47 protein-coding genes (2 of these 47 only partly in view) are annotated in these 57,671 nt (G+C 68.0%); 28 read left to right on the forward strand and 19 right to left on the reverse strand.

Annotation, left to right across the window (positions count from 1 at the left end):
• From PKE80_RS14230 to PKE80_RS14260, 7 genes are all read left to right on the forward strand, one after another.
• A protein-coding gene (locus tag PKE80_RS14230; RefSeq protein WP_271183050.1) for an enoyl-CoA hydratase/isomerase family protein crosses the window boundary here: on the forward strand, positions 1-649 show its 3' portion. Its footprint begins 122 nt before the window's first position; 649 of the gene's 771 nt are visible here — the last part of the coding sequence; the start codon falls outside the window, past its left edge; it ends in the stop codon at positions 647-649.
• A gap of 3 nt (positions 650-652) precedes the next feature.
• Positions 653-1,819 (forward strand): fumarylacetoacetate hydrolase family protein, encoded by a 1,167-nt coding sequence (locus PKE80_RS14235; RefSeq protein ID WP_271183051.1) that lies wholly within the window; start codon positions 653-655, stop codon positions 1,817-1,819.
• Positions 1,816-2,775, forward strand: coding sequence for a 2-hydroxyacid dehydrogenase (locus tag PKE80_RS14240; protein WP_271183052.1), 960 nt, complete (start codon positions 1,816-1,818; stop codon positions 2,773-2,775). The genes PKE80_RS14235 and PKE80_RS14240 overlap by 4 nt, the downstream gene beginning before the upstream one ends.
• Positions 2,759-3,559, forward strand: coding sequence for a kinase (locus tag PKE80_RS14245; protein ID WP_271183053.1), 801 nt, complete (start codon positions 2,759-2,761; stop codon positions 3,557-3,559). The genes PKE80_RS14240 and PKE80_RS14245 overlap by 17 nt, the downstream gene beginning before the upstream one ends.
• Positions 3,556-4,686, forward strand: a complete 1,131-nt coding sequence (gene lldD, locus PKE80_RS14250) for an FMN-dependent L-lactate dehydrogenase LldD (protein ID WP_271183054.1) — start codon at positions 3,556-3,558, stop codon at positions 4,684-4,686. The genes PKE80_RS14245 and lldD overlap by 4 nt, the downstream gene beginning before the upstream one ends.
• A gap of 213 nt (positions 4,687-4,899) precedes the next feature.
• Positions 4,900-6,525, forward strand: a complete 1,626-nt coding sequence (locus PKE80_RS14255) for a rhamnogalacturonidase (protein ID WP_271183055.1) — start codon at positions 4,900-4,902, stop codon at positions 6,523-6,525.
• A 10-nt stretch (positions 6,526-6,535) separates the two neighbouring features.
• Positions 6,536-8,590 (forward strand): glycoside hydrolase family 2 protein, encoded by a 2,055-nt coding sequence (locus PKE80_RS14260; protein WP_271183056.1) that lies wholly within the window; start codon positions 6,536-6,538, stop codon positions 8,588-8,590.
• 141 nt (positions 8,591-8,731) lie between these two features.
• On the opposite strand, the gene PKE80_RS14265 is transcribed toward PKE80_RS14260, so the two are convergent.
• Genes PKE80_RS14265 through PKE80_RS14280 form a run of 4 tightly spaced genes read right to left on the reverse strand, consistent with a single transcriptional unit; the run spans position 8,732 to position 15,598 of the window.
• Positions 8,732-11,920, reverse strand: coding sequence for an alpha-L-rhamnosidase (locus tag PKE80_RS14265; RefSeq protein ID WP_271183057.1), 3,189 nt, complete (start codon positions 11,918-11,920; stop codon positions 8,732-8,734).
• Entirely contained in the window at positions 11,917-13,926 is a 2,010-nt protein-coding gene (locus tag PKE80_RS14270) for a right-handed parallel beta-helix repeat-containing protein (protein WP_271183058.1), read from the reverse strand. The genes PKE80_RS14265 and PKE80_RS14270 overlap by 4 nt, the downstream gene beginning before the upstream one ends.
• A gap of 35 nt (positions 13,927-13,961) precedes the next feature.
• The gene (locus PKE80_RS14275) at positions 13,962-14,690 is read right to left on the reverse strand and encodes an SDR family oxidoreductase (RefSeq protein ID WP_271183059.1); all 729 of its coding nucleotides are present in this window, start codon (positions 14,688-14,690) and stop codon (positions 13,962-13,964) included.
• A 59-nt stretch (positions 14,691-14,749) separates the two neighbouring features.
• Complete coding sequence (locus PKE80_RS14280; RefSeq protein ID WP_271183060.1) at positions 14,750-15,598, reverse strand: fumarylacetoacetate hydrolase family protein; 849 nt, start codon at positions 15,596-15,598, stop codon at positions 14,750-14,752.
• Positions 15,599-15,702: 104 nt separating this feature from the next.
• Between PKE80_RS14280 and PKE80_RS14285 the strand changes: the two genes are divergently transcribed.
• The gene (locus PKE80_RS14285) at positions 15,703-16,548 is read left to right on the forward strand and encodes an amidohydrolase family protein (protein ID WP_271183061.1); all 846 of its coding nucleotides are present in this window, start codon (positions 15,703-15,705) and stop codon (positions 16,546-16,548) included.
• Entirely contained in the window at positions 16,545-17,534 is a 990-nt protein-coding gene (locus PKE80_RS14290; protein WP_271183062.1) for an aldo/keto reductase, read from the forward strand. The genes PKE80_RS14285 and PKE80_RS14290 overlap by 4 nt, the downstream gene beginning before the upstream one ends.
• Before the next feature lie 209 nt (positions 17,535-17,743).
• On the opposite strand, the gene PKE80_RS14295 is transcribed toward PKE80_RS14290, so the two are convergent.
• Positions 17,744-18,073 (reverse strand): hypothetical protein, encoded by a 330-nt coding sequence (locus tag PKE80_RS14295; protein ID WP_271183063.1) that lies wholly within the window; start codon positions 18,071-18,073, stop codon positions 17,744-17,746.
• 75 nt (positions 18,074-18,148) lie between these two features.
• Between PKE80_RS14295 and PKE80_RS14300 the strand changes: the two genes are divergently transcribed.
• Complete coding sequence (locus PKE80_RS14300) at positions 18,149-18,454, forward strand: hypothetical protein (protein WP_271183064.1); 306 nt, start codon at positions 18,149-18,151, stop codon at positions 18,452-18,454.
• A gap of 52 nt (positions 18,455-18,506) precedes the next feature.
• Here PKE80_RS14300 and PKE80_RS14305 read toward each other — a convergent pair whose 3' ends face one another.
• Together PKE80_RS14305 and PKE80_RS14310 are read right to left on the reverse strand one after the other, a co-directional pair.
• Complete coding sequence (locus PKE80_RS14305; protein ID WP_271183065.1) at positions 18,507-19,217, reverse strand: glutathione binding-like protein; 711 nt, start codon at positions 19,215-19,217, stop codon at positions 18,507-18,509.
• A gap of 25 nt (positions 19,218-19,242) precedes the next feature.
• Positions 19,243-19,875 carry a peroxiredoxin gene (locus PKE80_RS14310; RefSeq protein WP_271183066.1) on the reverse strand — a complete coding sequence of 211 codons (633 nt, stop codon included), beginning with the start codon at positions 19,873-19,875 and terminating at the stop codon, positions 19,243-19,245.
• Between the two features lie 470 nt (positions 19,876-20,345).
• On the opposite strand from PKE80_RS14310, the gene PKE80_RS14315 reads away from it, so the two are divergent.
• From PKE80_RS14315 to PKE80_RS14345, 7 genes are all read left to right on the forward strand, one after another.
• Complete coding sequence (locus tag PKE80_RS14315; protein ID WP_271183067.1) at positions 20,346-21,449, forward strand: LLM class flavin-dependent oxidoreductase; 1,104 nt, start codon at positions 20,346-20,348, stop codon at positions 21,447-21,449.
• A 15-nt stretch (positions 21,450-21,464) separates the two neighbouring features.
• Positions 21,465-22,727: an acyl-CoA dehydrogenase family protein gene (locus PKE80_RS14320; protein WP_271183068.1), complete on the forward strand. Its 1,263-nt coding sequence runs from the start codon at positions 21,465-21,467 to the stop codon at positions 22,725-22,727.
• A complete protein-coding gene (locus tag PKE80_RS14325) occupies positions 22,724-23,980 on the forward strand; it encodes an acyl-CoA dehydrogenase family protein (RefSeq protein ID WP_271183069.1) in 1,257 nt (418 codons plus the stop codon). Before PKE80_RS14320 ends, PKE80_RS14325 begins: the two co-directional genes overlap by 4 nt.
• A gap of 10 nt (positions 23,981-23,990) precedes the next feature.
• A complete protein-coding gene (locus PKE80_RS14330) occupies positions 23,991-25,817 on the forward strand; it encodes an ABC transporter ATP-binding protein (RefSeq protein ID WP_271183070.1) in 1,827 nt (608 codons plus the stop codon).
• Entirely contained in the window at positions 25,804-27,681 is a 1,878-nt protein-coding gene (locus tag PKE80_RS14335; RefSeq protein WP_271183071.1) for an ABC transporter ATP-binding protein, read from the forward strand. The genes PKE80_RS14330 and PKE80_RS14335 overlap by 14 nt, the downstream gene beginning before the upstream one ends.
• Positions 27,682-28,002: 321 nt before the next feature.
• On the forward strand, positions 28,003-30,555 hold the full coding sequence (locus tag PKE80_RS14340) for a TonB-dependent receptor plug domain-containing protein (protein WP_271183072.1): 2,553 nt from the start codon (positions 28,003-28,005) through the stop codon (positions 30,553-30,555).
• 17 nt (positions 30,556-30,572) lie between these two features.
• Positions 30,573-31,619, forward strand: a complete 1,047-nt coding sequence (locus PKE80_RS14345) for an ABC transporter substrate-binding protein (RefSeq protein ID WP_271183073.1) — start codon at positions 30,573-30,575, stop codon at positions 31,617-31,619.
• A 172-nt stretch (positions 31,620-31,791) separates the two neighbouring features.
• Here the strand turns inward: PKE80_RS14345 and PKE80_RS14350 are convergent, their stop codons facing one another.
• The 9 genes from PKE80_RS14350 to PKE80_RS14390 form a co-directional block, all read right to left on the reverse strand.
• Positions 31,792-32,838: a sigma-54 interaction domain-containing protein gene (locus PKE80_RS14350; RefSeq protein WP_271183074.1), complete on the reverse strand. Its 1,047-nt coding sequence runs from the start codon at positions 32,836-32,838 to the stop codon at positions 31,792-31,794.
• A gap of 284 nt (positions 32,839-33,122) precedes the next feature.
• Complete coding sequence (locus PKE80_RS14355; protein ID WP_271183075.1) at positions 33,123-34,919, reverse strand: dipeptide ABC transporter ATP-binding protein; 1,797 nt, start codon at positions 34,917-34,919, stop codon at positions 33,123-33,125.
• Positions 34,916-35,815, reverse strand: coding sequence for an ABC transporter permease (locus PKE80_RS14360; protein WP_271183076.1), 900 nt, complete (start codon positions 35,813-35,815; stop codon positions 34,916-34,918). Before PKE80_RS14360 ends, PKE80_RS14355 begins: the two co-directional genes overlap by 4 nt.
• Positions 35,812-36,933 (reverse strand): ABC transporter permease, encoded by a 1,122-nt coding sequence (locus PKE80_RS14365; protein WP_271183077.1) that lies wholly within the window; start codon positions 36,931-36,933, stop codon positions 35,812-35,814. Before PKE80_RS14365 ends, PKE80_RS14360 begins: the two co-directional genes overlap by 4 nt.
• A gap of 141 nt (positions 36,934-37,074) precedes the next feature.
• Positions 37,075-38,280 (reverse strand): LLM class flavin-dependent oxidoreductase, encoded by a 1,206-nt coding sequence (locus tag PKE80_RS14370; protein ID WP_271183078.1) that lies wholly within the window; start codon positions 38,278-38,280, stop codon positions 37,075-37,077.
• 17 nt (positions 38,281-38,297) lie between these two features.
• Positions 38,298-39,029 carry a class II aldolase/adducin family protein gene (locus tag PKE80_RS14375; RefSeq protein WP_271183079.1) on the reverse strand — a complete coding sequence of 244 codons (732 nt, stop codon included), beginning with the start codon at positions 39,027-39,029 and terminating at the stop codon, positions 38,298-38,300.
• Positions 39,030-39,061: 32 nt separating this feature from the next.
• Entirely contained in the window at positions 39,062-40,120 is a 1,059-nt protein-coding gene (locus tag PKE80_RS14380; RefSeq protein WP_271183080.1) for an ABC transporter substrate-binding protein, read from the reverse strand.
• A 130-nt stretch (positions 40,121-40,250) separates the two neighbouring features.
• Positions 40,251-41,786: an ABC transporter substrate-binding protein gene (locus PKE80_RS14385; RefSeq protein WP_271183081.1), complete on the reverse strand. Its 1,536-nt coding sequence runs from the start codon at positions 41,784-41,786 to the stop codon at positions 40,251-40,253.
• On the reverse strand, positions 41,786-43,000 hold the full coding sequence (locus PKE80_RS14390; RefSeq protein ID WP_271183082.1) for an LLM class flavin-dependent oxidoreductase: 1,215 nt from the start codon (positions 42,998-43,000) through the stop codon (positions 41,786-41,788). The genes PKE80_RS14385 and PKE80_RS14390 overlap by 1 nt, the downstream gene beginning before the upstream one ends.
• A gap of 966 nt (positions 43,001-43,966) precedes the next feature.
• On the opposite strand from PKE80_RS14390, the gene PKE80_RS14395 reads away from it, so the two are divergent.
• The 3 genes from PKE80_RS14395 (at position 43,967) to PKE80_RS14405 (ending at position 47,422) form a co-directional block, all read left to right on the forward strand.
• Positions 43,967-45,526, forward strand: coding sequence for an ABC transporter substrate-binding protein (locus PKE80_RS14395; protein ID WP_271183083.1), 1,560 nt, complete (start codon positions 43,967-43,969; stop codon positions 45,524-45,526).
• Between the two features lie 177 nt (positions 45,527-45,703).
• Positions 45,704-46,729 carry an ABC transporter substrate-binding protein gene (locus PKE80_RS14400; RefSeq protein ID WP_271183084.1) on the forward strand — a complete coding sequence of 342 codons (1,026 nt, stop codon included), beginning with the start codon at positions 45,704-45,706 and terminating at the stop codon, positions 46,727-46,729.
• A gap of 12 nt (positions 46,730-46,741) precedes the next feature.
• Complete coding sequence (locus tag PKE80_RS14405) at positions 46,742-47,422, forward strand: class II aldolase/adducin family protein (protein ID WP_271183085.1); 681 nt, start codon at positions 46,742-46,744, stop codon at positions 47,420-47,422.
• Between the two features lie 173 nt (positions 47,423-47,595).
• On the opposite strand, the gene PKE80_RS14410 is transcribed toward PKE80_RS14405, so the two are convergent.
• Positions 47,596-48,186, reverse strand: a complete 591-nt coding sequence (locus tag PKE80_RS14410; protein WP_271183086.1) for a malonic semialdehyde reductase — start codon at positions 48,184-48,186, stop codon at positions 47,596-47,598.
• A gap of 11 nt (positions 48,187-48,197) precedes the next feature.
• A complete protein-coding gene (locus PKE80_RS14415) occupies positions 48,198-49,379 on the reverse strand; it encodes an LLM class flavin-dependent oxidoreductase (RefSeq protein WP_271183087.1) in 1,182 nt (393 codons plus the stop codon).
• A gap of 472 nt (positions 49,380-49,851) precedes the next feature.
• Here PKE80_RS14415 and PKE80_RS14420 point away from each other — a divergent pair, with 472 nt between their 5' ends.
• From PKE80_RS14420 to PKE80_RS14430, 3 genes are all read left to right on the forward strand, one after another.
• Entirely contained in the window at positions 49,852-52,437 is a 2,586-nt protein-coding gene (locus tag PKE80_RS14420) for a TonB-dependent receptor (protein ID WP_271183088.1), read from the forward strand.
• 165 nt (positions 52,438-52,602) lie between these two features.
• Complete coding sequence (locus tag PKE80_RS14425; RefSeq protein ID WP_271183089.1) at positions 52,603-53,202, forward strand: O-methyltransferase; 600 nt, start codon at positions 52,603-52,605, stop codon at positions 53,200-53,202.
• A 17-nt stretch (positions 53,203-53,219) separates the two neighbouring features.
• On the forward strand, positions 53,220-53,966 hold the full coding sequence (locus tag PKE80_RS14430; RefSeq protein ID WP_271183090.1) for a siderophore-interacting protein: 747 nt from the start codon (positions 53,220-53,222) through the stop codon (positions 53,964-53,966).
• A 104-nt stretch (positions 53,967-54,070) separates the two neighbouring features.
• Here the strand turns inward: PKE80_RS14430 and PKE80_RS14435 are convergent, their stop codons facing one another.
• On the reverse strand, positions 54,071-54,400 hold the full coding sequence (locus tag PKE80_RS14435; RefSeq protein ID WP_271183091.1) for a DMT family transporter: 330 nt from the start codon (positions 54,398-54,400) through the stop codon (positions 54,071-54,073).
• A 213-nt stretch (positions 54,401-54,613) separates the two neighbouring features.
• On the opposite strand from PKE80_RS14435, the gene PKE80_RS14440 reads away from it, so the two are divergent.
• From PKE80_RS14440 to PKE80_RS14460, 5 genes are all read left to right on the forward strand, one after another.
• Positions 54,614-55,186 carry an ABC transporter permease gene (locus PKE80_RS14440; protein WP_271183092.1) on the forward strand — a complete coding sequence of 191 codons (573 nt, stop codon included), beginning with the start codon at positions 54,614-54,616 and terminating at the stop codon, positions 55,184-55,186.
• A gap of 51 nt (positions 55,187-55,237) precedes the next feature.
• Positions 55,238-55,378 carry a hypothetical protein gene (locus tag PKE80_RS14445; RefSeq protein WP_271183093.1) on the forward strand — a complete coding sequence of 47 codons (141 nt, stop codon included), beginning with the start codon at positions 55,238-55,240 and terminating at the stop codon, positions 55,376-55,378.
• On the forward strand, positions 55,375-56,145 hold the full coding sequence (locus tag PKE80_RS14450) for an ABC transporter permease (RefSeq protein WP_271183094.1): 771 nt from the start codon (positions 55,375-55,377) through the stop codon (positions 56,143-56,145). The genes PKE80_RS14445 and PKE80_RS14450 overlap by 4 nt, the downstream gene beginning before the upstream one ends.
• 8 nt (positions 56,146-56,153) lie before the next feature.
• On the forward strand, positions 56,154-57,005 hold the full coding sequence (locus PKE80_RS14455) for an ABC transporter ATP-binding protein (protein WP_271183095.1): 852 nt from the start codon (positions 56,154-56,156) through the stop codon (positions 57,003-57,005).
• Positions 57,006-57,117: 112 nt separating this feature from the next.
• Positions 57,118-57,671, forward strand: partial view of an ABC transporter substrate-binding protein gene (locus PKE80_RS14460; RefSeq protein WP_271183096.1) — the 5' portion only. It continues 511 nt past the right edge of the window; only the first 554 of its 1,065 coding nucleotides appear in the window; the start codon lies at positions 57,118-57,120; its stop codon lies beyond the right edge, outside the window.

Here is a 57,671-nt window from a genome sequence, read left to right on the forward strand (position 1 = left end):
CTGCAACACCTCGGACGACGTGCGCGTGGTCATCGTCACCGGCGCCGGCGAGAAGGCGTTCAGCGCGGGCTCCGACATCTCGGGGCTCGATGCCTACGCGACGCCCTGGGACTTCCGCAACCGGCAGGACTATTGCGATGCCCTGCGCGCCTGCCGCAAGCCGGTGATCGCCGCGATCAACGGCTATGCGCTGGGCGGCGGGCTGGAGACGGCAATGGCCTGCGACATCCGCATCGCCTCCGCCAACGCCCGCTTCGCGGCGCCCGAAATCAAGCTGGGCTGGATCGGCGGCGGCGGCATGGCGGTGGGCCTGTCGCATTCCATCGGCATGTCGAACGCCGCGCTGATGCTCTACACCGGCGAGATGATCGACGCCGCGCAGGCCGCCGCCTGGGGCCTCGTCAGCGAAGTGACCGAGTCCGCCGCGCTGCTCCCCCGCGCCCGTGAGATCGCCTCACAGATCGCCGCCCGCGCCCCGATCGCGGCAGAAACCGCCAAGCTCAACTTGCGCGCCGCGCACCAGATGCCTTACGAAAAGGCCATCGAGTACGAGCGCGACCTGCAGGCCATCTGCTTCGCCACCGCCGACGCCGCAGAGGGCCGCGCCGCCTTCGCCGAGCGCCGCGCGCCCGTGTTCCGGAGGCGCTGAGCCATGGACCTCTCCCCCGCCGGGATCCTTCCCGCCGATCCCGAAGCCCTGCTGTTCGGCCGCGTCTGGCGCCCCGATGTGAGCGGCCCTTCGCTGGTCCGTGTCGATGGCGAGCGCCTGACCGACGTGACCCGCGCCTTCCCCACCGCCCGCGACTTGTGCGAGGCACCTGATCCCGCAGCAGCCCTGCGCGCCGCCGAAGGCGAGGACATCGGCCCCCTCGCCGCGATCCTCGCCAACACCGACCCGGCGGTGCGCGATCCCGCGCGGCCCTGGCTGCTCGCGCCGGTCGACCTGCAGGCCGTGAAGGCGGCGGGCGTCACGTTCGTCACCTCCATGCTGGAGCGGGTGATCGAGGAGCGCGCCCGCGGAAATCCCGAGGCCGCCGCCGGTATCCGCGCGCAAGTCCGCGACCTCGTCGGCGACGACCTGCGCGCCCTGCGCCCCGGTTCGGCCGAGGCCGAGACGCTCAAGCAGGCGCTGATCGCGGCGGGGGCATGGAGCCAGTACCTCGAAGTCGGCATCGGGCCGGACGCCGAGATCTTCACCAAGGCGCAGCCCATGGCCAGCGTCGGCGCGGGGTCGGAAATCGGCGTCCACCCCGCTTCCACCTGGAACAATCCCGAGCCCGAAGTCGTCCTCGTTATCGCCTCGAACGGCCGGATTCTGGGGGCTACGCTGGGCAACGACGTCAACTTGCGCGACGTCGAGGGGCGCTCCGCGCTGCTGCTCGGCAAGGCCAAGGACAACAACGCCGCCGCTGCGCTGGGGCCTTTCGTGCGCCTGTTCGACGGGGGGTTTGACCTCGCATCGGTGGAGACCCTAAGCCTCACGCTCACGGTAATCGGAGAAGACGGCTTCGACATGCAGGGACGCTCGGAAATGCGCGAGATCAGCCGCCCTCCGGCGGATCTCGCGGCGCAGGCGCTCAACGCGCACCACCGCTATCCGGACGGGCTGGTGCTGTTCCTCGGCACCCTGTTCGCGCCGACTCAGGACCGCGACGAGCCGGGGCGCGGGTTCACGCACAAGCCCGGCGACGTGGTGCGGATCGGCTGTGCGCAGCTGGGCACGCTGGTCAATCGCGTGGCGTCCACAAGTGCCTGCGAACCCTGGACTTTCGGTCCCGGCGCGCTGATGCGCAATCTTGCGAGGCGCGGACTGCTGTGAGCGACAGGCCCAGGATCCTGCTTACCCGCCGCTGGCCCGAAGCCGTCGAGGCACGGTTGCAGGCGCGGTACACAACGGCACTCAACGGCACCGACACGCCCCTTAGCGAAGCCGAACTGGCACAGGCCATGCGCGACTACGACGCGGTATGCCCCACCGTGACGGACAAGGTGACGCGCGCGGTGCTGACCGTCGAGGGACGCCGCGCCGCGATCGTCGGCAACTACGGCGCCGGCTTCGAACACATCGACCTTGCCGCCGCGCGCGAGCAGGGCATCGCCGTCACCAACACCCCCGACGTGCTGACCGAGGCCACTGCCGACATCGCCCTGACCCTGCTCCTCATGGCCAGCCGCCGCGCGGGCGAAGGCGAGCGCGAATTGCGCAGCGGGGCATGGACCGGCTGGCGGCCGACGCACCTTGTCGGGCAATCGCTTTCGGGAAAGCTGCTCGGCCTCGTCGGCTTCGGGCGGATCGCGCGCGCCACTGCCAAGCGGGCCGAGGCGTTCGGCATGCGCATCGCCTACCACAGCCGCCGCCCCGCCCCCGACATGCCGCCCGAAGCCTACTTCGCGGACCTTGGCGACCTTGCGGCGCAGGCCGACATGCTCTCGCTCCATGCGCCCGGCGGGCCGGAGACGCGGCATATGGTCGATGCCGCGCTGCTCGCCCGGATGCCCGCCCATGCGGTGCTGGTGAACACCGGGCGCGGCACCCTGATCGACGAGGCGGCGCTGGCCGAGGCTCTGGCCGCGCGCCGCATCGCCGCCGCCGGGCTCGACGTCTACGAGGCCGAGCCGAACGTGCATCCCGCGCTGGTCGACCTGCCCAACGTCGTGTTGCTGCCCCATCTGGGCAGCGCCACGATCGAGGCGCGCACGGCGATGGGCATGAAAGTCGCCGACAACCTCGACCGCTTCTTCGCCGGGGAACCGCTGCTTGACCCCGTCCTCTGAGCGCATCCTGGCCGCCGTCCGCGAATGGCTGGAGCAACGCCGCGACGGCCCGCTGATCCTCGGCCTGTGCGGTTCGCAAGGCTCGGGCAAATCAACGGCGGCCGAGGCGCTCAAGGCCGCGCTGGACGCGCAAGGACATCGCGTGGCGATCCTCTCGCTCGACGATCTCTACCTCGGCCGCGCGGCGCGCGCGCAATTGGCGCGCGACGTCCATCCGCTGTTCGCGACGCGCGGGGTGCCCGGCACGCATGACGTGGCGCAAGGGATCGCCCTGCTCGATGCGGTGCTGGCCGCCGCACCCGTAACCCTCCCCCGCTTCGACAAGGCGCACGACGAGCCTGCCCCCGAAGGCCAGAGCGTGCCCGCCGCCCTCGACCTGCTGATCTTCGAGGGCTGGTGCGTCGGCGCCCGCCCGCAGGACAGCGCCGCGCTGGCCGCCCCGGTCAACGCCCTCGAACGCGAGGAAGACCCGCAGGCGGTCTGGCGCACCGCCGTCAATGCCGCGCTGTCCGGCCCCTACGCAGACCTGTTCGCCCGGATCGACCGCCTCGTCCTGCTCGCCGCGCCGGGCTTCGAGGTCGTGCGCGGCTGGCGCGGCCAGCAGGAAGACGCGTTGCGCGCACGCACTTGCGACAGCGCGGCCCGCGTCATGGACGCCCCGCAGCTCGACCGTTTCGTGCAGCATTACGAGCGCCTGACCCGCCATATCCTTGCCGAGATGCCCGGCCGCGCTGACCTCGTGCTGCACCTCGCACCCGACCGCACCCTCAGGGAACCCGCATGATCGTCTCCTCCCCGCTCGACTTCCGCGAGGCCGCGCGCCGCCGCCTGCCGCCGTTCCTGTTCCACTACCTCGACGGCGGGGCCTTCTCGGAAGAGACGATGGAGGCCAACCGCACCGCGCTGAAATCCGTGCGCCCGCGCCAGCGCGTGCTGCGCGATGTGTCCGCGCTCAGCCTCGAAACCACGCTGCTGGGCGAGAAGCTGGCGATGCCGGTGCTGCTCGCGCCGATCGGCCTTGGCGGCATGATGCGGCGGCGCGGCGAGTTGCAGGTGGCGCGCGCCGCCCGCGCCGCGAACGTGCCCTACATCCTCTCCACCGTCAGCGTCTGCCCGCTGGCCGACGTGATCGCCGCCAGCGGCGCGCCGATCTGGTTCCAGCTCTACGTGCTCAAGGACCGGGGCTTCATGCGGCATGCGCTGGAGCGGGCGCAGGCGATGGGCGTGACCAAGCTGGTCTTCACCGTCGACATGCCGCTGCCCGGCGCGCGCTACCGTGATGCCCACTCGGGCATGAGCGGCCCGGCCGCCCCGCTGCGGCGGATGCTGCAGGCCATCACTCACCCGCGCTGGGCCTGGGACGTGGGGCTGCTCGGCCGCCCGCATGACCTCGGCAACGTCTCCGACTATCGCGGCAAGCCGACCGACCTTGCCGACTACATCGGCTGGCTGGGCGCCAATTTCGACCCGTCGATCACCTGGTCCGACCTCGAATGGATTCGCGAGTTCTGGCAGGGCGAGATGATCGTCAAGGGCGTGCTCGACCCCGAGGATGCGCGCGACGCGGTGCGGCTGGGTGCGGACGGGGTGATCGTCTCCAACCACGGCGGCCGCCAGCTCGACGGCGCCCTCTCCACCGCCGAAGCCCTGCCCGCCATCGCCGACGCGGTGGGCGACAAGCTGACCGTGCTGGTGGACGGCGGCGTGCGCACCGGGCTCGACGTGGTGCGGATGCTGGCGCTGGGCGCGGACGGCGTGCTGCTGGGCCGCGCCTACATCTACGCGCTGGCGGCAGGCGGAGAGGCCGGGGTGGCCAAGCTGCTCGACCTCATCGCGCAGGGCATGAAGCTGACCATGGCGCTGAGCGGGGTGACCTCGGTGGATGCGATCGGGCGCGACATGCTGGTATAAGCCCCCCACCTCGTCATTGCGAGCGCAGCGAAGCAATCCAGGGCGCACTAGACTGCCCTGAATTGCTTCGCTGCGCTCGCAATGACAGGACGATTTTGATCTCAAATTCGGCGGTTCGCGCGCCCTTCCGCGAGTAAATTCCCTTCGCAACGGCTTGGCACCCCTCATCCATTATGTAATACATCATACAACATAACTTTGAGGGAGCAGGACGTGGACCGCGTGATCGAACGGGCGGAGTTCAGCCGCCGCGCCGTGACGCTAGGCATGGGCGCGGCCTTCGCGATGAGCGCGGCGCCGGTGCGCGCCACAGGGGCCTTGACCGGCTTCCACGACGTTCGCAACCACGGCGCGAAGGGCGACGGCGCCGCGATCGATTCCGATGCCTTCAACCGCGCCATCGCCGCCGCGAGCGATGCGGGCGGCGGCACCGTGGTCGTCCCTCCGGGCCATTACCTGTGCTTCTCGATCCGCCTGCGCAGCCATGTCACCCTGCTGCTGATGCCCGGCAGCGTGATCGAGGCCGCCGACCCGCGCCGCCACAAGGGCGCCTACGACTTGCCCGAGGGCGTCTACGAGGAACAGTATGTCGATTACGGCGTCGCCCATTTCCGCAATGCGCTGATCTCGGGCATCGACCTGACCGACGTGGCGATCATCGGGCGCGGGCTGATCCACGGCCTCGGCCTCGACCGCGAGGGCCCCGCCCCGCGCTGGCACGGGATCGAGGGGTGGAAGTCGCCGAAGGAACTCGGCCTCTCGCCCGATGCCGCCCGCCGCGCCATCCCGCGCGAGATGGCCTACGAAGGGCGCGGCAACAAGGCGGTGGCGCTCAAGCGTTGCCGGGGTGTCCTGCTGCGCGACTTCACGATCCTGCAGGGCGGCCACTTCGCCTGCTACGTGCTGGGATCGCGCAATGTCACCATCGACAACCTGACCGTCGACACCGACCGCGACGGCATCGACATCGACTGCTGCCGCGACGTGCGCGTCACTAAATGCGTGGTGAACGCCCCCAAGGACGACGCCATCGTCCTCAAGAGCAGCTATGCCCTGAACGAGCCGGTGTTCTGCGAGGAGGTATCCGTGATCGGCTGCAAGACCAGCGGCTACGACCTGGGCGCGCTGGTGGACGGCAGCTATCGGCCCTCCACCTACCGTTCCGTGGACGACGTCGGCGTGCTCGGGCGGATCAAGCTGGGCACCGATTCCGCCACGGGCTTCCGCAATATCCTGATCGCCGACTGCACCTGCGAGAACACGCGCGGACTGCAACTGGGCGCGATCGACGGCGGCGTTCTGGAGGACGTGACCTTCCGCGACATCAACTTGCGCAATCCGGTGAACCACCCGATCTTCGTGCGCCTAGCCGCCCGCAACCGCGCGCCTCTGGGCAATGGCCCCTCGAAAGTGCGGCGCGTGCGGTTTTCCGGCATCAACGTCTCGGGCGCGCCTGGTCCTTACGCCTGCGGCGTGGTCGGCAATCCCGGCGCGCCGATAGAGGATGTGACTTTCGTGGATGTCCACGTCCGCTCGGCCGGCGGCGGCACGGGTGAGGATGCAGGCCGGACCATTCCCGAGCGGCCCGCCTCCAGCCTGGAACCCAGCTTCATGGGCACGTTCCCCGCGCACGGCCTCTATGTGCGCCATGCCCGCAACGTGATGCTCAAGGACGTGACCTTCGCGGTGGACGCGCCCGACGCGCGGCCCGCCGTAGTGTTCGACGACGTGGCGGGCGCGCTGGTGGATGGCCTGCGCTCCCCGCACGAGTCCGCCCGCGCGGTGCGCAGCGCCGCCAGCAGTGACATCGCGATCGGCGATGTGGCGAAACTCTCCTGAAGGACTGACGATGCTTCTGCGCCCTCTTCTCACCGCCCTGCTCGCTTCCGCGCCATTGCCGGTCCTCGCCGCCAGCGAGCGCCCGTTGGCCGAGGGCTGGCACTTCCTCAAGACCGACGCCGCCGGGGCCGAGGCGCCCGCCTTCGACGACCGCGCATGGCAGACCGTCTCCGTCCCCCACACCTACAACGCGGGCGATTCCGGCATCGGCGGCGCCAAGGCGCGCGGCGAGCCCGAGGGCGTCTACTATCGCGGCCCCGCCTGGTATCGCCTGAACTTCGAGGCCCGGCCCGCGCCCGGCAAGCGCACGCTGCTGGAGTTCGCGGGCGTTTCGCTCAAGGCCGAAGTCTGGCTCAACGGCAAGCGACTGGGCGCGCACAAGGGCGGCTACGGCGCCTTCCGCCTCGACGCGACCGGGGCCCTGCGCGACGGCGCCAACGTGCTGGCAGTGCGCGTGGACAACGCGCGAGACACCACGATCGCGCCGCTGAACGGCGACTTCAACGTCTTCGGCGGCCTCGCCCGCCCGGTCACGCTGATCGAGAGCGACGCGCTGGCCTTCGACCGGCTCGACCATGCAGGGCCGGGCCTTGCCGTGCGCACCACCGCGCTGAAGGGCCGCGAGGCGACCGTCGGCCTCACCGTCCTGCTGCGCAACGACCGCACCGCTCCCGCGCGCTTCACCCTGAACAGCCGTGTGCTCGACGCGGGCGGCAAAGTGGTGGCGAAAGCATCGCGCGCGGTGGCGCTCGGCGCAGGCTCGCGGCAGAACCTCGACCAGTCGCTGGCCCTGCACAATGCGCGGCTGTGGCAGGGCATCAAGGCTCCCTACCTCTACCGCGTCGTCACCGAAATCACCGAGGGCGGCAATGTCATCGACAGCCAGAGCGCGCCGCTGGGCGTTCGCACGGTCGCGGTGAAGCCGGACGGCACGTTCCTGCTCAACGGCGCGCCTTATCCCTTGCGCGGGGTGAACCTGCAACTGCCCACCCGCTTCGGGCGCGGCCCGGTGATGACTTCGGCACAGATCGACGAGGATCTGAACCTCTTCGCCGAGATGGGCGCGACAGGCCTGCGGCTCGCGCATATGCAGCATCCGCAGCGGGTATACGAACGTGCCGACGAACTGGGCCTGCTGGTGCTGACCGAAGTGCCGCTGATCGACGACCACGATCCTTCCGACGCCTTCCGCGAAAACCTCGTCCAGCAGATGCGCGAGCTGATCGCGCAGACCGGCAACCACCCTTCTGTAGCGCTGTGGGGCATCGGCAACGAAATCCGCAAGTCGGACGCGGCCTCCAACCGCATCCTCGCCGAACTGCAGGCAACCGCCAAGACGCTCGATCCCACCCGGCCGACGACATACGCGCACTGCTGCCTCGCCGACGACGATCCCATCGCGCAGCACAGCGACACGGTGTCCTACAACCGCTATTTCGGGTGGTACTGGACGCAGGCGGAAGACATCGGGCCATGGGCCGACGAACTCCACGCCAAACTGCCCGGCCGTCCCATCGGCGTCAGCGAATACGGCGCCGGGGCAAGCGTGCTGCAGCAGGAAGACCCGGTGCTCAAGCGCCCGGAATCGAACGGCTACTGGCACCCCGAGCAGTGGCAGACCGACTTCCACGTCAAGCACTGGCGCGAAATGAAGAAGCGGCCGTTCCTGTGGTCCACTTTCGTGTGGGTGGGGATCGACTTCCCCTCGTTCAAGCGCAACGAGGGCGACCGCCCCGCGATCAACGACAAGGGCCTCGTCACCGAGGACCGCAAGGTGCGCAAGGACGCCTGGTACTGGTATCAGGCGAACTGGTCGGACACGCCGATGCTGCACATCGCCAGCCGCCGCGACCTGCACAAGCGGACGCAGCGGGTGACGGCGCAGGCCTTCACCAACCAGAGCGAGGTGGAGATGCGCCTCAACGGCGGCGCCTGGACGAAAGTGCCGGTGACGGACCACATCGCGGCGTGGCCGCTGGACCTCGCGCCGGGTGCGAACCGGGTGGAGGCGCGGTCGGGGGCGCTGGCGGATACGGTGGAGTGGCGCTGGGATACGCGGCCTTAGGACGCCCCCGCCCTTCGTCATTGCGAGCGCAGCGAAGCAATCCAGGGCGGTTTACGCACGCCCTGGATTGCTTCGCTGCGCTCGCAATGACGAAGAGGGTTTGAGTCCAACTTGGTCCCGGATCAGGTCCGGGACGACGAATCACGCCGCCGTGAAGCGATACTCCCCCGAACCCACTTCCACGACCACGCGGTCCCCCCGCTGCACCCCGGAAACCGGCCGCCCGCCCTCGCGAACGGCATCCACCGAGCGTGCGGGCAAACATACCTCGGCGCGCGAATTCGCAGGCACCACGATCCGCGCCTCGAACCGCGCGTCGGATCGCTCCGGCGCATAAGTCCAGTCCGTCACGATGCGCCCCAGCACGCTGTCGTAGCTCGCTCCGCCGCGCGGCAGGCGCGGGTCCAGCACCGGGTCGAAGCGCCACTTGAGGAAGCCCGCATCCAGCGGGTCAATCCCGGCGATACGGCGGAACACGAAGCCCGTCACCGCCCCCAGCGCATAATGGTTGTACGAATTCATCGACGCGTCCGCCATGTCGGCGTTCCAGCGCTCCCAGATCGTCGTCGCGCCCTTGGCGATCATATAGCCCCACGAGGGGAACGCGGTGCGTAGCAGCAGGTCGTAGACCAGCGCATGCTCGCCCTGATCGGCCAGCGCGTCGAGGCTGAAGGGGGTGCCGAGGAAGCCCGTGGACAGCAGCGTGCCGCGCCGCCGGATGTCGGCCACCAGTCTGGCCGTCGCCGCCACGCGCAAGGCTTCCGGCACCAGCCCGAAACGCAGCGCAAGGATGTAGCCGCACTGCGAACCGTTGCCCACGCTGCCGTCCGGCCTGACGAATGCTGCACCGAATGCTGCAGCAATATCCTTCGACAACTGCACGTAGCGCTCAGCCTCCGGCTGGCGCTTCGAGCCTTTGGCCATGTCCGCCATGGCGTCCGCCGAGCGCTTCCACATGGCGGTGGCGATCAGATCCTTGGGTGTCGTCTCGTCGCCCGGTTCCTTCGCGTCGAGCGCCACCCAGTCGCCGTAGTCGTAGCCGCGCAAGGTCCGCCAGACCTTGTCGGGATTGTTCTGCGCGATGAACGTCATGTAGCGCGTCATCGCCGACCAGTTGCGATCGACGATCGCGGTGTCGCCATAGCGCTGCCACACCGTCCACGGCAGGATCACCCCCGCATCCGCCCAGCCCGGCGAGGCGCCGAGCAACTGGTCCTGCCAGCCCGAGGGCGCATAGTCCGGGAATTCCCCGCGCGGCCCCTGCGCATCGCGCATGTCGCCCATGAAGCGGCGGGTGAAGGGGCCTACGTCCATGGTGAAGGCCGCCGCGTCCCAGAACACGTTAGCGTCGCCGGTCCAGCCCAGCCGCTCGTCGCGCTGGGGGCAGTCGGTGGGGACACCGAAGAAGTTGGAGCGCTGGCTCCAGCGGCTGTTCTGCCACAGGCCCTGGATGATCCGGTTCCCGATCAGCGGGCGGCCGGTTTCAGGCAAGGCGCTGGAGACGACGATCCCGGCGATCTCCTCCTCCGTCGGCGCGCGGCCGAGGCCGCTGACCTCGACATAGCGGAAGCCGAAGTAGGTGAAATGCGGCTGATAAGTCTCGCCCGCCGGATCGCCGCGCAGGGTGTAGAGGCAGGAACAGCGCGCCGATCGCAAGTTGGCCTGATCGACCGCGCCATCGGCCCCGAGGATCTCCGCGAACTTGAGCGAGATCTGCTGCCCCGCCCGGCCACTGGTCTTCAGTTCCACCCAGCCCGCGAAGTTCTGCCCGAAATCGACGACGTGCCGGTCCCCGCCCGGGCTGGTGATCGACTTCGCCGCCATCCGCTCGATCGGCCTGAGCGGCGGTCCGACATGGGAGACGAGCGCACAGGGCGGTGTCCTGCCGATGCGCGCGGGCACCCAGCCCGCACCCCGGAAACCTGTCTTCGACCAGCCCGGCTGTTCGAGCCGCGCATCGTAGTCCTCGCCGTAGTAGATCTCGGCCTGCGTCACCGGGCTTTCGGGGCGCAGTTGCCAATCCTTGTCCGTCGCCACGATGGAGCGGGTGCCGTCGGTGTGCTCCACCTCCATCTGCGCGAAGAGGCGGAGCGGCGGGTCGCCGAAGGCATAGCGACCGGCGGGGGCGTGATAGCTGCCATACCACCCCTCGCCCAGCATCGCGCCGATGGCGTTGGCGCCCGGGAGCAGCAGCGCGGTGACATCATAAGTGCGGTAGAGCGCGGTGAACCGGAAGTCGCTGCTTTCGGGTGCGAGGCACACGTCGCTGATCCGCTGCCCGTTGATCTCGGCCACGTAGGCACCCAGCGCGGTCATGCGCAGGCGCGCCTGCCGCACCGGCTTACCCAGCCTGAACTCGCGGCGCAGCATGTACGCGCCGCTGCGCGGAAAACCCTGCGGCTGCTGGGCCGAGCGGGCGGCCTTGTCCCAGCGGCTGTCGTCGAAGCCGACCGTCGACCAGCCCTCGCCCGCATGAAGCGCGGTGCGCATGCCTTCGCTGGTGATGCGGCGCGCGGGGCTGCGGATCATGGCGGTGGCGGCGATCTCGTGGATCTTCGGGCCGTTGAAGCCGCGCGGGTTCTCCACCCGGAAGCCGAGGACGTGGCGGCCTGCCGCAAGCTGGCGCGTGGTCGCCTCCACCGGGTCGATGCCGAAGCGCTTGAAGCCCAGCGGCACTTGCACCTGCTCCCCGTCGAGCCAGAGCGTGGACTTGAAGTTGGCCCCGGTGAACAGCGTCACCTCCCCCGCCTTGCCGAGGTCGAAGACCATGCGGAAGAAGCGCGGGCTGTCGTCCGCAGTGCGGTCCCCGCGCATCCAGACGAGCCCCGCGGCGCGGTCGGCGCGTTCGAGGTCTGTCTGCGCCTCGATCCACTGCGCCTGCCAGTCCGCCTTGTCGAGAAGACCCATCTCGAAGCTGGCGACCGGGCTGGCGGCGCGCTTGCCCGCGTCGTCGCGCACCAGCACGCGCCAGTAGACCTTCTGGCGCGACTTCAGCGACGCGCCGAGCCAGCCCATGTCCATGCTGCGCCGGGTGAGCACTTCGCCCGCGTGCCACAAGTCCGGCGTGCCCGCTTCCAGCAGCGCGCGGGTGGAGGCGGCCTGCACTTCGCAGCGGACTTGCTCCACCCCGCGCCGTTCGCTTTCCAGCCGCCACGACAAGCGCACGTCCTGCATGTCGAGGCCGATGGGATCGACCAGCCCCTCGGCGCGCAGATCGACGATGCGCAAGGCCGCCGCATCCTGCGCCAGCGCACCATGCAGCGGCACGCCTACGGTTGCCCCCAGCGCACCCGCGCCCTTGAGCAGCGCGCGGCGGTCCAACGCCGTCACTTGCGTACTCCCGCGCTGTCGATCACCGCCTGCGCCGCTGCGGGCCAGTTGCGATCGGGGACCAGCGTGTTGTCCTTCGCGGTGTTGCCGATCTCTTCCAGCCAGCGGCCGCCGGTGGTGTTGACGGTGTGCCAGTTGCCGCTCGCCACGTTGTCGGTGGAGATGCGCCGCTTGTACATCGCGCCCGCCGTGTTGATGTTCAGCCACTTGCCCCCGGTCTCGACGACGTTGCCGGTGACGCGGAAGTGCTTCGATCCCTCGTCCAGATAGATCGCGATCTTGTTGCCGATGTCGAAGATATGGTTGCCCCGGATCACCGCGCCGGGATTGGCGGAGAGGTTGTAGATAGCCCCGCCGTCCATGAACCAGGTCTTCACGCCGTGGATGCGGTTGCCCTCGATCACGGTGTCGCGCAGCGTGGTGGGCGTGGTGAACCTGGTGTTGTGGACGTAGCCCTTGGCGTTCTCATCGTAGTTCGGGTTGCCGCCCGCATCGTTGTAGCCCCAGCCCCAGCCCACCGCGATGCCGTCGTAAGGCGCGTCGGTGATGTCGTTGTGGGCGATGCGCGCACCGGAGATGTAGGTCGTCAGGATCGCGGCATTGTCGCGGTAGTCCTGCGAAACGGTGGCGACGGTATTGTCCTCGATCGCGAGGTCGCGGTTCACGAGGTTCGCGTTCTCCGGATGGTGCGCCTCGATCCGCACGCCGCCCGCCATGATCGCGCTGCCCGAAAGCACGGCGAAGCGGTTGTGCGTCACCCGCACCCCCTGTGTCGCCAGCCCCACGCCCGAAAGGTTGGCGTTGGCGTCGTTGCCGATGCCCAGCGCCACCTGCCCCAACTGCGAGAAGGTATTGCCCGCGAAAGTCACGTCGCGCGCGGCGGCCACTTGCACGGCGGCGGGCATCTGGTGCCACTTCTGGCGCATCGATTCGAACTCGGTGCAGCCCCAGCCGCAGGTCTTCCAGGCGTCCGCCGGACGGATCGGCGAGGTCTCGTAGAGGAACGCGCCGCTCTGCTGGTTGGCGTAGCCGGTCGGGCGCGAAGGGCCGAGCCAGCTGGTGTGCGAGAAGCGCAGCCCCTCGAACCGCAGGTGCTCCACCGGGGCCTCGGGCGTGCCGGCAATGGAGACGAGCGCCTCCAGCCGGGGCACCACGACCTCACGGCCTGCGATGTCCTCGTCCAGCCCGACCCGCAGGTAGAGCTTGCCCGCCTGCGGGTCGATCGCCCACTGGTAGGGGCGCGAATGCCAGTCGTTCGCCTTGCCGATGAACTCCGGCGCGCCGACGAGGAACAGGCGGCTGTCGTCGGGGAAGATCGGCTTCGATATCGTGTCGTAGCCCCAGGTGTTGTTGTCCCAGGCGGGCTGCTGCATCGTGACCTTGCTTCCCGCAATACCCTTCACCGGAGAGACACGGTCAGTGAAGAAGCCGGTCGCCTCCAGTTCCACCCGGTCGGGCCGCGCCAGTGTGGAGAGCCAGTCCAGCTTCGGGTTCACCACCGTGAAGCCGGTCGCATCGAAGGTCACGTCGGCGGCGCGCAGTTCCACCCAGGGCCGTTCGCCCAAGGTGCCGTCGATCCAGAGCTGGCGGCTGTCGAGGCCCTTGGGCACGTCCGCCACGAACACGCGCCGCTCCGCGTCGTAGGGCTTAAAGCCCGTCACCGTCATTCCGCCCGAGATCACCGGATGTGCGCCTGCCGCTGCCTTCCACGTCACGCTGTGGCCACCCTGCCCGCCATCGGCGCGGCGGAACGCCAGCGGCGCGTCGAGCCGGTACGCGCCGTCGCCCAGCAGGACCGTCACGTCGGCACCGGCATTGCTGCGTCTCACCAGCGCCTGCGCACGGGTAAGCGAGCGCACGGGCCGCGCCTGGGTGCCGGGGTTGCGATCGTCACCCGCGGGGGAGACGTGGACCTCGACGGCCCGCTCCTGCGCCATCGCCGGCAGGGCGCTGACGCTCGCGGCCAGAACGGCCAGATGGCGCGCGATGCGGCGGGCCTTGTTCATATCACTCTCCCTGTCGTTTTTTCAGCGTCGTTTTTTCAGCTCGTCCAGCCACCGTCGATGACGTGGATCGCCCCGGTGGTGAAGGCGGACTCGTCGGATGCGAGGTAGACCGCCAGCGCCGCCAGTTCCGCCGCGCTGCCGAAGCGGCCCATCGGCTGCCTCGCGGTGAAATCGGCATAGGCCCGCTCGAAATCGCCGGTGTCGTGCAGGCGCTGGATCAGCGAGGGCGTCTCCACCGTTCCAGGGCAGATCGCATTGCAACGCACGCCCTGCGTCACGAAGTCCACTGCGACCGACTTGGTCAGGCCGATCACCGCGGCCTTGGTCGTCGAATAGGCGAAGCGGTTGGGCACCGCCTTCACGCTGGAGGCGACCGAGGACATGTTGATGATCGATCCGCCGCCCCGCGCGATCATGTTCGGCAGCAGCGCGCGGATCATGCGGTACTGCGCGGTGACGTTGAGCGCGGTGGAGAAATCCAGCGCCTCCTCGTCGCAGTCGAGGATCGTGCCCGCATGGACGAAGCCCGCGCAGTTGAACAGCACGTCGATCTCGGGATGCGCGGCAGCGATCGCCCTGATCGCTGCAGGGTCGGTCACGTCGAGCACCCGCGTTTCGGCCCCGGCGAAGTCCGCCAGCACGTCCTCGCGGATGTCGGTCGCGATCACCCGCGCGCCTTCGCGCAGGAACGCTTCCGCGCTGGCCCGGCCGATGCCCTGCCCGGCCGCCGTGACCAGCGCGGTCTTGCCCGCCAAACGCCCCATGCCCTCTCTCCATCATTACATAATACGTATGATGATTTAAGCGCATGGTGCGCGCGGTGTCAATCGGCGGAGACGAACTCCTGCCGCTGGCTGCCGAGTTTCTCGATGCCGAGCGTCACCAGGTCGCCGCTTTTCAGATACCAGGGCTCCGGCTTCTGGCCGAGGCCGACGCCCGGCGGCGTGCCGGTGGTGATGACGTCGCCCGGCAGCAGACGCATGAACCGGCTGAGGTAAGAGACGATCTGCGCAACGGTGAAGATCATCGTCGCGGAACTACCGTCCTGCACCCGCTTGCCGTTGACCTCCAGCCACATCGCCAGCACCTGCGGATCGCCCACTTCGTCGGCCGTCACCAGCCAGGGGCCGATCGGGCCGAAGCCGGGGAAGCCCTTGCCCTTGTCCCAGGTGGCGCCGCGTTCCTGCTGCCACTCGCGCTCCGACACGTCGTTGATGACGCAGTAGCCCGCGACGTGATCGAGCGCGGCGGCTTCATCCACCTGATAGGCCTCGGTGCCGATGACGACGCCCAGTTCCACTTCCCAGTCGGTCTTGCGCGAGCCGGGCGGGACGGGGACGGGATCGTTCGGACCCTGGATGCAACTGACCCACTTGTTGAAGACCACCGGCTCCTCGGGGATCGGCAGGTTCGATTCGGCGGCGTGGTCGGCATAGTTGAGGCCGATCGCCACGAACTGCCGCGTGCCCCCGACGCAGGGGCCATAGCGCACCGCCCCGTCGATCAGCGGCAGCGAGGCCGGATCGATCGCGGCAAGGCGCGCCAGCCCCTCGGCACCGATCGCATCGGGTCCGATGTCGGCGACATGGCCGGAAAGGTCGCGGATGCCGCCCTCGGCATCGATCATCGCGGGGCGCTCTTGGCCGGCTTCCCCAACGCGGCACAGTTTCATTCGGAACTTCCTTTCTGCATCATCCCAACGCGGCATGGACAGCCGCATATCATGTTGTATGATGTAGTATGTTTAGCTCCGATGCAAGGCCGCAAGGTGCGCCGATGGATTTGCGCGTCCTCGATTCCCATCAGCATTTCTGGCGCGTGAATGCTCCGGAATGCGCCTGGCCGAATACCGACTGGCCCCTGCTCCATCGCGATTTCCTGCCGCCCGATCTCGCTGCGGAAACGGCGGGCATCATGCTGACGGGCACCATCATCGTCCAGTCGCAGCCCGACAATCGCGACACTGACTGGCTCCTCGCCCTTGCCGCGACCGAACCGACGGTACTGGGCGTCGTCGCCTGGGCCGCGCTCGACACGGCGGACGCACCGGCGCGCGTCGCCAAACTCGGGCGCGAGCCCAAGTGCCGGGGCCTGCGCCCGATGCTGCAGGGCATCGCCGACAGCGAGTGGATCCTGAGCGACGCCGTCGCACCCGCCATCACCGCGATGATCACGCATGGCCTGCGCTTCGACGCACTGGTGGAGCCGCGCCACCTGCCCGCCCTGGCCCGCTTCGCGCGGCGCTGGCCGGCGCTGCCCATCGTCATCGACCATGCCGGAAAGCCCGACGCGGCAAACGACGCCCTCGATCCCTGGCGCGACGATCTTGCGGCCCTGGCCCAGTTGCCGAACGTATGGTGCAAACTCTCGGGCCTGCGGACGCAGCAGGCGCCGGGGCAGGAGGCCACCGCGCTGGCGCCTTACGCAGCGCATGTGCTGGCCTGCTTCGGACCACGCACGATGTGGGGCTCCGACTGGCCGGTTTTGCGCCACATGGCCGACAGTTATGCCGACTGGCTGCGCGACACGCTAATGCTCGTCGGCGCATTCGACGACGATACCGATCTCCCCCGCCTGTTCGAAGGCGCGGCCCGCGAATTCTACGGACTGGAGCACGCATGACCCCTCTTTTCGCCGGAGCGCTGGGCTTCGGCTCGGCCGCCATCGGCAACCTCTATCGCCCCGTCACCGACGCCGAGGCCTTCGCCGTGATCGAAGCCGCCTGGGCTGCAGGGCTGCGCTACTTCGACACCGCGCCTCACTACGGCTTCGGCCTCAGCGAAAAGCGTCTGGGAGCAGCGCTGGCGGCGCTCGACCCGGCAGGCGAGGCCGTGATCTCGACCAAGATCGGCCGAAAACTCGATCCCGCCCCCCACGCCGATCTTTCCGCCGCCCGGCAGGGCTTCGTCTCCCCCGAGCCGTTCGAGAGCGTGTTCGACTACGGCTACGACGCGGTCATGCGCTCGTACGAAGCCAGCCTGAAGCGCCTGCGCCGCGACCGCATCGACATACTGCTGGCACACGACATCGGCCGTTATGCCCACGGGGACGCACACGAGGATCGGATGCGCGAATTCCTCGGCGGCGGCCTGCGCGCGATGCAGGAATTGCGAACGAGCGGCGCGGTCCGCGCGATCGGGCTGGGCGTCAACGAAACGGCGGTGTGCGAGGAGGTGCTGGGCCACGCCGACCTCGACGTGATCCTGCTGGCAGGCCGCTACACCTTGCTGGAACAAGCGCCGCTGGACGGACTGTTCCCGCTCTGCGCGCGGCGCGGCGTGCAAGTGGTCGCCGGTGCGCCGTTCAATTCGGGCATTCTCGCACGCGGGGTGCGGCATCATGCGCCCGCCCAGTACGAATACGGAGCGCCCCCGCCGAACGTGGTCGCACGGGTCGGGGTGATCGAGGACCTCTGCGCGCAACACGGCATACCGCTTGCCGCCGCGGCGTTGCAATTCCCCGTCCGGCATCCGGTGGTCGAGGCGGTGATCCCGGGCATCGCCTCTCCCGACGAACTGGCAAGCGCCGTAACCCTCGCCGCCACACCGATCCCCGAAACGTTCTGGAAGGCACTCGCCGCCACGCTGATCGACAAGCGGGCCGCTTAGCACGCCATCCATCGTCCACCAGGACGTCGCTTCCAGTCACATCATCGACGCTGTAGAGGATCGGGCAAATCCGATCACCGCAAGCGCCCTCGGGTCAGGAGCGGCCTGGATTTTCGGGACGGAGCGACAATACCGCGCGGATACGAGGCAACACGGAATCAGCGAAATATTATAATAATCGCGTGATCAGCATGTCTGAGATCAACGCATCATATTCCCCATAGTGCTACAACTGCGGAGAAGGCTATGGCCAGCAGCAGAACTGCGACAATGGGGCCTGCAGCCCGCGGATGGCGCCACGCCAAGATTTCGTATTGTCGGATTTGTTGCAGATGCTGATCATCTGTCATCAAGTTGGTGAACTGAGCGGGAGATATATCGGCAAAGAGTTTATCCAGTTCGTGAAACTGGTCGAGGGTGAGTTGGCTCTTTTGCCGTAGAATATCGCGGGCCCGGCGAAATGACGGCCCCTTGCGCTCAGAAAAATCAGCGACGGCATCGCTCGTCGCAGCGTTATCAGCATGGAGTACACCCAGCATTCGAGCCTCCTGCAGGTCTTTCGTTACAACAAGATGCGGTTTGACCTCGCCCGCTCAGGCGGTCGGGGGATAGGGATGATGACCGAAGACCCACTGCAGGCGGGGCGCGGCATTGTCCTCGACCAGCAGGACTTGCGCGTCGCGGCCCTGCATGCCGATCTGATGCGCGGCGTCGATGGCGCGGTTCAGCGCCGCCTTCTGACTGGCGAAGACATCGAGTGCAATTCCATGGAGCGTCACGGCCCATTCCAGACCGCGGCGGAAAACATGGAAATCGTTGCGGGACTGAGTCATCCTGGCGCCCTTTCTCATATTTTCGATCGGCATACCGATCCCTGGCATGGATCGGATGTCGATCTCGACAATTCTCAAGTTATTTAATTGAGAATATCTGTCAAGCCGTCATTGTTCCCTACCTTCCGGCTCCACGGCATTACCTTGCGCTCACCGTCGAAGCCGTCTGCCCGTAGAGAATGCGCTTTGCTTCTTCGCCTTGAGGGGCGTTGGCATCGGGGTTGATCTCGGCGACAAGCGCATAGGCGCGCGCCACCGCTTCGCGTTCGCCGATAGCCTCGAACCAGCGGCGCAGGTGGGGGAAGTCGTCGAGCGACTGCCCATGCCGCTGCCATGGCACGATCCGGGGATAGCTGGCGATGTCGGCGATCGAATAGTCCGGCCCGGCGAGGTACTCCCGGTCGGCGAGGCGCTTGTTCAGAACACCGTAGAGCCGGTTGGTCTCGTTGGTGTAGCGCTCGACCGCATAGGCAATCTGCTCGGGGGCGGCATGGCGGAAATGGTGGTTCTGCCCCGCCATCGGGCCGAGACCGCCCATCTGCCAGAACACCCATTGCACTGCTTCGCTCCGAACGCGCAGGTCCTGCGGGATCAGCCTGCCGGTCTTCTCCGCAAGGTAGAGCAGGATCGCACCGGATTCGAAGACCGACAGCGGCGGCCCGCCATCCGCCGGATCGTCGTCCACGATCGCGGGGATGCGGTTGTTCGGGGCGATGGACAGGAAATACGGCAGGAACTGCTCGCCCCGGCCGATGTCGACCGGGGTGATCTGGTAAGGAAGCCCCGTCTCCTCAAGGAAGATCGTGATCTTGTGACCGTTCGCGGTAGTCCAGTAATAGAGGTCGATCATGGCGGGCTTTCTTCGCAGGCCGGCTTCAGGCCGGCTGGGGGATGAGGCGCAGGTACGGCTTCTGTTCCGTCCAGCCGTTAGGAAACAGCGCCCTGGCCTCCGCTTCGCCCAGCGAGGGAACGATGATGACCTCGCCGCCCTGCTGCCAGTCCGCCGGGGTCGCGACCTTGTGCTTGTCGGTCAGTTGCAGGCTGTCGATCGTACGCAGGATCTCGGCGAAGTTGCGGCCGGTGGAGGCCGGATAGGTCAGCGTCAGGCGCAGCTTCTTCGCCGGGTCGATGACCAGCACGGTGCGCACCGTGGTCGTGTCCGAGGCATTGGGATGGATCAGGTCGAGCAGTGCGGACACCTTGCGGTCATGGTCCGCGATCAGCGGGAAGTTGAGCGCGGTGCCCTGCGTTTCGGCGATGTCCTTCGACCATTCCTCATGGCTGTCGGCGCCGTCGACGGAGAGGCCGATGACCTTCACCCCGCGCCGCTCGAACTCGGGCTTGAGGCGCGCGACGGTGCCCAGTTCAGTCGTGCAGACCGGGGTGAAATCCTTCGGATGGGAGAACAGGACTACCCAGCTGTCACCCGCCCAGTCGTAGAAGCCCAGCGACCCCTCGGTCGAATCCTGGGTGAAATCGGGCACGGTGTCGGAGAGCTTGAGAGACATCGGTGGAAACCTTTCGGAGCGGGGCCGCGCAGAGGCCTGCGGGATCGGGTTGCGGCGCCCCGCGAGACATCCCGCAAGGCGGCGTGATGAGGAGAGAGTGCGGTGCCTGACGCTGTCGTCCGGGCATCGGCGCGATGAGGCGCGAAAGAATAGCGCCGCGCGCGCGGCCCGCCGTCGAGGCCTGGAAAAGCGGAGGTATCAGCTGTTCAGGCAAGCTCGAGACTATGCCCGGCAGGGTCCAAGTCAACGGCAAGATTTCTTTGCCTGCGCCCTAGCCGCGCTTGGCACGCCGCAGCTGTTCGTTTTTGACCATCCGAACATCGCCCGGCTGCTGCATTTTGAACGGTCGCCCCGGCAAGCGTTCGCACGCAGCCGCTCAACCCGCGCATACCGTGCGATCAGCGCAAACTGGCACGGCTCTTGATTAGTGCCCCGGCATAAGCGCGCTGCGCGCCATTGCAGGGGTGATTATGCCAGTTGAATTCGTCGGAGCACTTGCCGCCCAGAACCAGTTCCTTGGCCCGCCGAGCGGCGGCCAGCATATCGACCTTGAATACTTGCGCGACCTTGCCCGCGTGCATGAAAACGCCGGCTTCGACCGGGTGCTGATGCTGGCGGGCGGGGAGTCCATCGTCGCCACCGGGTTCGCCGCCTCGGTCACCGAGCGGCTCGGCTTCATGATCCCGTTCCGGCCCGGCCCGCTCTCGCCGCTGCACGGTGCCAAGGCGCTCGCCGCGCTGGATCACGTAACCAAGGGCCGCATCCGGGTCCATGCCATCACCGGCATCACCGCCGAACCGGGCCTCGGCGATTTCCTCACCGACAAGGACGAACGCTACGCGCGCACCAGCGAATACCTCGACGTGCTGCGCCAGGCCTGGACCTCGGACGCGCCGTTCGACCATGACGGCAAGTACTACCAGCTCAGGAACGTCTACTCGCCGATCAAGCCGTATCAGCAGCCGCATCCGCCGGTGTCCTTCGGTGGATCGTCGGACGCGGCCTATCACGTCGCCGCGCGGCACTGCGATCTCTACGCGCTCTGGGCCGAGCCTCTGTCCGACGTCAAGGAACAGATCGGCAAGCTGAAGGCCGCCGCCGCCGCGATCGGCAAGCCCACCCCGCGCGTCAGCCTCTCGGCTCGCCTCATCATCGGCAAGACCGAGGCGCAGGCGTGGGAGAAGGCGCATGAAACCGCCGAGAAGCTCGCCAGCAACCGCCGCAACGCCGCCCCCAACCCGCTGTTCCACGGCGTCCAGGGCACCGGCACCAAGCGCCTCCTCGCTGCTGCCGAACGCGGCGATCGCCATGACAAGTACCTCTGGTTCGGCACCGCCACCGCCGTTGGCGCGACGCACGATTCCACCTCGCTCGTCGGCACCCCCGACCAGATCGTGGAGGCGCTGCTCGACTACTACGACATCGGCGTCACCACTTTCCTCAATCGCGGCTACGAGCCGATCTACGACGCCGTGGACTACGGCCGCTACATCATCCCCGCCGTGCGCGAGGAAGTGCGCCGCCGCGAGGAAACGGCTGCGAAGACCGGCGCTCCCGCCCTCCAGACCGCCTGACCGGAGCCTCAAGGGATGACCACGAAGCCCCCCCGGCTCGCCTCCGAGGCCGAAGCCATCGCCGCCGCGCACGCCGCCGCAGCGAAGATCGCCCTGCTCGCCCGCGATGCCTCGCTGAACGACAAGGTGCCGCATGAGGCCGCAGAGATCCTCTCCGCCTCGGGCGTAACCAGCATCTACGTACCCCGCGAGTTCGGCGGCCTCGGCGCCTCGATCGAGACGGTGGTGGAGACGGTGCGGATCATCTCGGCGGCGGACGGCGGGGTCGGGCAGATCCTGCAGATCCACAACGTGATGATCCGCGGCGTTTTCTCGCGCCCCGACGATGCGTTCCGCGCCCGGCTGGTGGCGGACATCTTCGCCGGCAAGCGCTTCGGCAACGCGCTGGCCGAAGGGAAAGGCAAGGGCAAGGGCGGTGGCACCCGGCTGACGCTGGACGAACAGGGCATCTGGCGTCTCAACGGCCGCAAGACCTTCGCCACCGGGTGTTACCTCGCCGAGTGGATCTCGATCTCCGCCACCAGCGACCAAGGCCCGGTCGGCGTGCTGCTTCACCGCGATGCGCCGGGGCTGACGCTGGAGGACGACTGGCATGCCTTTGGCCAGCAGCATTCGGTCAGCGGCAGCGTCCGCTTCGACAACATCGAGGTCGATCCCCGCTTCGCCCCCAAGGCTCAGGTGGGCGGCGGCGCGCCGGACTTCATGCCGCGCACCGGCCTGACCTGGCCGCAGATCCTCCACGCCGCGATCGACACCGGCATCGCGCGCGGCGCGCTCGAAGCGGCGACCGCCTACATCCGCGACAATATGCGGGCCTGGCCCGAATCCGGTCTGGCCCGCGCCGCCGACGAGCAGCACACGATCAAGCGGATCGGCGAATATGCCGTCGCCGTGCGCGCGGCGGAATCGGCGCTGCGGTATGCGGCTCGCACCTTCGACCGGTTCAAGGCCGATCCCGGCAATCGCGCGCTGGAGGACGAACTGATCCTCGCCACCGCCACCGCGCGCGCGCAGTCGGACGAAGCCTCGATCTTCATCGGCAGTGACCTGTTCGCGCTGACGGGGGCCAACTCCACGCTCGATCGCTGGAACCTGCAGCGGTACTGGGCCGATGCCCGCGTCCACACCACGCACGATCCGATCCGCTGGCGGATCTATCACATCGGCAACTACTACCTGAACGGCGTCCCGCCCGACGAATACGGCCGCGCGGCAAGGCTGCGCCAGCAAGAGATCGCCATCGCGACGAACGCCGCAACCAAGGAGAACGCGCTGTGAGCATAGAGCCCGCCACCGAACTGCTCGACCGCGAGCCGCTTCCCGCCCCGCGCTTCGCCGACGAAGCCGACGCCATCGCCGCCGCGCACGAAGCCGCCGCGCGGATCGCGGCGATCTCCGCCGACCCGGCCGAGCGCAGCCGCATCCCTCACGAACAGAGCGCGATCCTGGAACGGTCCGGCGTGACCACCGTGGCGCTCTCCCCCGAGGAAGGCGGCATCGGCGCGTCGGTGGCGACGATCGTCGAGATCACGCGGATCATCTCGGCGGCGGACGGCGGCGTCGGCCAATTGGTGCAGATCCACAACATGATGCTGCGCGGCATCTTGCGCCGCCCCGATGACGCGCTGCGCCGCCGTGTGATCGCCGATATCGCCGCCGGCAAGCGCCTCGGCCATGCGGCGGCCGAAGTCGGCGGCAAGCACAAGTTCGATATCCGCACCACTGCCGCGCGCAATGCGCAAGGACAATGGGTGGTGAACGGCGCCAAGTTCTACGCCACCGGCAGCTACCTTGCCGAATGGATATCCTCGGGCGCGAAGACCGAGGACGGCCAGATCGGCTTCCTCGTCCACCGCGACACGCCGGGCCTGATCCTCGACGACGACTGGCACTCGTTCGGCCAGCGCCATTCGGTGAGCGGCGGCGTGCGCTTCGAGAACCTCGTGCTGGAGGACTGGCAGGTCAGCCTGCCCGGCGCCGGCGCCCCGCAGAAGCCCGAGCGCACCGGCCTCACCTGGGCGCAGATCAACCACGCCGCGATCGACGCCGGCATCGCGCGCGGCGCGTTCGAGGCGGCGATCCACTACCTGGGCAACAACTCCAACGTCTGGATCGATGCCGAGGTGGAGCGCGCGGTGCAGGAACCGCTCATCATCAAGCGCATCGGCGACTATGCGGTGGCGCTGCGCGTGGCGGAATCGCTGCTGCGCGATGCGGCCGAACTCTACGATGCATACAACGCGAAAGGGCGCCCGAGCGACCTCGACGACGAACTCATCCTCGCCGTCGCCGCCGCGCGCGTGAAGACCGACGAGGCGGCGCTGCTGATCTCCAGCGACATGTTCTCGCTGCTGGGGGCCAGTTCCTCGTACCGCAAGTTCAACCTCGACCGCTTCTGGGCCGACGTTCGCGTCCACACCACGCATGATCCGATCCGCTGGCGCCTGCATCACGTAGGCGACTACTACCTCAACGGCACGCCGCCGCACGAATACTCGGCAGCCGCGATCCGCCGCCCCGCCGAGGCCTGACCGCGCGCTTATGACCGACGCTTCCCTCGCTGCGAGCGCACAGCGCCCTTCGCCTCTCAAGGCCTATCCCCTGCTGCGCAGCCTTGCGCTCTACCGCACGATCCCGGTGCTGTTCAGCGTGACCTTCGCGCTGTTCACAGTGGTGCACCTCAGCCTTGCCCTGCAACAATGGCTGGTCGGGCGTGCGCTCGATGCGGTGAACTCGGGCAAGGCGGCTACTCGCCTCGCCGACGGCACGATCGACCTCACCGTCGCCGGGCACTGGGCGATCCTGCTCGTCAGCCTCGCCGCGACGCGGGGCGTGCTGCAGTACTTCTCGGGCCTGTGCAGCATTCGGGCCAGCCAGTCGCTGCTCTCGACCCTGCGCGAGAAGATCCTCGTCAAGGTGCAGGCGCTGCATCTGGGCTACCACTGGCAGCACGGCATGGGCGAGATGATAACCCGCACCACCCGCGATGCCGACAAGCTGCGCGATGCCCTCGTCGCGTTCTGGCGCCAGACGGTGGAGACGGCGCTGGTCGTCACCGCCGCGATGGGGCTGCTGTTCTGGTACGACCGGGCGCTGGGCGCGGTGCCGTTCGCGCTGACGCTGCTGGGCTTCTGGATCTTCGTACGCCAGACCAACACGCTGGTGGTGCTCGACCGCAACGTCAGCGACGCCTACGATCAGGTCAATCAGGATCTGGCCGAGGGCATCGGCGGCGTGCGCGTCATCAAGTCGTTCCGGCTGGAACAGGGCCGCATCCGCAAGTTCCGGGGCCACGTCGGCTTCTTCCTCGACCAGTCGCGCCATGCGCTGGCCTGGTGCAGTTCGCGCATTCCCATACCGCAGGCGGTGGTGGCGCTCGGCCATGTGTGGATCATGGTCTACGGCGCGCACCTCGTCGTCGCCGGAAAGCTGGGCGTGGGCGAACTGGTCTCCGCCCTGCTGATCGCGACGACGCTGGTGTTCCGTGTCGAGACGGTGGGCCGCGTGATGCGCATCTTCGCCGATGCCCGCGCCTCGGCCGCGCGCATCTGGGACTTGCTGGACGAACAGCCCGAGATTCATTCGGGCACCGGCGCCCTCCCCACAGGCGCGCTCGGCCTGCGGCTCGATGCCGTGCGCCTGCTCGCGCCGGGCGGGCAGACGCTGGTGCTGGACGCCTGCAACCTGACCGTCGAGCCCGGCGGCATCGTCGCGCTGGTGGGTGCGACAGGGTCGGGCAAAAGCTCGCTCGCCTCGCTCCTGCCGCGCCTTGCCGACGTCGATGGCGGGTCGGTGGCGGTCGGCTCCGACGCGGCTGGCTGGCACGACGTACGCGGCCTGCGCCTCGGCGAACTGCGCCGCCGCGTCCATGTCGTGCCGCAGGACATCTTCCTGTTTTCCGACACGCTGGCCGCCAACTTGCGCGCCGCCGCGCCCGATGCGGACGAGGCCGCGCTGGTCGAGGCATTGCGCCTAGCCGGGGCGGAGGAAGTTCTGGCCCGCCTGCCCGACGGCCTCGAAACCCGTATCGGGGACCGGGGCGTCACTCTTTCCGGCGGCCAGCGCCAGCGCCTGTGCCTTGCCCGCGCGCTGCTGGCCGCGCCCGACATCCTCGTCCTCGACGATGCCACCAGCGCGCTCGACGCCGTTACCGAACGCACCGTGCTGCGCAACATCCGGGGCCTGCGCTCGCAGCACGGCGGGCGCATGACGGTACTGCTCATCACCAGCAAGCTCTCGTCCGTGCTGCTTGCCGACCGCACCCTCGTGCTCGGCGCGGGGCGCATCGTCGCCAGCGGCGCGCACGAGGACCTCCTGCTCGATCCGCTTTACCGCGACCTTCTGGGAATCGACCGTGCCGCAGCCTGACAACAAGCGCGTCCTCAGCGACATCGAGATCGAGGAAATGCTGGCGCGTCATGCGCTGGACCGCAGCATGTTCCGCCGCCTGCTGCCCCTGCTCGGCCCGGTGCGCGGGCAGGTGGCGGCGGTCATCGCGCTGGAGACGCTGCTGGTCGGCATCGTCTTCGTCCGGCCATGGTTCATCGGCCAGTTGCTCGATCACGGACTGGTCAAGGGCGCGGCCGGGTGGACGCTGGACGAGCGGCTGCTGGCCTGGCTGGGCCTCGGCCTTGCCGTGACCTGGCTGGCGCGGTTCCTGTTCGCAGGCGTCTCCAGCTATCTGGCGGGCGCCGCCGCACTGCGCGTGCTGAACGACCTGCGCATCCGCATCTTCGAACACATCCAGGCGCTCAGCGTCGGCTACTTCGATCGCACCAAAGCGGGCCGCATCCTTTCCCGCGCCGACCGTGACGTCGATGCGCTGGAGGCGCTGTTGGTGCAAGGCCCGCCGGACATCCTCTCGGCCGTGCTGCGCTTCGCCGGGGCGGCGGTGATGCTGTGGCTGCTCTCGCCGCTGCTGCTCGGCGCGCTCGCCACCGTGGTGCCGTTCCTGATCCTCGGAACCTGGCTGTTCAAGCGGGTGTCGCAGAAAAGCTGGGCCGTCGTCGCCGAGAACCGCAGCCGCTTCACTTCGCACCTCGTCGAGACGGTGTCGGGCGTGCGGATGATCCAGCAACTGGTGCGCGAGGAGCCCAACCGGGCGCGCTACCGTGTACTCCTCAAGGACTTCGACGGGGCGCTGGTGCGCGGCAACATGCGCTCGGGCTGGTTCGCGCCGCTCAGCGGCCTGCTCAACGCGGCGGGCATGGCGATGATCCTGCTGGTCGGCAGCTATGGCCTTGCGCAAGGCCAGCTGACCTTGGGCGAACTAGCGCAGAGCCTGTTCTACGTCATGCTCTTCCTCGGCCCGCTGCAGGATTTCAACGACCTGTTCGAACGCTACGCCTCCGGCTCCGCCTCGGCCCAGCGGGTGTTCCTGCTGCTGGATACCAGACCGGAGATCCTCGACGCCGAGGAGCCGGTGCCCGTCTTCGCGCTGCGCGGCGAGGTGGAGTTCCGGTCGGTCGGCTTCTCCTATGCGCCCGGCGTGCTGCCGCAAGTGCTGCACGACCTTTCGCTGCACATCCATGCGGGCGAAGTCGTCGCGGTGGTGGGCGCCACCGGGCACGGCAAGTCCACGCTGGTCCAGCTGCTCACCCGCTTCTATGAGGCACAGAGCGGTGCCGTGCTGATCGACGGGATCGACGTCAAGCATATGCGCCAGTCGGACCTGCGGCGGCAGGTTGGCGTGGTGCTGCAGGACAACGTGCTGTTCAGCGGCTCGGTGCTCGACAACTTGCGGCAGGCCCGCCCCGAAGCCGGCGACGAGGAACTGATCGAGGCCGCCCGCGCGCTCGATGCCGACGAAGTGCTGGGGCGCCTCTCGCAAGGCTATCACACACAGGTCGGGCCGCTGGGCGCGAACCTCAGCCACGGGCAGCGCCAGCTCGTGTGCCTCGTGCGCGCCTACCTCACCGACCCGGCGGTGCTGGTGCTGGACGAAGCCACGTCAGCAGTCGACGTCCATACCGAGCGGATGATCCAGCGCGCGCTGCGGCGACTGTGTGAAGGGCGCACCGCGATCATCATCGCCCACCGCCTCGCCACCATCCGCGACGCCGACCGGATCGCGGTTATCCGCGAGGGGCAGGTGATCGAACTCGGCAGCCACGGCGAACTGACCGCACTCGGCGGCGCTTATGCTGCGCTTTACGAAGCCTACGAACGCCAGAGCGGTGCCCTGCCCGAAGTCACGGTAGAGCGTCTGGTCGAGATCGGCGGGGCCGCCTGATACTTCCCACCACATCGTCATTGCGAGCGTAGCGAAGCAATCCAGGGCAGTTCAGCGGCGCCCTGGATTGCTTCGCTACGCTCGCAATGACGTCAGTAAATAAGCCGACTGCACTCTGAATACTCTGCTGACAAACCAGCATCACCTGCTGATCGCAGCGCAGTTATATTTCCAGAGTGCAACAAAGGCCCCGAAATCTCATCGAAACGTCATTTGGCCCGGTCTTTGCAAACCATGCTCCTGCGGGGGCAAACCGCGCACGGCAATGCCGGGGCGGACCGCCGAAACGAATAGCGACAAACGGTTTCGGAGCGACGACACATGACATTCAGGACTTATCTCGCACAGGGGGCCGCCGCCGTCGCCCTGCTTTCCCCCGGCATCGCCCGGGCCGAAGCGGCAGCGCTGGCGGACGCGGCCACGGAAGCGGAGGCAGCGGACAACATCGTCGTCACCGGCGCGCGCAGCGCCGGGCGCACGGTCGAGAACAGCCCGACACCGATCGACGTCCTTCCCGCCAGGACGCTACAGCAAGCCAACCAGGCCAGCCTGCTGCAGACGCTGAACGACACCCTCCCCTCGTTCAACGTGCCCAACATGCCCAGCTACGGCATCAACACCTTCATCCGCGCCGGACAGCTGCGCGGGCTGAGCAGCGGGCACACGCTGGTCCTCGTCAACGGCAAGCGCCGCCACGTCACCGCGCGCCTCGGCGTCAATGACGTGGGCGTGGCGGCGGTGGACCTCGGCCTGATCCCGCTGGGCACCATCGAGCGGGTCGAAGTCCTGCGCGATGGTGCCTCGGCGATCTACGGCTCGGATGCGATCGCGGGGGTCATCAACGTCATCACCCGCAAGTCCTCCGAAGGCGGCGAAGTCAGCGCGCGGGCCGGGCAGTATTATCAGGGCGGCGGCTGGCTGCAGCAGTACAACGCGGGCGCGGGCCTCGGGATCGGCGACGGCGGGCATCTCTACGTCTCGGGCCAGTACGTCGACCAGAAGGCGCTGTTCGGCGACGGCGACGTCCCCGACAATATCCTCTTCTACTTCCCGCGCGACGCGAGCGGCAACCCGGTGCTGCCTGCGGGCAACGCCTCCACCGCCCCCACGCTCCCCGCCGGAGCGACGCCCGACCCGCGCGAGGCGACGGTGGATCGCCACAAGATCTTCGGCGCGGCAGGCGGCGTGCCGCGCGCGCAGGTCGCCTCGTTCACGGCCGACCTCGGCGTGCCGCTGGGCGACGGTCTGGAGCTTTACGGCTTCGGCGACTATTCGTGGCGCAAGGGCCGCTCGCCGCAGCATTTCCGCTTCCCCTCGCGCGACCAGAACGTGCGCGCGATCTGGCCCGACGGGTTCACCCCCTACAGCGGCATCGTCGAGAACAACTTCTCCGCCCTGCTCGGCCTGCGCGGCGAGATCGGCGAGGGCTGGAACTGGGACTTGTCCAGCGGCTACGGACAGGACGACATCGACACCTACGTCTATGATTCCATCAGCCCCAGCTACGGGCTCCAGAGCCAGACCGACTTCTTCCTGGGCAATTACCGCTACACCGCCTGGACCTCCAACCTCGACATCCGCAGGAGCACCGAGGACGGACTGCTGGGCTTCGGGACCGACTGGTCTTTCGGCGCGGAGTTCCGCCGCGAAACCTACCGCCGCACCGAGGGTGACGAACAGTCGTGGGGCTACGGCGGCCAGCCCATCCTCGACGGGCCGAACGCGGGTAAGCCGATCTCGCTCTCCGACGCCGGATCGCAGGCCGACACCGGCGTCCGCCCGGAAGACGCGGCGAGCGACGACCGCAATTCCTACGCGCTCTACGCCGGGCTTTCGCTGCGGCCCGGCACGGCGGTGACGCTCGACCTCGCCGCCCGCTACGAGCGGTATCAGGGCGCGGGCGACGTCGTCACCGGGCGCATCTCCGGCCGTTACGAGATCGCCCCCGGATTCGCGCTGCGCGGCACTGCCAGCACCGGCTTCCAGGCCCCGGCGCTGGCCGCGCTGACCTTCCGCCAGACCGGGGTGACGGTGAACCAGACCAACCACATCCTCGCGGTCAACTCGCCCGAGGCGCAGGCGCTGGGCGCGAAACCGCTCAAGCCCGAACGTTCGACCAACTTCAGCGCGGGCTTCGTGGTGCAGCCGGTGAGCGGCGTGAACCTCTCGGTCGATGCCTATCAGGTGCGCGTGCGCGACCGTATCTCTCAGATCGGCGCGTTTCGCGAATCCACCCATCCCGGCTCGGGCGTGCTGGTACAGGCCGCCTCACCCACCTTCGGCCCGGACGACAGCATCTCGTACCTCGTCAACGCCGGCACTACGCGCACGCGCGGCGTCGACGTGGTGCTCGACGGAAAGTTCGACGTCGGCCCCGGCGCGCTGCGCTGGAGCCTTGCGGGCAACTACAACAAGACGAAGTTCCTGAACGTGGCCGAGAGCCCGGCGGTGCTGCAGCAGTTCAACATCGTGATGATCTCCACCAGCACGCAGGCGCAAGTGCTCTACCGCGCCCCGCGCCTCAAGGGCATCGCTTCGGTGAACTGGGAATCCGGCCCGTTCTCGCTGGGCCTGCGCGGGACGTACTACGGCAAGATCAACCGATCCTACACGCTCACGCATGCGAGCGGACCGAACACCATCGAACTGGTCGATGTCGGCAGGATCTTCATCGCCGACCTCGAAGCGGGCTACGAATTCACCGAACGGCTCGGCCTGCGCTTCAACGTCAACAACCTGTTCGACACCAGGCCCGCGCAAGTGCCGAAGAACGCCACCTCGCGCTGGCCGTTCTCCTCGGTCGCCTACGTGCAGGACAGCCCCGTCAATCCGCTCGGCGGCTTCTACTCCGCCACCCTTTCCTACCGCTGGTAAACGCAGGAGACTTTCCAATGACCGATACCATAGACACGATCTGGTTCACCCGCTGCCCTGTGCCCACCGCGACCGGCCTTGCCTACAAGCTGGGCTGGCTGGACGAGGAATTCGCGCCCGACGGCATCAAGGTCGCCACCCTGCAGGACAACCGGGATCTAGGCCGCCACCACTACGACCACCAGCTGCCCTCGCTGATCCGCGAGGGCGGCAACCTGCTCGCCATCGCCGCACGGGCGCAGGGCGCGCCGAGCCGGTTGATCGGCCTGACCTGGATCGACGAGGCGCAGGCGATCCTCGTGCGCCCCGGTTCGGGCATCACCCGGCCGGAGCACCTCAAGGGCAAGCGCATCGCCTTGCCGGGCTGGTCCGAAAAGCCCGACGCCGCGCATGTGCGCGGCTCCAGCATCGCGCGCGGGATGAGCCAGCACGGCATCAAGGGCGCGCTCGCCTATGCCGGGCTGACCTTCGACGACGTGACGTTCGTGGAAGTCGGCCAGCGCCCGCGCGAAGAGGGCGATCCGCGCGCGCAGCTCCAGTCGCTGTGGACCGGGCTGCCCGACCTCGTCGACGGCCGGGTCGATGCCGCCTACGTCAAGGGGGCCTCGGCGATCGACGCCGCGCAGCGCCTCGGCGTCGAAGTCGGCATCGACCTCGACGCCCTGCCCGACCGGCGCTGGCGCGTGAACAACGGCACGCCGCGCCCGATCACGGTGCATCAGGATCTGATCGACAATCACTTCGACCTCGTCGTCCGCTTCCTGGAGCGCACGCTGGCGGCGGCCGAATGGGCGAAGACGAACCAGTCGAAGGTGCGCGAGGTGCTGCAGGGCGAAACCCGCGCCGGGGCCGAGGGCGTGGCGCGCGCCTACAGCGACGAGACGCTGGCCGATCTCCACCCGGACCTCTCGGACGAACGGCTCGCGCTGTTCGAGCAGCAGAAGCGGTTCATGTTCGTGCACAACCTGCTCGACCGCGACTTCGATCTGGCCGACTGGGTGGACCGCCGCCCGCTGGAAGCCGCCTATGCCCGCCTGGGTGAGCGGGCTGCCGTGACGGCGTGAAAGGGCGGGCGGTGTGTAAAAGCGATCCCGCAGCTTGCGCGCCGCCCGCTGACACACCCCCGACGGTAACCCCACCATCCTCGTCATTGCGAGCGTAGCGAAGCAATCCAGGGCGGTTTACGTGGCCCTGGATTGCTTCGCTACGCTCGCAATGACGAGACGGTGGGCGGCATCAGTCCCCGATCAGTCCCGCGTTCTTGAGATAAGTCCGGATCACGTTGCGGGTCACGCCCAGCGCCTGCGCGGTGCGGACCTGGTTCTCGTTGGAGAGCGCATAAGCCTCGCGCACCGCCAGATCGATCAGGCGATCCAGCAACTGCGGCTCTCCGAACGAGATCAGCCTGGACAGCGCCGAGCGAATATCATCGAGACCTTGCGCATCCGCGACGGGCGCCGGACCCGCCGTCCGCGCGCCCGGAACAGCCGCTGCGAGACCGAGATGCTCGGGCTCGATGAACTTGCCCGGCGCCACCAGCGTGGCGCGCTGGATCACGTTCTCAAGCTCGCGGATATTGCCCGGCCAGGCATGGTGGAACACCGCGTCCTCGGCATCCGGGCTGAGCGAGATCGCCGACGCGCCCGATTTCTCGCCGTAGACGCCAAGGAAATGCCGCGCGAGCGGGAGGATGTCCGCCGGTCGCTCGCGCAATGGCAGCAGCGGCAGGGTGACCACGCCGAGGCGGTAGAACAGGTCCTCGCGGAACTTCCCCGCCTCGACCGCCGCGCGCAAGTCCACGTTGGTCGCCGCGATCAGGCGGAAGTCGAGGCTGACCGGCCGCCGCGCGCCGATGCGCACCACCTCGCGTTCCTGCAGCACGCGCAGCAGCTTCACCTGCAGCGAATGCGGCAGGTCCCCCACTTCGTCGAGGAACAGGGTGCCGCCGTTGGCCGCCTCGAACCAGCCTTCGCGGGCGTTGGTGGCGCCGGTGAAGGAGCCGCGCTCGTGGCCGAACAGTTCGCTCTCCGCCAGCGTCTCGGAAAAGGCGCCGCAGTTGACCGCCACGAACGGACGGTCCGCCCGGCCGCTCTGCTGATGGACGTAGCGCGCCACCAGTTCCTTGCCGGTGCCGGTCTCGCCGGTAATCATCACCGTCGCGTCGCTGGGCGCGGTGCGCGCGATCAGCGGCAGCAGCGCCTTCGATCGCGGGTCGGAGAAGATGAAAGTCCGAGCCCGGATCGCCAGGGCCGAAACCTCGAATTTCAGGATGGTGTCGCGCATGTGAAGCCCCCCGTGCCTTATTCGCCCCGGATGATTCCGGTGCGCCCTGCAGCCGGTGCGGTGGTCCGCTTCCTCTTATCGAAAACGACTGTACCACCATTTGTCTACCAATGCAGTTGGGAATCCTTCGCGGCGGCGAAGCTGACCTTTAGCCGCGATGGTTTTTCGTCATTGCGAGCGCAGCGAAGCAATCCAGGGCGGCGCAAAACTGCCCTGGATTGCTTCGCTGCGCTCGCAATGACGAACGGAGTAAAATCCCCGGCGCTTTGAAGCGCGCCGCAAACTCACCCGGCGGTAGCGCGCAGACGCGGCGAATCCGCTATCGGCGCCCGGGTGTAGGGATGTTCGGGACGGTCGAGCAGGCGATCGGCCGGGCCGTGCTCGACGATCCGTCCATGCTGCAGCACTGCCACGAAATCCGCCACCGCGCGCACGACGCCGAGGTCATGCGTGACGAACAGGATCGTCAGCCCGGATTCGCGCTGGAGCTGCCTGAGCAGGTCGATGATCGCCGCCTGCACCGACACGTCGAGCGCCGAGGTGATCTCGTCGCAGATCAGCAGTTCGGGCTTGCAGATGAGCGCGCGGGCGATGGCGACGCGCTGGCGTTCGCCGCCCGACAAGTCTCGCGGATAGCGCCGCGCCAGTTCGGGCGCGAGCGCGACCCGCTCCAGCACCTCGGCGACTTCCCTGTCGGCATCGGCGGAGCGGATCGGGAAGAAATGCAGCGCCGCCGTGCGCAGGATCTGCCCCACCGTCTGGCGGGGATTGAGCGCACGGAACGGGTTCTGGAAGATGTACTGGATGCGCCGCCGCAGATCGATGTCGCGCTCTCCCGACAGCCGGACGCGGCGGCCATCGTAGTCGAACGTGCCCTCCACGTCCTCCACCGCGCCCACCAGCGCGCGGCTGAAGGTGGTCTTGCCCGATCCGCTCTCGCCCACCAGCGCGGTGCAGTAGCCCTTGGGCAGTTCGAGCCCGACGTCGAACAGCACCTGACTGTCGCCGTAGCTGGCCGAGACCCCCTCCAGCACGGCAAGCGGCTGCACGGCGGCGGCAGAGATGAGGCGCGAGGCGATCGGTGTGTCGTCGCGGCGGTCCCGGATCGGATGATGGCAGGCAACGAGGCGCCGGTCGCCGAAGTCGCGCCCCGTTTCCCGCAGGCCGGGCCGCTGCGCACAACTGGCGCTGGCGAGTGCGCAGCGCGGCGCGAAGCGGCAGCCGTCCGGACGGTCCTGCAAGGCGGGTGCATGGCCGCGGATGGGCCGAACCGCGTGGCGCCCGGCGATGTCAGGCACGGCATCGAGCAGGCCGCGCGTGTAGGGATGCGCGGGGCTTTCGAAGATCTGGTCGCGCCCGCCGCTTTCGACGATGTGCCCGGCATAGAGCACCACCACCCGGTCGACGAGTTCGCGCACCACCGCCAGATCGTGCGAGACATAGACCGCGCCGATGCCGCGTGTCCGGCACAAGTCGCGCAAGGTCGCCAGCACCCGCGCCTGCGTGGTCACGTCCAGCGCGGTGGTCGGCTCGTCGAGCACGATCAGGCGCGGACGCAGCAGCACCGCAAGGGCGAGGAGCACGCGCTGCTGCTGGCCGCCCGAGAGCTGGTGCGGAAAGCGGCGCAGGAATTCGCGCGTCGCAGGCAGGCCGACATCGGCGGCCGCCTCGGCGATGCGGGCTTCGCGGGCGGGCTTGCCCAGATCGGGCAGGTGGACGCGCAGCACTTCGGCCAGCAGCGAGCCGATCCGCCGCATCGGGTTGAGCGCAAGCGCCGGATCCTGCGCGACGTGGGAAATCACCGCGCCGCGCACTTTCTGCCGCTCTGCCTCGGTCAGCGCGAGGATGTCGCGCCCGTCGAGGAACACCGATCCGCCGGAGATCACCGCCCCGGCGCGGCTGTCGCCGAGCAGCGCGGTGGCGATGCTGGTCTTGCCGCAGCCGCTCTCGCCCACCACGCCGACGATCTCGCCGGGCAGCACCGAGAAACTGACTTCGCCGACGATCTCTGGCCCGTCCTCGATCGCGACGGAAAGGTCGCGCACCTGCAGCAGGGCGTTGACGAAGGGGACGACGCTCATGCCTGATTCTCCCGCTGGCGGCGCTTCTTGCCGCGCATCTGCGTGCGCGCCCGTGACTTGACGCCGCGCCGCACGCCGATGCGGGAACCCGCGCGCGAGATGCTCTCGGCCAGCAGGTTGGTGCCCAGAGCGAACAGGCCGATCATCGCCACCGGGGCGAGTACGGCCCAGGGCTGGATCATCAGGCCCGCGCGGTTCTCGTTTATCATCAGCCCCCAGTCGGCGGCGGGCGGCGCCACGCCGTAGCCGAGGAAACTGAGGCCCGAGAGCACGCCGACCGCCCAGGTCAGCATGATGCCCAGATGGACCAGCAGCGGCGTCGCGATGTTGGGCAGGATCTCCAGCAGCACCACGCGCCACCACGGATAGCCCATCAGCCGCGCCGCCTCGACGTATTCCTGCGAGACGACGCCCAGCGTCACGCCGCGCGCCAGCCGGATCACGCCGGGCACGAAGGATACCGCCACGGTCAGCACGATGAGCCAGGGCTCGCGCCCCAGCATCGAGACGACCAGCAGCACCAGGATCAGGTCCGGAAAGGCCAGCAGCACGTCGGTGCCCCAGACGACCGCGTGGTCGATCCAGCGCTTCGACAGTCCCGCCGCGATGCCGATCACCGCCCCCAGCGCCAGCGCGATGGCGCTGGCCGCGAAGCTCATCCACAGCACCGAGCGGCCGCCCGCCAGCAACCGCGAAAGCACGTCGCGGCCGAGGTAGTCGTAGCCCAGCAGGGCGCCCGGATCACCCGGCAGCCCATACGTCGGCCCGACCAGCGCCAGCGGCGATTGCGGCGCTATCGCGGGGCCGAGCAGAGCCATCGCCAGCACGCTCCCGGCGAAGACGAGGCCGAGGCGCGCCTGCGGATCGCGGCGCAATGCGGACAGTTTCGTGGTCATACTCCGCCTGCCTTCAGCTTGAGTTTGGCGCGCGTGCCGTTGCGCAGCCGGGGGCGCGAGGAGGTGCGCAGCTTCGGCGTCACCAGCACCGTCGCCACGTCGGCGAGCAGGTTGATGAGCACCACGCCCACCGCCATCGTCAGGGTGATCGCCTGGATCACCGGCACGTCGCGCACCTCGATCGCGGCGTTCAGCGCATTGCCGATGCCGGGGTAGCTGAACACCACCTCGACGATCAGCCCGCCGCCCAGCAGCAGGCGGCTGGTGAGCGCGATGCCCTGGATCACCGGCACCAGCGCATTGGGCACGGCATGCGCCCAGACGATCCGGCGCTCCGGGATGCCGCGAAGGCGCGCGGCGGCGACATAGTCCGCCTCCAGCGTCTCGATCATCGCCGAGCGCACCAGACGCAGCAGGAACGGCGCCACGGTAAGGATCAGGGTCAGCGCGGGCAGCACCAGATAGACCGGCTGGAGCAGCGGCGAGACTTCGGGATCGAGCAGCGAGACCGCCGGCAGAATCGGAAACACCGTGGTCGAAAGCAGCAGGATCAGCCCGATCGCGAGCACGAAGGCGGGGAGCGCCTTGAACAGGATGATGGCGTTCATCGCCCAGTTGTCGGCCCGGCTGTCACGACGGATCGCCAGCGCCACGCCGCCGAGGAAGGCCAGCGGCACCGCGATCGCGAGCACCACCGCCATCAGCGCCGCCGAGTTGCCGAAGCGATCCGCCACGATCTGCCCGGCCGGAACGCTGGAATCGAGCGAGACGCCGAACTCACCGGTCAGCGCGCGTCCGGCCCACTTCGCGTACTGGACCAGGATCGGCTGATCGAGCCCCAGTTGCGCCTGCAGCGTACGGATGCTCGCCTCGGTCGCGTCGGGGCCGAGGATCACCCGCGCCGGATCGGACGGCAGCGCCTGCGTCGCGGCGAAGACCAGGATCGAGATGACGAACGCCGTCGCCAGCCCCGACAGCACGCGCCCGCCGAGCCACGGCAGCCAAGCGGGCAGCCTCAGGCGCGTGCGTTCGGACCGTGCGCCCTCGTCTGCCGCGTTCTCGTCGGCCCACGGAGGGCTGGCCGCCGGGGGTTTCTGCTCGGAATAGATCGTCGCCATCTTGCATCCTTGCCGTTGCAGATTGGAGCTGTTTCGTCATCGCGAGGACCGCAGGTCCGCGGCGATCCAGAGCATAGTGGCCAGAGCGGCGCCGCACCGCGCTGGATTGCTTCGCTTCGCTCGCAATGACGAGGTGGGTCGTCAGGCCAGCGCGCGCTCCGGCTCTCGCACGGGCGCCTTGCGGGCCTCGCCCACCCGCAGCGAGGGCACGTCGAAACCGTGGTCGAGGTCGAGCAGCGGGAACAGCAGTTCGGCTACGCGGTGCGCTTCGGAGATCAGCGGGAAGCCCGACAGGATGAAGGCGCCCACACCCTGCTCCGCATATTCGCGGATGCGCGCGGCGACATTCTGCGCCGAACCGACCAGCGTGGTGCCTGCTGACGGCCCCATGATGTCGAAGCCGAACCACGCCGGGCCGACCCAGACGTTGGGATAGACCTCAAGGTCGCGCGCGCTGGGCAGGCGGCCGGACTTGACGGTGTCGATGTTGCGCTGGATCTGCGGGTCCGGGCTGCGATAGCTCTCGATCGTCTCGCCGGGCGGCAGGCGCATCCGGATCGAGCGCTCGGCGTGTTCCACCGAGGAACGTTCGAGCAGCCAGTCGGCATAGGCCCAGGCTTCCTCCTCGGTCTCGCGCACGATGACCTGCAGGCGGGTGCCGTATTCCAGCGTGCGGCCGATCTTCGCCGCCTCCGCGCCGACGCGGCGGAACTTGTCGCCCAGCAGCGGCGGAGTGTTGGCGAAGCTGAGATAGACGTCGAGCAGCTTCACCGAATGCGCCACGCCCGGCCCCGAAGTGCCCGCGCCCCACAAGGGAACGCCGCCCGGCTGATAAGGCCCGGACCATACGCTCATGGGGGCGCCGCCCTCGCCGCGCGGCGCCAGCTTCACGAAGTCGCCTTCGTAGCCGCTACGGTCGCCGCCGTAGACCTTGCGGAAGGCGTCCCAGTATTCGAAGCTGAAATCGTAGCGCTCGTCATGCGGGTAATGCACGCCCAGCGCCGCAAGGCCGGCATCGTTGCCGTTGACCACGTTGAACAGCAGCCGCCCGTTCGAGAAATGGTCGAACGTCTGCGCGTACTTCGCCAGCACCGCCGGCGAAAGCTCGCCGGGGTGCTGCGCGACGAGGAATTTCATCCGCTCGGTCGCCGGGATCATCGCGGCGGCGACGGCGAGGCTCTCGTATGCGCTCGACCCCAGCAGCGCCCCGTAGAAGCCCAGCTTGTCGATGGTGCGGGCAAGCTGTTCGAGGTGGTCGAAGCCGGTCTGCCAGCGCCCTTCCGGCGCCCAGGGATAAGGGCCGTCAGGCGCGGTCAGATACCACAGCAGCTTCACGGGACGGGTCATGGGTTCGTGCTCCCGCGTTAGTCGACGTCGGTGACGGGCAGCAGGCCGAGGCCGAGCGCTTCTTCGTAGCGCTTGCTCATCTTCCACTGCTGGCGAAGGACGCCGGGGCCATAGGTGCGCGAGCCGCCGAGCGCCTGCGCCTTGATCTGGATGTCGGCGCCTTCCTCCAGCAGCAGGATGAATTCGGCGAGGTCGCGCAGGCCCTTCCAGCCCCAGACGGTGGCGCCGCCGTTGGCCTCGATGATCGCCGGGGTGAAGGGATTCTCGGCCAGCTTCTCGTTGATGAACTCGGCCTCGTCCTGGCGGCGGTCGATGTAAACCGGCAGTTCGCGGGCGAGGTGGAAGCGCTGTACGGGGACGTAGCTGATCGGCAGCGTGCGGTGCGTCTGCGCCCAGGCGCCGAGGTTGGGCGAGTGGACGTGGCTGAGCGAGGTGACGGTGGGATTGGCGTTGAACACCTTGAGGTAGCGCCCGTTCGCCCGGCCCTTGAAGGCGGTGCCGTCCAGCCCGGTGACAGTGAAGTTCAGCGGCTCGTTGCTGTAGGTGCTGCGGTCGAAGGGGTGCGGCAGATTGACCGAGACGATCTTGTCCTCGCCGGGCACGCGCTCGATGAAGCCGACGGTGCCGTTGGCGGTGATGGTGCCGGTCTCGCGGTAGGCGCGGAAGATTTCGGCGGACTGGCGCACGACGTCGTTCGCGAAGTCGAGGACGGTGGAATTCAGCTCGGATGTCTGGACTGCGGTAGCCATGGTCGTTCTCCTCAGTTCATTAGGCGGGTGATTCAGGCGGCGCGGTTCTGCGCACGACGTTCGATGGCGGCTGCCAGCGGGCGGGGATCGATCCAGGCGTCGACATCGACGTCGTGCTCGAGGAAGCCGTGGAGCCACAGGAAATTGGCCTGCCGCCTGAGCAGCGCGATGCGCTCGTCGGACAAGTCGGGATGGAGCGAGCGGTGGAAGTTGTTGCGGTACGCCGCCTCCACCCCGGCCGCACCGGCATGGGTTTCCGTCTGCAGGATTGCACGCACGGCGGGCAGGTTGTGCACCGCCCAGTCGGCCGCGCGCAGGGTCTGTTCAAGGAAGCGCACGACGAGGTCGAAATGATCGTCGAGCAGGTCCTGGCTCACCGTGATCGGGCGCGGGGTGCCGTTGTTCACGCGGGTATGGCGGCTGGGATAGCCGTCGAGATCGATGCCGACGACCACGCCTGCACGCTTCGCCGCGTCCACCGCCGATGCGCCCTTGACGTAGACCGCATCGACCGTGCCTGCCGCCAGCGCCTCGATCCCCGACCACATGTTGTCGAGGTTGAAGGCGGAATCCTCGGAGGCCGGAGCCAGCGCCACGTCCACGAAAGTCACGTCCTCCAGCGTCAGCCCGGCGATGCCGAGCGCGCCCTTGATCCCCGCCAGCGACATGCCGCGCGCGATGCTGGACCCGCGCGTCTCGCGCCAGGCGGGCAGCGCCACGCGCAGGCCCCCCAGCTGCGCGGGTGCGATCGGGCCGGTCTCGGGGCGGACCAGCACAGCCTGCCACTCGTCGATCCAGGTCAGGCCGATCACCCGCGTCGGCGCGCCCTTCGCCTTGGTGGCGAGCGCGGGGATGTTGCCGCCCTCGCGGAACAGGCCGGGAAGGTCGTGCTCATTGTGATGCGCGCGCATGGCGCGGGGCTTGTCCTGCAGCGCCTCGACGCGCAGGCCGTCGCGGCCGAACTCCTCGCCCAGCCAGCCCAGAGAATGGGCGATGCCCGAGGCGGTCGGCACCGGGCAGCGGGTGAACAGTATGCGGTCCAGCCGCCCTGCCGCCGTCGCCTCGCCGATGGTGTGAATATTGTCGGTCATTGGAACTCCACTATGCCGACGATGAGAGCAAAGGCCGTGCCAACCGCGCACTTGCGCCGTTTCGAGCTATGGCTGAGAGGCAGGTGCGCAGATTTCACCAGCGCCCTGCCCCGCCGCTGCCCGGTTATGCTCACACCCACATCCGGTCGAAGCGCCAGGTCGGGAAGTGCGAGCGCTCCGCCGTGATCCCCCCGACGCGCGGGCCGACGCCGTCGAGCGTATTGGCGAAGCCCCAGATCAGCAGGCCGCCCTCGTCGTGCTGGATGCGCTGCATCCGGTGGACCAGCTCCGAGCGCGCGGCGAGATCGGGCTGGGCCAGCGCCTGATCGAACAGCGCGGTGAAGCGCGGGTCGTGGAAGTTGGTCTTGTTCGCCACCGCGCTCGGCGCGTCGATATGCAGCGCGGTGGACAGCCACGGCACCCCCAGCGTCCCGCCGGTGCTGACCTGCCAGTCGCGCCGCGCCGGTCCCGCGAACGTCGCCGCATCGACCTGCCGCAGCTTTACTTCCACCCCGGCCTGTTTCGCCTGCTCGACCAGCACCAGCGCGGCGGCGACGTTGGCCGGGCCGACCACCAGTTCGGTGCGGAGCCCCTCCTGCCCGGCCTGCCGCAGCAGGCTTTTCGCCTGATCGAGATCCTGACGGCGCTGGGCGATGCTCCGGTCGAACGTCGGGTCCTGCGGCGCGTAGAGGTCGTTGGCGATGCGCCCTTCGCCCTGCAGCGCGCGGCGCACCAGTTCGTCGCGGTCGACGAGCAGGCGGAAGGCCTGCCGCACCCGCACGTCGGCGAAGGGGCCGTCCTTCGTGTTCATGTCGAAGGACTGCCAGCCGTTGGTCGGCGAGGTGAGAATGCGCGCGCGGCGGTCGCTGCGGATCAGCCCGGCCTGCTCGGGCAGGATCGCGTTGGCAAGGTCGATCTGCCCCGCCAGCAGCGCGCCGATGCGGGCGGTCTGGTCCTTGAACTCGAGAATCTCGAGCGCATCGGGATAAGGGCGGTTCGGCTTGAAGTAATTGTCGAAGCGCGTGAACGTCGCGCGCTGACCGGGCTCGAACTTGTCGATCCGGTAAGGCCCGGCGCCGACCGGGTTGGTCACCGGATCGTAGTCCACCGGGACGATGCCGCCGAAGTTGGTCCAAGTCTCGGGCAGCGCCACGAAGCCGCGCCCTTCGCGGATCGGGATGCGCACGGTGCGCTCATCGAGCTTGCGCACCCCGTCGCGGTCCACCGGCGAAACCAGCGCTCCATAAGGCGAGGCCAGCCTCGGATCGGTGATGCGCCGGATCGAGAACAGCACGTCGTCCGCCGTGATGCTCTTGCCGTTGTGGAACTCCAGCCCGGGCTTCAGGCGGATGTCCCAGGCGCTGGCATTGGCGTTGGGCTCCACCGATTCCGCCAGCGCCAGCTTGGGCTGCATGGTGTCGTCCCACTCCCACAGCTTCGCGTACATCGCGAAGCCGCGGATCGTGCTGCCAAGGCCGAGCGGCTTGTGCGCGTCGAGGTTGCCCGAGCGCTCGCCATCGACGATGCCCAGCTTCAGCGTGCCGCCGCGCCGGGGCTTGGCTGGCGCGGTGCTGCCCGCCTCGCCGCTCTTGCCGCAGCCCGAGAGCAGCAGCGCCGCACCGGCCGCGCCGCCGATCAGGCCGCGCCGGGAAAGGTCCGCCGCCATCAGCCGTTCCCGCGCGCGGCAAGGCCACCGCCCGAGACGAGCGGCACCGGTTGCTCGTCCTCTACTGCCGCCAGTCGCGGCGCGCGGAAGCGGGGCAGCACATGCTCCCCGAGACGGTAGATTTCCTCCAGATGCGGGTAACCGTTGATGAAGAACCACGAGAGGCCGAGGTCGGCGAACTGGCGGATCTTGGCGGCGACATTCTCGTAGCTGCCGACGAAGGCGAAGCCCGGCGGGATGCCGATGTAGCCGAAGCCGCCCCACAAGTGCGGCTCCACGAACAGGTCGTCGAAGTCATTGACCGGGCGCCCGTTGTAGCGCTCGAACCGCTCGCGGTTGGTGTCGGACATGTGGGCAGAGCGTTCGGCGGCGGCCTTCACGGTGCCCGCGCGCACGCCTTCGTCGAAGAAGCGCCTGGCCTCGGCATAAGCGAGTTCGTCGGTCTCGCGGGCGATGGCGTCCACCGAGACGCCGAAGCGGATGTGGTCGGCGCGGCCGTACTTCGCCGCGCGCGCCTTCACGTCGGCGATGTTGCGGGCGACATGCTCGGGCGATTCCGCGAGGACGAGATAATAGTCCGAATGCTTCGCGGCCAGTTCCTTGGCGCCTTCGGAAGTGCCCGCCGAGCAGATCGTCGGGATCGGCGCACGCGCCAGCGGGCCGCGCAAGCCGCCGCCGTCGGCGCGGTAGTATCGGCCCTCGTAATGGAAGCTCTCGTTGCTCCAGAAGCCCTTGACCAGATCGAGGAACTCGATCGCGCGGGCATAGCGCTCGTCATGCGGCAGCGGCTCTCCATTGGCGCGCAGCAGACCGTCGGAGCCGCCCTGAATGATATTCCAGACGAGGCGCCCGCCGCTGACGCGCTGGAAGCTCGCCGCCATCTGCGTCGCCTGCCAGGGGCTGAAGTGGCCGGGATGGAAGGCATCGACGAAGCGCAGCCGCTTCGTCTCGCGCGCAAGGGCGGCGGAGACGATCCACGGCTCGTCCCCGAACGGCGCATTGACCAGCAGCGCGCCGGAGAACCCGTTGATCTCGGCGGCGCGGGCGACCTGCGAGAGATAGTCGATGTAGGCGAAGTCGCCGTCCTCGCCCGACGATACCGCGCCGGTGCTGGCGTGAGGCTGGCGGTTCCAGTCGCCGCGATTGCGGTTGTCTCCGGGGATATACTGGGTCTCGCCGTGCAGCGGCAGGCGGGCGAAGAACTCGATGGTCATGGGCAGTGCTCCACAGATGTGGGAACCGCAAAGCAGCATCCGTGCCAATGGGGGAAAGCGCGGGAGAAGCCGGGCGCGCGCTCCCGCAAGTGTGGAGAAAACAGCACCGCCGATGACGGGTTCTGCGCATCCGTGGTCGCGGGGGCTTCGACGATCTGGGCCTGACCCTTCGACAAGCTCAGGGTGAGCGGAGGTAGCGTAAACCTCTCAGCCCCGCTCAGGCTGAGCTTGTCGAAGCCCGTGCGGCGCGCGCCACTTTTGCCTCAGGGGCCCCTCATTCGTCATTGCTTCGCTACGCTCGCAATGACGAGGTGCGGTGAGGTCATACGAAAATACCCGCTGGCGAGTGCGGGCCTAACGCCGGGGGAAGATCAACGCATCCGAGAACATCGGGTCGGCGCCGGGAGCGTCCAAGCTGGGACGCGGGGGTTTGTGTTCCACCTGCTCTGACGAGCGGCCGGGTAGCGGTGGTCAGCCCGGCTCGACCTGAGTATTCCATCGGAGCCGTCCCGTATGACCGACGTTAGGGTTCGCGTCGTTGGCGGTCATGGGTCATCCGGGATAGCCTGCGCGTTGTCTGTCCAGAAGGACAAAGCGGTTCGAAGGACGTTTCCAGAGCCGAGAGGACGGTCCGGGTCTTCGTTGGGCGCGTGGGTTGCACGATCGCGGCTGAAACCGCATCCCGGCCCACGACGCCGACCCGATACACCTTTCCGGCGTGATCATCGCCGGATCGGATGCTGGACCATATAACCCATGTGGTTATAAATGTCAAGATGCCGTCTGCTTCAAATCCCACAGCAGCGCTGCGAACTGTGCAGCCATCCGGCCTCCCCATGCCTCGCTTCCCCGGAATCGCGCGGTTGGCATGCGCCTTGCTGAACGGCTTGCCCATTCCCGCAAGGAGAGCATGCGTGCCCCAGTCCCACCCCTCCGGCCGATCCGTTTCCGCAAGGACCGCGCGACATGACTGACCGGTCGCGCCGCGCATTTCTTGCCCGGGGCGCCTTGCTGTCGGGGGGACTGGCGCTGGGGACCGGGCTGCTGTCAGCCTGCGGCAAGGACGCGCCCGCTACCGCCGCCCGCGGCAGGCCGCAGCGCGGCGGCAAGGCCCGCATCGCCATCATCTCGGGCGCGCAGACCGGCAATCTCGACGCGCACAAGCCGCTCGGCACCGGCTCGTTCCGGGGCTGGGCGCTTTACAGCAAGCTGTGGGAATGGAACCGCCAGGCCAACCCCGAACTGGCGCTCGCCGAGTTCGCCGATGTCAATGACGACGCGACGCAGTGGACCATCCGCCTCAGGAAAGGGCTGGAATTCCACCACGGCAAATCGATCCGCGCCGAAGACGTCATCTACTCCCTGCGCCGCCTGACCGACCCGGCGCTGGCGTCGCCCTACGGTTCCTACATCCCCGGATTGCAGCGCGACGGGATCAGGGCGCTCGATCCGCTGACCGTCACCATCCCGTTCGAACCGGGCCACGGCCTTGCCGCCCTGCCCGAACTGTGGATGAGCTGGGGCGGCATCGTGCCGACCGACTACGATCCGGTGAAGAACCCGGTCGGCGCCGGGCCTTACCGCCTCAAGAGCTTCACGCCCGGCCAGCGTTCGGTCTTCAGCCGGTTCGAGAACTACTACAAGCCGGAACAGCCCTGGCTGGACGAGGTCGAGATCATCGACTTCAAGGACCCGATCGCGCGGCTGCAGGCGATGCAGACCGGGCAGGTGGACGTGGCGCCGACGATCGGCTTCGAGCAACTCGCCTTCTTCAAGTCCTCCGACCAGTTCCAGCTCGTCTCCTCCGAGACCGATGGCTGGCAGGGCTTCGCGATGAACCTGAGCAAAGCGCCATTCGACGATCCGCGCGTGGCGAAGGCCTTCCGTCTGATCGCCGACCGCGAGGAACTGGTGAAGCGCGTGCTGCACGGCCAGGGCCGCGTGGCGAACGACCTCTATTCGCCCAGCGACCCGACGTTCGACCACACCATCCCGCAGCGCCGGCGCGACATCGCCGAAGCGCGCAGCCTGCTGCGCTCGGCTGGACATGGCAGCAGGCTGACGGTGGAACTGGTGACGACGGCAGGTGCGGGCGGCAATGCCGCGATCGTGTTCGCCGAGCAGGCCCGAGAAGCCGGCGTCACGGTGAAGATCAGGTTGGTGGACGATTCCATCTTCGCCGGGCCGGACAAGAACCACTGGACCTTCAGCACCGTGTCGGGCGTGTCCCGCCCGTTCCTGCTCACGCTGCAGCAGCATGACGGGCCGCGCTCGGCGGGCAACAAAACGCATTTCGACGATGCACAGTTCACCCGCCTCGTCACGCAGGCCGCAGCCCAGCCCGATGTCGAGAAGCGCAAGGCCCTCGTCAGCGCGGCGCAGCGCATCCAGCACGACAAGGGCGGTCTGCTGATCTGGGGCTTTTCCAACAACCAGGACGCCGCCGCCAATGCCATCGGCGGCGTCACGCCCGACCGCACCGCCTTTTCCGCCTGGCGCACCGACGCGCTTTGGCGGCGCGCCTGACCTGACCATCACTCTACGGAGCACTCCACTTTGCCCCTACCCGTCCGTCATTGCGAGCGAAGCGAAGCAATCCAGGGCAGTTGACGCCGCTGTTGATTGCCGCGCGGCTGCGCCGCTCGCAATGACGAAAGGAAGGAACCGAGGCCATCCACTTCAGACCCCGTAAAGGATACGATCATGAGCGATACGGAAATCCTGTTCACCCGCTGCGGCGGCGCCACTGCCTCCACCATCGCGATCCAGCAGGGCTTCCTGCACGACGAGTTCGGCGATGACGTCACCTTGCGCTCGCTGCAGGAATCGGGCGACGCGGCGGTGCGCGAGAGCCACTTCGATCACTCGATCCCCTCGATGTTCCGCGAAGGCGGCAACATTCCTCCCATCTGGGCCCGCGCGAAGGGCGCGGACACGGTGGTGCTGGCGATCAGCTGGGTGGACGAATTCCAGTCCATCGTCACCCGCGCCGACAGCGACATCCGCACGCTGGCGGACCTCAGGGGCAAGCGGCTGGCGGTGCCGCTCTATGCCGGCATCTCGATCGACTTCCAGCGCGGCGCCAACTTCCACGGGCTCGCCAACGGGCTGGCGGTCGCGGGCCTCACCCGCGACGACGTGACTTTCGTGGACGTGCCGGTGGAGCGCAACGTCTACGGCGCCAACGGGCGGGGATCGGGGGCGGCGGAACTGGACGCGCTGTTCGACGGGCGCGTGGACGCCGTGTTCCTGCGCCAGTCCTCCGGCCTGCGCCTGCTGCGCGAACATGGCACGGCCCTGCACGAACTCGTGCGCCTGACCGACGAGCCCAATCCGCTCCACCGCATCAACAACGGCACCCCGCGTCCGCTGACCGTCCACCGCAGCTTCCTGGAGCAGAACCGCAACCTCGTGGTGCGCTACATCGCCGCGCTGCTGCGCGCAGCCGAATGGGCCGAGGCCAATCCGGAAGCCGCGCTCGATGCCCTGACCGCCGAAGACGGCCGTTCGGACCGCGAGACGATCGCCGCCACCTTCCCGCGCTACGCCACCAGCCTCCACCCGCGCCTGACCGAGGACTATGTGGCGGGCCTCTCGGCGCAGAAGGACTTCCTGCGCGACTGGGGCTTTCTGGAGGCGGACTTCGACGTCGCCGCGTGGATCGATCGCGGCCCGCTGATCGAGGCGCGCACCCTGATCGCCGCCGAAAGCCGTGTCGCCGCCGAATAAGGAGAGCAAGCCATGACCGACAGCATCGACATCGAACTGGCCGACTATATCGCCAGGGCCCGCGACGAGGCAGCGCACGCCTTCCGGTTCCTCAAGGACAGCGGCACGCTGACCGCCAGCCTGATCTTCAACGTCGCGCACAAGGTGCCCGATCGCGACGTCCTGCTCGCGTTCCGCTTTCCCTCGCCGTGGTCGCGCGACAGGGAGGTGAAAGTCACCGTCTCGCGCTTCTCGGACGCGAAGGACTCCGTGCTGAACGAGGCACGGCTGGGCGCGGATACGCTGATCCACGCCCATACGCCGCACCTTGCCGCATGGTCGCTGGCGCACAAGCCGTTCCCGATCCTCTACGTCGCGGCCCAGCGCCACCTGCTCGCGCGCGAGATTCCCAACCATCTGGAGCGCCGTGTCAGCGTGCTGGAGACGATCCGCGAGCGGCTGGACACCTACCCCGACCTCGCACCGCCACCGGGCCTGCTGGAAAGCAACGGCGGCGCGAACTTCTGGGGCAAGGGCATCGTCGATACAGCGCAGCTTGTCCTGCTGATCGAGGAATCCGCCCGCCTTCAGGCCATCGCCGCGCAGATCGGCGGGGCGCAGGTCTATACCGAAGGTGCGCTCGACCTGCAGTGGAAGCGCACCGGGCTGCTCGAAAAGGGCCGCTCGTTCACCCGCGAATTCGCACCGGCCTGAGGGGGCAACGGCCGGTGCCCGCAGGAAGGGCCGCCGCTTGCGACCCCGGCGGCCCTTCCTGTCGGTTAAACTCGGTTCATCACCAAATTCCGTCATTGCGAGCGCAGCGAAGCAATCCAGGGCGGTTTACGCGGCCCTGGATTGCTTCGCTGCGCTCGCAATGACGAAGGGGCTCAGAGCACCTGCACCGCATCCTCGAACGACAGCCGCACGCCGCGTTCGGAAATCTGGCTGCGATCACCGTAGCCAAGGTTGAGCACCAGTAGCGAGCGATAACGCCCGTCGGGGAAGAACGCGCGGTCCAGCGCCGCCGCGTCGAAGCCGGTCATCGGCCCCGCATCCAGACCCAGCGAGCGCGCCGCCACGATCAGGAAGCCCGCCTGCAGCGCGGTGTTGAACACGCCCGCCGACTCCCGCTTCGCAGGATCGGTGAAGAAGCCACTGAGATCGCGGCCCGGATGGATCTGCGGCAGGCGCTCGGGAAACGCGCTGTCCCATGCGACGATAGCGTTGAGCGGCGCCGCCAGCGCCTTGTCGCGGTTGCTGCTGGACAGCACCGCGCCCAGCCGCTCACGCGCCTCGGCCGACCGGATGAAGACGAAGCGCGCGGGCTGCGAATTGAAGCCGGTGGGCGCCAGCTTGGTCAATTCGTAGAGTTCGCGCACCGTCTCCTCCCCGACGGCGCGCGGCTGGTAGCGGTGGTTGCTGCGGGCATTGCCGAAGATCTGGTCGAGCGATGTTACGGGCAAAATCGTGGTGGTCATGCGCTATCTCCTCAGGCGACCGACAGCAGCGGCCGGGTGCGCCGGGCATTGAGCAGCGGCACCTCGAACCCGTGGTCGAGGTCGAGCAGCGGGAACAGCAGGTGCGCCACGCGGTGCGCTTCCTCGATCAGCGGCCAGCCCGACAGGATGAACGATTTCGCCCCCTGTGCCTCGAACTCGCGGATGCGGGCGGCGACGTTCTCGGCGCTGCCGACCAGCGTGGTGCCCGCGCCCGGGCCGAGGATGCCGAAGCCGTGCAGCGCTGGGCCGGTCCAGATGTTCGGGTATATCTCGAAGTCGCGGGCCTTGGGCCACCGCCCGCTGCGCAAGGTGTCGAGGTTGCGGTTCACTTGCGGATCGGCGCTGCGGTAGGTCTCCAGCGTCTCGCCCGGCGGCAGGAAGCGCTTGAGGCCCTGGTATGCATAATCGAGCGAGGTCTGGTCGATCAGCCACTGCGCGTAGTCCCAGGCCTCTTCCTCGGTCTCGCGCACGATGATCTGGAGGCGGGTGCCGTAATCCAGCGTGCGGCCCAGCTTCGCGGCCTCCGCGCCGACCCGGCGGAACTTGTCGCCGAGGCGCGGCGGGGTGTCGGCGAAGCTCAGGTACGTATCGAGCAGCTGCACCGAATGGGCCACCCCGGGCGCGGACGTGCCCGCGCCCCACAGCGGGACGGACGGACGCTCCGCCCCTTCGTGGGCCGGGCGATAGCCGCGCGCGGGCGGCGGGGTAAGCTGGATATACTTGCCGTGGAAGCCCTCCGGATCGCCCGAATAGGCATGCTTGAAGGCGCGCCAGTATTCGAGGCTGTAGTCGTAGCGCTCGTCATGTTCGAGGAACATGCCGTAAGCCTGCTGCGTCGCATCGTTGCCGTTCACCGCGTTCAGCGCCAGACGTCCGCCCGAGAAATTGTTGATAGTCAGCGCGATCTGCGCCAGCTTGGCGGGCGAGAGCAGGCCCGGATGGATCGCGCCCAGGAACGTCATGCGCTTCGTCACCGAAAGCGTCGCGGCGGCCACAGTCAGGACGTCATTACCGCCATAGCCGGTCGCCAGGAGGGCGCCGTAGAAGCCCAGCTTATCGATCGTCGCGGCCAGTTGCTGAAGGTGGTCGAAGCCGGTGTCCCAGCGGCCCTTTTCCTCCCAAGGGACCACGCCGTCCGGTGCGGTGAGATACCAGAGTAGCTTGACTGCCATATGCCTCGACCTTTCGCTGTTGTGCTTGAAGCGAGGAAGCAAGTTTCGGGCCATCGCGGGTTATTGTGGTATTTCAGCGATATATTCTGGGTGTGCGGTAATGCCATGCTGCGAAATCACCATTACCGGCGGTGGTGCTTGAGCGGCAGGGGCTTCGATAAGCTCAGCCTGAGCGGTGTCGAGAGGATTTCCCCCGGAACCCGCTCAGGCTGAGCTTGTCGAAGCCCCTGCATCCCACGCCGACAGCAGTGTTCCGGACTGTTCAAAGCCCCACAACGCTGCACAAATTCCACCACCACCCGACAATACTATAACATTGAAATATCTGCATAAATATCAATGGCACGCGCTTTGCTTAGCAGCCTGTAAGGGTGGAGCGGCCGCACCGGGGGGTCCGCATGAGGGTTTCGGCTCCGCCTTGAAGACACCGGCCGCAAGAGACCGAATTGCCGGGTCGAAGCAGGAGCATCCCATGCGCGTCACCAAGTACCTTATCGCCGCCAGCGCCCTGTCGCTGGCGTTCACCGCCACCGCCCATGCCGAGACCGCCGAGGAGGCGGCCGCCGAAACCGCAGACAGGGACGGGGACGCGATCACCGTCAACGGCGAGCGCCTGAACAAGGAAACCTCGATCCTTTCGAGCCGCGCGCCGACTTCGATCTACGGCACCGGCGAGACGCTGCTGAACACGCCGCGCTCGGTCACCCAGATCAATACCGAGCAGCTCACCAAGGACATCATCACCAGCTCCGACGATCTCGCCAAGTACGCGCCGGGCATCACGCGCGGCGGCGGGCAGAACGCAGGGATCGTTCCGACCTTGCGCGCGCAAGGCTCCGAAGTGTTCCAGGACGGCCAGCGCGGCTATGCTGTACGCCACCCGGCGAACTTCAACGCCTACGAAGGCGCGGACATCGTCGCCGGTCCCTCTTCGGTGATCTTCGGTTCGGTGACGGGCAGCGGCGGCTATATCAACTACCTGACCAAGAAGCCGGACTTCGACCAGCGCCGCTCCAGCCTGACGACGCGCATCGGCTCGATCATTCCGGACGGCAAGTCGAAGTTCGGCTTCACCGTGACCGGCGACGATACCGCACCGATCAGCGACACCCTGGCTTACCGCACCAGCATCACGGTGCAGAAGCAGGACGACTACTACGACAAAGTGAAGAACAACTTCTACGCCTTTTACGGCGCGCTGGCATGGAAGCCCGCCAGCAACTTCCGCGCCGACCTCAACGCCTCTTACGACAACTATTACGACTGGAACGTCACGCACGGCTGGAACCGCGCGACGCAGTCGCTGGTGGACGACGGCCTCTATTACGCGGGCCGGGCGACGCCGATCATCCAGAACGGCTCGACCTATTGGTCGCCGGTCTTCGCCTCGGGTGACGCGAATTCCGCCACCACCGGCTGGGTGCAGCGCGCGCGCAATTCCGCGGGCCAGTACGTGGTCGTCGATGGCACGTTCCAGACCGCCTCGCCCAACACCCAGACGAGCCCCGGCACCGTGCGCGGCTGGGTCTACGACCCGACGCTGGAAGGCAACGAACTGACGAAGATCTCCCGCCAGCGCTCGCAGCGCGCGGAGGACCAGAACACCTCCAGGCGCTTTACCGCGCAGCTCAAGCTGAACTGGGACGTCGGCGAGCACACCAGCTTGGTCAACAGCACGTTCTACGAGCGCTCCAGCGACACCACCGACGCCACCGGATCGTTCCAGGTGCAGTCGCGCGACCGAATCTTCGACAACCGCCTCGAGGTGCGCCACAGCTTCGAGTTCGGCGGCGGCATCGTCGACGACAGCAATACCGGCGTGATCTACCGGCGCGAGACCAACCGCTCGATCTCGGCGAACAACAGCTTCGGCACGAGCATCTACGCCTACGACCTGACGCTCGATCCCTCGACCAAGAACCCGGGCGACCTGCTGGGCATAACCACCGCCAATCCCAACGGCGGCAACGCGGCGTGGATCGGCACGGCGGGCCAGCCGCAGTATTCCAACTACTTCGGCTGGCTGAGCCTGCCGCCGATGTATTACGCAGGCAACGGTCTCTACGCGGAATCGGTCGCCGCCTATACCTCGCAGACGGCCTGGACGACGATCACCGCCTTCACCCAGCACAACCTCAAGTTCGGCGACTTCGCGGGGCTGAACGTGGGCGGCAGCCGCAGCTGGGTCGATGCCTCGATCAGGAACCCCTTCCCGCTGCCCGGCGCCAGCGAGCGCAAGGACGACGGCGACTACACGCTCTATTCGGTGCAGGTCAGCCCTTACGTCAAGCCGACCGCAAGCTCGACGATCTACTTCACGTACGACCGCTCGATCGCGATCAACACCGGCCTGTTCTCCAACGGGCTCACCTGGGGCAGCGGCGCGGCGGCGAACCTGCTCAACCCGTTGCAGTTCAAAAGCCTGAGCGAACTTTACGAAGTCGGCATCAAGGCCGAGCCGATCGCGGGCCAGCTGTTCGTGACCCTCTCCGGCTTCAAGCAGGCGCGCGACCAGAGCCCCGACCAGTTCAACAACATCGCCCGCCTCAAGGTGAAGGGCATCGAGACCACCCTGCGCTACCAGCCGAGCGAAGCCTGGCGCACCGGGCTGAACTTCAACTACCTGTCCGCCTACAACGAATACACCTCGCAGGCCGGTTTCGCCCCACGCGGCTTCGTGGCGGACAACGGAACGGTGTTCAGCGACAGCAACGTCCTCAACCAACTGCCGGCGGGCCGCTTCGACGCGGTGCAGATCCCCAAGTACAACCTCAGCGGCTACCTCGACTGGCGCCACCCTTCGGGCTTCGGCGCGGAACTGTCGGGCTGGCTGACGAGCCCGTGGTATCTCAACCTCAGCAAGACGGTGCGCATCCCCACCAGCTACAACCTCGACCTTGGCCTGTTCTACCGCCAGCCGCGCTGGAACGCGCAGATCCAGGTGCAGAACCTGACCGACCAGCTGAACTTCGTGAGCGGCCTGACAGGCTCGACCAACACCTTCCTGCAGCCCACGCGCGGGCGCTCGATCACGGCGCAGTTCGGCTTCAACTTCTGACGGCGAAACGCCCCGTCCCGGTAGCGGGACGGGCGTGATACCAAGCGATACAAATTACTTTTAAGATATATCTTGATTGACGCTTATCCATCCTTATCCTGAGACGGCAAGGCACTCACCGAGTCCCCGGACATGAAACGGGACGCCGTCGATCAAGGACAGGACATGGACGATAAAGTCAGCGCGGTGCTGGAAGGCTATCACGCCCGCATCGCGCACGAACGCACGCAGCCCTTCACGCCCGGGTCCAGGGACGACCGGCTTCTCGCCGTCGGGCCGGACACCGGGCGGCTCATCAACCTGATCGCGCGCAGCCTCGATGCGCCCACGATCCTGGAGATCGGCACGTCCTACGGCTATTCCGGCATCTGGCTGGCCGAGGCGGCGCGCGCCTCGGGCGGCAAGGTCATCACGCTGGAACTGCAGGACTACAAGTCCGCCCACGCCCGCGAGCAGGCGGCGGCGGCGGGACTTGCCGAATACATCGACTTCCGCGTCGGCGACGCACTGCAACTGATCGCGGCGATCGACGAACCGATCGACTTCGTCCTGCTCGACTTGTGGAAAGACCTCTACGTACCCGCCCTCGACGCCTTCTATCCCAGGCTGGCGCCGGGCGCGGTGATCGTCGCCGACAACATCATCCGGCCGGGCGGCGATAACGCCCGCGCCTATGTCGAGGCCGTGCGCGCCAAACCCGGCGTGACGAGCATCCTGCTGCCCGTGGGCACCGGGATCGAAGTCAGCCGCTATGCGCCCGCCTGAATCCAGGAGCTATCCCGATGAAGCATGAAATCACCCGCCACCGGCACGAAACGCGCCGTCGCCACCTCACCGTGCGCGACAAGACCAGCATCACGCCGAACATGATCCGGATCGTCGTGGAAGGCGAGGACCTCGCCGATTTCGTCAGCCTCGGCGCAGACGACCACGTCAAGCTGTTCCTCCCTGCCGGAGACGGCGGCGAGCAGCGGCGCGACTACACCCCGCGCGCCTACGATCGCGAGGCACGCACCCTCACACTCGATTTCGCCGTCCACGACGCCGGCCCGGCAACCCGCTGGGCGATCGACGCGGAACCCGGCGATGCCCTCGAAATCGGCGGGCCGCGCGGTTCGGCCGTGATGTCGCCCACTTTCGACTGGTGGCTTCTCGTCGGCGACGAGACGGCGCTTCCGGCGATCGGCCGCCGGATCGAGGAACTGCCCGAAGGCGCGCACGTCATCAGCGTCGTCGCGGTGACCGGCCCCGAGGAGGAACAGCACTTCGAGACCGCCGCCCGGCTCGTGCCGATCTGGGCTCACCGTCCCGCACGAAGCGCCGATGATCCCGCCGCGCTGCTCGCCGTGCTGCGCAACATCGCGCTGCCCGAGGGCGATGGCTTCGTCTGGATCGCAGGGGAAACCACCGTGGCGCGCGCGGTGCGCGACCACCTCGTCACCGAACGCGGCCACCCGCGCGAATGGTCGAAGGCCGCCGGCTACTGGCGCAAGGGCGAAGCGGACTCGCACGGGCGGATCGAGGATTGAGCGATGCGTTCCGCCGCACCCGCGCAGACTTGCGCGGGTGCGGGCTTGCTTCTGCCCCGCAGAAGCAGCGGCCGGTGCCGCATCCACGTCAGTCGATCAAACTTTCAGTGCCCGGCCGCTTTTGAAAACAGGTTGATGACGAGCGTGCCCGCCAGGATCAGCGCGATCCCCGCCAGCGCCGGGGCGTCCAGCTGCTGGCGGTAGACCACCAGCCCGATCACCGAGATCGCGACGATCCCCACGCCCGACCAGATCGCATAGGCCACCCCCATCGGGATCGTGCGCAGCGCCACCGAAAGACAGAAGAACGCCGCGACGTAGCATGCCACCGTCACGGCGGTGGGCACCACGCGGGTGAAGCCATCCGTCGCCTTGAGCGCGGACGTGGCGATGATTTCGAAGCCGATGGCGCCGACAAGGTAGAGCCAGTTCATGCCTGCGGGCCTATGCCCCCCGGCGCGTGCTGACAACCTGATTGCCCCGGCTCTGGCGGTTTCGATGCAGCCGCTGCGCAGATTTCGACAGCATGGCCGTGCTCCACCATTCAGGTCCGCCCGCACAGCCGGTTTGCGGTGTCTGGCATGGACCTTGCTGAATGGGACCGGAAGTGAACAAGCGCCGCACCGGCACCGGGAGTACCTTTCGCAGTGCACAGACCAAGCCCAGGGAAAGCCGCAATCAGACTGGCGCCGGTGCTCGGCCTGCTGGTTCTATGGGAAATCGCCGCGTTGACCGGCATCTGGCCCAGGCAAGTGCTCGTCCCGCTCGAACAGATCGGCGCCACCCTGCTGGCGATGGCATCCAGCGGCGAGCTGGAACGCCACCTTTCGGCCAGCCTCTACCGCCTCGGCTGCGGGTTCCTGACGGGTAGCGTCGTCGGCGTTTCCACCGGCGTCGCGATGGCGCTTTCGCGCAATGTGCACCGCCTGCTCTGGCCCACGTTCACCTGCATTCGGCAGGTGCCGACGATCGCCTTCATCCCGCTGCTGATCCTGTTCTTCGACGTGGAGGACAGCTTCAAGATCGTCATCGTCGCGGTGGCGAGCTTCTTCCCCTCCGCCCTCGCCACGCATGACGCGGTGCGCGACATTCCCGCCAGCCACCGCGAAGTCGCCCGGCTCTATCGCATGCCGCTGGCCCCCTTCCTCGCCCGGGTGATCCTGCCCGCGACGATGCCGCAAGTACTTACCGGACTGCGACTGGGCCTGACGCGCGGCTGACTTTCGCTGGTCGCCGCCGAACTGCTCGCGGCCGACAGCGGGCTCGGCCAGATGATGGAGATGGGCCGCCAGCTGTTCCAGATCGACGTCGTGCTGTGCGGCGTCATCGTCGCCGGGCTGATCGGCTTCCTGCTCGACGCTTCGATGGTCCGGCTCGAACGCCACCTGAGCCGCTGGAGAACCGCGACATGAGCCTGCGCCTGCGATCCGTTTCGCTCGCCCTGCTGTTCCCGGCGCTGGTGCTCGGCTGGTGGGAGTGGGAATCGCGGCAGGGCGCGGGCCATGCTTATGCCTTCGCACCGCTGGAACAGGTCGCGCGCAGCTTGGTGGAGATGCTGCTCGATGGGCGGTTGCTGCTTCACGCCGGGGCCAGCCTCCAGCGCGCGCTGACGGCGCTGCTGATCGGCGGCTCGATCGGCATCGCCACCGGGATAGCCATGGGCCTGTGGCGGCCGTTCGACCGAACCGCCGGGCCGATCGTGACGACCATGCGGCAGGTGCCGATCCTCGGCTGGCTGCCGCTGGTGGCGCTGTGGTTCGGCAACGGCGACGGCGCCAAACTGCTGCTCGTCTCGCTCTCGGCCTTCTATCCGACCGTCCTCAACACCCAGAAGGGCATGCAGGCGGTCGAGGGCAAGCTGGCCGAAGTGGGCCGCCTCTACGGCTTCACCCGCCTGCAGTCGCTGCGCCTGATCGCCTGGCCCAGCGCGCTGCCGCTGGTCTTCACCGGCATTTCGCAGGCGCTGGCCTTCGCGTGGATCGCCACGATCGGCGTCGAGTTGCTGTTCAGCGCCACCGCTGGCCTCGGCACCGAGATGATGGCCGCGCAGGTCGCCGCGCGGACCGACGTGGTGCTCGTCTGCGTCGCCTGTGTCGGCGTGATGGGCTTTGCCCTCAACCAGCTGTTCGCCCTGCTGCGCGCCCGCCTGCTGCGCTGGCAGCCCGCCCCCGGAAACTAGGACAAGCCATGACCGACCCTCGACACTTGCGCGAACCAGCCGGGACCACCGGACCATCCCGCACCGGCGCCGTGCGCATCACCGGCCTGTCCAAGCGCTACGCGATGTCAGGCAAATCGATGACCGTGCTGGACGATATCAACCTGTCGATCCGGCCCGGCGAATTCGTCAGCATCGTCGGCCCCTCCGGCTGCGGCAAGTCCACGCTGCTGCGCCTGATCGTCGGCCTCGACACCGACTACGACGGCGAAATCCGGCTGGACGACACCCGCGTCGCGGGCACCGGGCTGGAACGCGGCCTCGTGTTCCAGGACCACCGCCTGTTCCCGTGGATGACGGTGTCAAAGAACGTTGAGGTGGCGCTGCTCAAGCAGAAACTGCCGAAGGAACGGCGCGAGCGCCTGATCGCCGAGCACCTCGCGCTGGTCGGCCTGTCCGACTTCGGCGAGGCCTATCCGCACCAGCTTTCGGGCGGCATGGCCCAGCGCGCCGCGATCGCCCGCGCGCTGGTCAACGAACCCAGGGTGCTGGCGCTGGACGAGCCGCTGGGCGCGCTCGACGCACTCACCCGCGTCAAGGTCCAGGCCGAACTTCAGCGCATCTGGATGGAGGCGGGCACCACCATGATCATGGTGACGCACGACGTCGACGAGGCGCTGTTCCTCGGCGACCGGGTGGTCGTCATGTCGCCGCGCCCGGGCCGCATCGCCCGCGTGGTGGACGTCGACCTGCCCCACCCGCGCGACCGCGCCTCGCCCCTGCTGCACCGCCTCAAGGACGAGATCCTCGGCGAACTCACCCGCGAACCGCGCGAGGAGGACGGCACGCTCGTCTCGTTCCCGGCGCGAACCCGTAGCTGATGGCCATTGGGCTTCGACAAGCTCAGCCTGAGCGGAATTGGGAAGTTTACCCCACCTCCGCTCATCCTGAGCTTGTCGAAGGATCCCGCACCACCCTGACCCGGAGTTATCCATGACCAAAGGCCGCACGTTCCTGGCCCTGCTGCTACCCGCCCTCGCATTGCTGGGCGCCTGCTCCTCCGAAAGCGGCGAGCCGGCGGAAAAAGTCGTCGACATCGCCGGAATCGTCTCGCCGAAGAACGGCGCGAACGAATTCATCGGCGGCCTCGCCCAGATCCAGAAGGACGGCTGGCTCGACGCCGAACTGGCGAAGAAGGGCTGGAAGGCCCGCTGGGTGCCGGTGCCGCCTTCCGTCGGCGGGCCGGTGGTGAACGAGGGCTTCGCGGCGAGGACCATCGACATGGCGGCCTATGGCGACCTACCCTCGGTGATCGCGATGGCGGGCGGCGTGAACCTCAAGCTGGTGGTCCCCAGCCGCGCGGGTTCGAACATCTACCTCGCGGTGGGCCGGGACTCGCCCGCACGCACCTTGCGTGACCTCAAGGGCAAGCGCATCGCGCTCCATCGCGGACGGCCATGGGAGGCGGGCTTCGCGCGCTACGTCCAGTCGCAGGGCATGACGCTGGATGACTTCAAGATCATCAACGTCAATGCCGTCGCCGGACA

It is taken from the genome of Novosphingobium resinovorum (assembly GCF_027922145.1).
GTDB lineage: Bacteria > Pseudomonadota > Alphaproteobacteria > Sphingomonadales > Sphingomonadaceae > Novosphingobium > Novosphingobium resinovorum.

Coding starts and splice junctions, on each gene's coding strand:
- PKE80_RS14235 (WP_271183051.1), top strand. CDS start 653: ATGGACCTCTCCCCCGCCGGGATCCTTCCCGCCGATCCCGAAGCCCTG.
- lldD (WP_271183054.1), top strand. CDS start 3,556: ATGATCGTCTCCTCCCCGCTCGACTTCCGCGAGGCCGCGCGCCGCCGC.
- PKE80_RS14260 (WP_271183056.1), top strand. CDS start 6,536: ATGCTTCTGCGCCCTCTTCTCACCGCCCTGCTCGCTTCCGCGCCATTG.
- PKE80_RS14270 (WP_271183058.1), bottom strand. CDS start 13,926: ATGAACAAGGCCCGCCGCATCGCGCGCCATCTGGCCGTTCTGGCCGCG.
- PKE80_RS14275 (WP_271183059.1), bottom strand. CDS start 14,690: ATGGGGCGTTTGGCGGGCAAGACCGCGCTGGTCACGGCGGCCGGGCAG.
- PKE80_RS14280 (WP_271183060.1), bottom strand. CDS start 15,598: ATGAAACTGTGCCGCGTTGGGGAAGCCGGCCAAGAGCGCCCCGCGATG.
- PKE80_RS14285 (WP_271183061.1), top strand. CDS start 15,703: ATGGATTTGCGCGTCCTCGATTCCCATCAGCATTTCTGGCGCGTGAAT.
- PKE80_RS14290 (WP_271183062.1), top strand. CDS start 16,545: ATGACCCCTCTTTTCGCCGGAGCGCTGGGCTTCGGCTCGGCCGCCATC.
- PKE80_RS14295 (WP_271183063.1), bottom strand. CDS start 18,073: ATGCTGGGTGTACTCCATGCTGATAACGCTGCGACGAGCGATGCCGTC.
- PKE80_RS14300 (WP_271183064.1), top strand. CDS start 18,149: ATGATGACCGAAGACCCACTGCAGGCGGGGCGCGGCATTGTCCTCGAC.
- PKE80_RS14305 (WP_271183065.1), bottom strand. CDS start 19,217: ATGATCGACCTCTATTACTGGACTACCGCGAACGGTCACAAGATCACG.
- PKE80_RS14310 (WP_271183066.1), bottom strand. CDS start 19,875: ATGTCTCTCAAGCTCTCCGACACCGTGCCCGATTTCACCCAGGATTCG.
- PKE80_RS14315 (WP_271183067.1), top strand. CDS start 20,346: ATGCCAGTTGAATTCGTCGGAGCACTTGCCGCCCAGAACCAGTTCCTT.
- PKE80_RS14320 (WP_271183068.1), top strand. CDS start 21,465: ATGACCACGAAGCCCCCCCGGCTCGCCTCCGAGGCCGAAGCCATCGCC.
- PKE80_RS14330 (WP_271183070.1), top strand. CDS start 23,991: ATGACCGACGCTTCCCTCGCTGCGAGCGCACAGCGCCCTTCGCCTCTC.
- PKE80_RS14340 (WP_271183072.1), top strand. CDS start 28,003: ATGACATTCAGGACTTATCTCGCACAGGGGGCCGCCGCCGTCGCCCTG.
- PKE80_RS14345 (WP_271183073.1), top strand. CDS start 30,573: ATGACCGATACCATAGACACGATCTGGTTCACCCGCTGCCCTGTGCCC.
- PKE80_RS14350 (WP_271183074.1), bottom strand. CDS start 32,838: ATGCGCGACACCATCCTGAAATTCGAGGTTTCGGCCCTGGCGATCCGG.
- PKE80_RS14355 (WP_271183075.1), bottom strand. CDS start 34,919: ATGAGCGTCGTCCCCTTCGTCAACGCCCTGCTGCAGGTGCGCGACCTT.
- PKE80_RS14360 (WP_271183076.1), bottom strand. CDS start 35,815: ATGACCACGAAACTGTCCGCATTGCGCCGCGATCCGCAGGCGCGCCTC.
- PKE80_RS14365 (WP_271183077.1), bottom strand. CDS start 36,933: ATGGCGACGATCTATTCCGAGCAGAAACCCCCGGCGGCCAGCCCTCCG.
- PKE80_RS14370 (WP_271183078.1), bottom strand. CDS start 38,280: ATGACCCGTCCCGTGAAGCTGCTGTGGTATCTGACCGCGCCTGACGGC.
- PKE80_RS14375 (WP_271183079.1), bottom strand. CDS start 39,029: ATGGCTACCGCAGTCCAGACATCCGAGCTGAATTCCACCGTCCTCGAC.
- PKE80_RS14380 (WP_271183080.1), bottom strand. CDS start 40,120: ATGACCGACAATATTCACACCATCGGCGAGGCGACGGCGGCAGGGCGG.
- PKE80_RS14385 (WP_271183081.1), bottom strand. CDS start 41,786: ATGGCGGCGGACCTTTCCCGGCGCGGCCTGATCGGCGGCGCGGCCGGT.
- PKE80_RS14390 (WP_271183082.1), bottom strand. CDS start 43,000: ATGACCATCGAGTTCTTCGCCCGCCTGCCGCTGCACGGCGAGACCCAG.
- PKE80_RS14395 (WP_271183083.1), top strand. CDS start 43,967: ATGACTGACCGGTCGCGCCGCGCATTTCTTGCCCGGGGCGCCTTGCTG.
- PKE80_RS14400 (WP_271183084.1), top strand. CDS start 45,704: ATGAGCGATACGGAAATCCTGTTCACCCGCTGCGGCGGCGCCACTGCC.
- PKE80_RS14405 (WP_271183085.1), top strand. CDS start 46,742: ATGACCGACAGCATCGACATCGAACTGGCCGACTATATCGCCAGGGCC.
- PKE80_RS14410 (WP_271183086.1), bottom strand. CDS start 48,186: ATGACCACCACGATTTTGCCCGTAACATCGCTCGACCAGATCTTCGGC.
- PKE80_RS14415 (WP_271183087.1), bottom strand. CDS start 49,379: ATGGCAGTCAAGCTACTCTGGTATCTCACCGCACCGGACGGCGTGGTC.
- PKE80_RS14420 (WP_271183088.1), top strand. CDS start 49,852: ATGCGCGTCACCAAGTACCTTATCGCCGCCAGCGCCCTGTCGCTGGCG.
- PKE80_RS14425 (WP_271183089.1), top strand. CDS start 52,603: ATGGACGATAAAGTCAGCGCGGTGCTGGAAGGCTATCACGCCCGCATC.
- PKE80_RS14430 (WP_271183090.1), top strand. CDS start 53,220: ATGAAGCATGAAATCACCCGCCACCGGCACGAAACGCGCCGTCGCCAC.
- PKE80_RS14435 (WP_271183091.1), bottom strand. CDS start 54,400: ATGAACTGGCTCTACCTTGTCGGCGCCATCGGCTTCGAAATCATCGCC.
- PKE80_RS14445 (WP_271183093.1), top strand. CDS start 55,238: ATGATGGAGATGGGCCGCCAGCTGTTCCAGATCGACGTCGTGCTGTGC.
- PKE80_RS14450 (WP_271183094.1), top strand. CDS start 55,375: ATGAGCCTGCGCCTGCGATCCGTTTCGCTCGCCCTGCTGTTCCCGGCG.
- PKE80_RS14455 (WP_271183095.1), top strand. CDS start 56,154: ATGACCGACCCTCGACACTTGCGCGAACCAGCCGGGACCACCGGACCA.